The sequence below is a fragment of the Paracoccus sp. pheM1 genome, assembly GCF_018499825.1.
GTDB lineage: Bacteria > Pseudomonadota > Alphaproteobacteria > Rhodobacterales > Rhodobacteraceae > Paracoccus > Paracoccus versutus.
In genome coordinates this window covers 1667501-1723653 of the sequence record NZ_JAGXCX010000001.1, presented here as the reverse complement: position 1 = coordinate 1723653, position 56153 = coordinate 1667501, and the positions used below count along the sequence as shown (strand labels likewise).

Genomic DNA, 56153 nt, shown 5'->3' with positions numbered 1-56153 from the left:
GATTACTTCCAGATCTGCACCAGCTATTTCGACGCGGTCAAGCGCCTGCCGCCGGCGCAGATCGAGGCGATCGACATGGCCCGGCGCGGCATCCACAACGAGGGCGCCCGCACCCTGCAAGAGCGGCTGGAGGGCAAGGCCGAGGTCGACATAGACACGGCGCGGCGCCTGTTCACCCTGATCTGCGCGCTCGTTCCGGGGTGATTCGTGGTCGGACCGATTCCCCATTCGGTGCTGTTTTGCTGCGACCACAACGCCATCCGCTCCCCCATGGCCGAGGGGATGATGAAGAAATTCTACGGCCGCGCCGCCTATGTGCAGTCGGCCGGGGTCAAGAACGACATGGAGATCGACGGCTTCGCCATCGCCGTCTGCAAGGAGATCGGGGTCGAGCTTTCGACCCATCGCGCCCGGTCCTTCGAAGAGATGAAGGCCTGGGGCGACGACCTGACCAGCTTTGACCTGGTGATCGCCCTTTCGCCGGCCAGCCAGAGGCAAGCCCTTGAACTGACGCGGGTTTCGCATCTGGACGTGGAGTATTGGCCGATCATGGACCCCAGTGGCCTGGCCGAGGGGCGCGAGGCCAAGCTGGCGCTTTACCGCACCGTGCGCGACCAGATCCGCAAGCGGATGATCGAGCGTTTCGGCCCGCCGACCGAAGGCTGAAGAAAACTTCCGCGCGCTAACGGAATCTTAGCCTATTGGCGCAATGCTGCCGGAAATCCCTTGCAGGAGGTTTCCCGGATGACCGAAATCCAGCGGCTTCACCACGATCTTGAATGGGCCATGCGGGCGATGGGTTCGCATCGTGCGGTGCTGATCCTAGACCTTGCCGGGCATATCGTTGCGGTGAACCAAAGCTACCTGGGCATGTGCGGCTATCGGCGCGAGGAGTTGATCGGCCGGCCGGTGGTGATGCTTCTGGATCCCGTGGACAAGGTGCCGGACCGGCTGTGGCGCATGCTCGAAACGCCGGACGGGTGCGAGGCGCGGCTGCACGACCTGGCGCAAGTGGCCAAGTCGGGGCGGCGCTTCCGGGTCGATGCCCGCATCTGCCCGATTCGCGACGAGGGGGGCCGGGTCTGCCTGACCGTGCTGTTCCTGCGCGAAGCGGCGGAAGAGGCGGGGCCGCAGCACCCGGACCTGCCGCGGATCGCGGGCATGGCGCAGATCCTCCGCCTGCCGCCGCGCCGGCTGGCCGAGCCGCGGTCGCGGACGGGCCGATGCGGCCGGTCGGGGACCGGCATCGCCCTGTGCGCCCCGGCGCGGCGCGACCATTGACGGATGCCGCGCGGCGGGTGTCTCGCAGGGGGGCGGTCAGACGACGACCGCCGCGCCCTCGGTGGCGGGGCCGACATTGCGGCGGAAGGCGGCGAAAAGCTCGCGCCCCAGCCCTTCGGCCGAATGCGAGGGGTCATGCGTGGCCGCCGGCCGGTCCTCGAAGCCGGGGGCAAGGCAGGTCAGCGTGCCGGCCACCGCGTCGAGCCGGACGGGATCGCCGTCGCGCAGCCGCGCCAGCGGCCCGCCATCGGCCGCCTCGGGCGAGATGTGGATCGCCGCGGGAACCTTGCCCGAGGCGCCGGACATGCGGCCATCCGTGACCAGCGCCACCCGCAGCCCGCGATCTTGCAGCACGGCAAGGGTGGGGGTCAGCGAATGCAGCTCGGGCATGCCATTGGCGCGGGGGCCCTGGAAGCGGACGACGACCACCACATCCTCGGTGAACTCGCCGCGCTTGAAGGCGGCCTTCACCTCTTCCTGGTCGGCAAAGACGCGCGCGGGGGCTTCGATGACATGGCGTTCGGGCGCCACGGCCGAGACCTTGATGACGCCGCGGCCCAGGTTGCCCGACAGCTGCTTCAGCCCGCCGGTCGCGGCAAAGGGATCGGCGGCCGGGCGCAGGATCTTGTCGTTCAGCGTCTCGCGCGCGCCGCCGACCCATTCGATCCGGCCGTCCTTGAGGCGGGGCTCCTGCGCATATTGCCCCAGCCCGCCGCCGGCGATGGTGCGCACGTCCTCGTGCAGCAGCCCCGCCTCCAGCAGCTGGCCGATCATGAAGCCAAGGCCGCCCGCGGCATGGAAATGGTTCACGTCGGCCAGGCCGTTGGGATAGACGCGGGCCATCAGCGGCACGGTCTCGGACAGGTCGTGGAAATCCTCGAGGTCCAGGATCACGCCGGCCGCCCGCGCCATCGCCGGCAGGTGCAGCACCAGGTTGGTCGAGCCGCCGGTCGCCATCAGCCCGACGATGCCGTTGACGAAGGCGCGTTCGTCCAGCACCTCGCCCGCAGGCAGGTAGTCGTTGCCCAGCCGGGTGATCGAGGCCGCCCGCTGCACGGCGGCGCTGGTCAGCGCATCGCGCAGGGGCGTGTTCGGATTGACGAAGCTGGAGCCCGGCAGATGCAGGCCCATGAACTCCATCAGCATCTGGTTGGTGTTCGCCGTGCCGTAGAAGGTGCAGGTGCCCGGCGCGTGATAGCTGGCCATCTCGGCCGCCATCAGCGCCTCGCGGCCGACCTCGCCGGTGGCGAATTGCTGGCGGACCTTGGATTTCTCGTCATTGGGCAGGCCCGAGGGCATGGGGCCGGCCGGCACGAAGACGGCGGGGATATGGCCGAAGGTGGCGGCGGCGATGATCAGCCCCGGCACGATCTTGTCGCAGACGCCCAGGTAAAGCGCCGCGTCGAAGACGTCATGCGTCAGCGCCACGCCCGAGGCCAGCGCGATCACATCGCGCGAGAACAGCGACAGCTCCATCCCCGGCCGGCCTTGCGTCACCCCGTCGCACATGGCCGGAACCCCGCCCGCGACCTGGGCCGTGGCACCCGCGGCATGGGCGGCCTGGCGGATCAGGTCGGGATAACGCTCATAGGGCTGGTGGGCCGAAAGCATGTCGTTATAGGCGGTGACGATGCCGATGTTGGGCTTGCGCGTTTCGGCGAAGTCCTGCTTGTCGGGCATGGCGGCATAGGCATGGGCCTGGTTGCCGCAGGACAGGTGGGCGCGGCGCGGCCCTTCCTCGGCAGCGCGGGCGATCTTGGCCAGATAGGCGCTGCGGCTATGGATCGAACGCTCGCGGATACGGTCGGTCACCCGGTCGATGGTGGCGTGCAGGGTCATGGCTGGCATCTCCTTTGGCGCCAATGTAGGCCGTTAGCGTTAACAAGGCAACCGGCCGGCTCTTGCCTGCGGCCGCACGGCGTGGCAATCCTGCGCCGTTTTGCACGAGGCCGCCATGACCGCCGATCTGCCCATCATCCGACTGCGCCCGAAATCCAAGCCCCAGGCGATCCGCCACGGCTTTCCCTGGGTCTTTGCCGACGAACTGGTGACGGACCGGCGCACGCGGGCGATCCCGCCGGGCAGCTTCGCCGTGCTGGAGGATGCCGAGCGCCGCCCGCTGGGGCTGGTCACGGTCAACCCCGATTCGCGGATCATCGCCCGCGTGATGGACCCCGACCCGCAGGCGCGGATCACCCGCGACTGGATCGCGGCGCGGCTGGACCGGGCGCTGGCGCTGCGGGCACGGCTGTTCGACCGGCCCTTTTACCGGCTGGTCCATGCCGAGGCCGACGGGCTGCCCGGCACCATCATCGACCGTTTCGGCGATGCCGCGGTGATCCAGCCCAATGCCGCCTGGGCCGAGCGCATGGTCGGGGACATCGCCGCGGCGCTGCGCGAGGTCGCGGGCGTCGCGACGGTGATCCTGAACGGGCAGGGCCGGGCGCGGGCGCTGGAGGGGCTGGACGAGCGGACCGAGATCCTGTCGGGCGCCGTCGACGGCCCGGTCGAGGTGCCGATGAACGGCGCGATCTACCTGGCCGACCTGACGCAGGGGCAGAAGACCGGCCTGTTCTATGACCAACGCCCGAACCATGCCTTTGCGCAGCGGCTGGCCCAGGGCCAGCGGGTGCTGGACGTGTTCTCGCATGTCGGCGGCTTCGGCCTTGCCGCCCTGGCGGCCGGCGCCACCCATGCCACCTGCGTCGACGGCTCGGCCGCCGCGCTGGAGCTGGCACGGGGCGGCGCGCGCGCCATGGGTGCCGAGTCGCGGCTGACCATCCGCCAGGGCGACGCCTTCGAGCAGATGGAGGCGCTGGCCGCCGAGGGCGCGCAGTTCGATCTGGTGATCTGCGACCCGCCGGCCTTCGCGCCCTCGAAACCGGCGCTGGAGGCGGGCTTGCGCGCCTATGAGCGGGTGGCGAAGCTGGCCGCGCCCCTGGTCGCGCCGGGCGGCTATCTGGGGCTGTGTTCCTGCAGCCATGCCGCCGATCTCAACGCCTTTCGCAATGCCAGCGCCCGCGGCATCGGCCGCGGCGGGCGGCGGATGCAGCTTCTGCATACCGGACAGGCCGGCCCGGACCACCCCACGCTGCCGCAATTGGCCGAGACCGGCTATCTCAAGGCGCTGTTCTTCCGGCTGGACGGATGAAGGCAGTCCTGGACGCCTGCGTGCTGTTTCCGACCGTGCTGCGGGAGATCCTGGCCGACACGGCGGCGGCGGGGCTGTTCCAGCCGCTCTGGTCGCGCCGCATCATGGACGAATGGCGCCATGCCGCAACCCGCCAGGGCGTCGAGGCGGGGGTCGAGGTCGCGCTGCTGCAAGCGCGCTTTCCGCAGGCGCTGGTCGAGCCGGGGCAGGAGATCTTCGGGCTGGACCTGCCCGATCCGGCCGACCGGCATGTGGTGGAATGTGCGCTGGCCGCCGGGGCGCAGGCGATCGTCACCGCCAATCTGCGCGACTTTCCGCGCAGGGCGCTGGCCCCGGTCGGGCTGCGGGCGATTCATCCCGACGAATTTCTGCGCGACCTCTGCCTGCGGGCCCCCGAAACCGTGCTCGCGGCCGTGCAGGCGACCGAGGCGCGCGCCCGTGCCGCCGGCGGCGACATGACCCGCAAGGAGCTGATGCGCCGCGCCCGCCTGCCGCGCCTGGCCAAGGCGATGGCGCGTCTTGATGCAACCGAAACCGCGCCCTTCCCGTTGCATGGCGCGACCCCGCGGGAACAGGATTGAAAGGGGACGGATTTGAAGGACTTGATGTTATCGCTAACATCCGCTAATCGGCAGAGCAGCGATGAGGAGGCAGCGATGGTTTCACGCGTCATTCCGGTTGAGGATTTCGACCTGGTGATCTTTGGTGCAACCGGCGACCTGGCCCGGCGCAAGATCGTGCCGGGGCTGTATCGCCGCTTTGTGGCCGGGCAGGTTCCGGCCAGCGCGCGCATCATCGGCGCCGCCCGCACCCGCCAGGACGACGAAGCCTTCCGCGCCGAGATGCGCGAGGCGATCGAGGAATTCATCGGCCCCGGCCAGGACCAGGCGCAGCTTTCGGCCTTTCTCGACATGCTGGGCTATGTCGCCATCGACGCGCGCGGCACCGATGGCTGGGCCGAACTCAAGGCGCGGGTGCGTCCCGGCGTGGTCCATGCCTTCTATTTCTCGGTGGCGCCGGCGCTGTTCGGCGACATCGCCGAGCGCCTGGCCGGCAACGGCATCGCCGATGCCGACAGCCGCATCGTTGTCGAAAAGCCCTTCGGCCGCGACCTTGCCACTGCTCGCGCGCTGAACGCCACGCTGGCCCGGCATTTCGACGAGAACCAGATCTATCGCATCGACCATTACCTGGGCAAGGAAACCGTCCAGAACCTGATGGCGGTGCGCTTCGCCAACATCCTGTTCGAGCCGCTGTGGAACGCGCAATACGTGGACCATGTCCAGATCACCGTGGCCGAGACGGTGGGCGTCGGCGGGCGCGGCGAATATTACGACCATTCCGGCGCCATGCGGGACATGGTGCAAAACCACCTGATGCAGCTTCTGTGCCTGATCGCGATGGAGCCGCCCTATCATTTCGACCCCGATGCGGTGCGCGACGAAAAGCTCAAGGTGATCCGGGCGCTGGAGCCGCTTGCGCCCCAGGACATCGTGCGCGGCCAGTATCTGGCTGGCCCCGACGGCCCCGGCTATCTGGAGGATTCCGAGAACCCGCAATCCCGCACCGAAAGCTTCGTGGCGCTGAAGGTGCGGATCGCCAACTGGCGCTGGACCGGCACGCCTTTCTACCTGCGCACCGGCAAGCGGCTGCGCGCGCGCACCAGCGAGATCGTCGTGACCTTCAAGGAGCCGCCGCATTCGATCTTCGACGACGGCGGCACGCACAAGGCCAACCAGCTTGTCATCAAGCTGCAACCGAACGAAGGCATGCACCTGACCGTGATGATCAAGGAGCCGGGGCCGGGCGGCATGCGCCTGGTGCAGGTGCCGCTGGACATGAGCTTTGCCGATGCGCTGGGGGCCGAGGGCTCCGACATGCCCGATGCCTACGAGCGGCTGATCATGGACGTGATCCGCGGCAACCAGACCCTGTTCATGCGTGGGGACGAGGTCGAGGCCGCCTGGGCCTGGACCGACCCGATCATCGCCGCCTGGGAATCCGGCTCGAAGCGGCCCGAGCCCTATGATGCCGGCTCCAGCGGCCCCGAAGAGGCGCTGCGCCTGCTGCATCGCGACAACCGCCGATGGAGGGAGATCCGGCCATGACGCTCGAGTTCATCGAATATCCCGACCGCGAGATGCTGTTTTTGTCGCTGGCGGACCGCGTGGCGGGCCAGCTGTCGCAGCATTTGCGGGTGAACGACAGCGCCAGTCTCTGCGTGCCGGGCGGCACCACGCCGGCGCCGCTTTACGACTATCTCTCGGGCAGCGAGATCGACTGGCCGCGCGTCACCGTGCTGCTGAACGACGAGCGCTGGGTGGATGGCGAGCATCTGCGCTCGAACGGCCGGCTGCTGCGCCGGCACCTGCTCAAGGACAAGGCGGCGGGGGCGCATTACATCGACCTCTATACCGGCGACGAGCGCCCCGAGGACGCGGTGCCGGCGCTGGCCGAGGCGATTGCCCCGCACCTGCCGCTGACCGTGCTGCTTCTGGGCATGGGCACCGACATGCATACGGCAAGCCTGTTCCCCGCGGCTTCCGAAACCGTCCTGGCGCTGGCGCCGGACGCGCCGGTGGTGATGGCGATCAACAGCGTCAAGGACGAGCCGCGGATCACCCTGACCGCCTCGGCGCTGAAGGGCGCGATCAACACCCATCTGCTGATCGCCGGGGCCGACAAGCGCGAGGCATTCGAGCGCGCGCAGGGCCTCGACCCGACCGAGGCGCCGATCCGCGCCTTCCTTGGCGACATTACCGTGCATTGGGCAGAGTGACATGACCATCTGGAGCCGGTTGCAAGACCACCGCAAATCCCAGGGCGCGCTGCGGATCGAGGCGCTGTTTGACGCCGATCCGACCCGCGCCGCCACCTTCTCGACCCAGGCCGAGGGGCTGGTGCTGGACTGGTCCAAGACCAGCATCGACGCTGGCGCGCGCGAGCTGCTGCTGGAACTGGCCGCGCCGGTGCCCGAGCGCCGCGAGGCCATGTTCGCCGGCCAGCGCATCAACGAGACCGAGGACCGCGCCGTGCTGCACACCGCGCTGCGCAACCTCCAAGGCAGCGTCGCGGTGGACGGCCGGGACGTAATGCCCGAGCTGCGCCGCACCCATCGGCGGATGTGCGATTTCGCCCGCGCCATCCGCGACGGCAGCTTCGCCGGGCAGGGCGGCCGCATCACCGACGTCATCAACATCGGCATCGGCGGCTCGGACCTCGGCCCGGCCATGGCCACGCGGGCGCTGGCGCCCTGGCACGACGGGCCGCGGGTGCATTTCGTCTCGAACGTGGACGGGGCGGACATCGCCGATACGCTCAGGGGGCTCGATCCGGCGACCACGCTGGTCATCGTCGCCTCCAAGACCTTCACCACCATCGAGACCATGACCAATGCCAGGACGGCGCTGGACTGGATGGCGAAGGCCGTGGCGCAGCCGGCGGCGCAATTCGCCGCGCTCTCCTCGGCGACCGACCGCACCGCCGAATGGGGGATCGAGCCCTCGCGCGTCTTCGGCTTCGAGGATTGGGTCGGCGGGCGCTATTCCATGTGGGGGCCCATCGGCCTTTCGCTGATGATCGCCATCGGGCCCGAGAACTTCGACCGCTTCCTTGCCGGCGGCGCGGCCATGGACCGCCATTTCCGCGAGGCGCCGCTGGCCCAGAACCTGCCGGTGATCCTGGCGCTGGTCGGCATCTGGCACCACCAGGTCTGCGGCTACGGCACCCGCGCCGTCTTGCCCTATGACAACCGCCTTGCCCGGCTGCCGGCCTATCTGCAGCAGCTGGAAATGGAATCGAACGGCAAGCGCGTGGCCATGGACGGCAGCGACCTGGTGCTGCCCTCGGGCCCGGTGGTCTGGGGCGAGCCGGGCACCAACGGCCAGCATGCCTTCTACCAGCTGATCCACCAGGGCACCGCGGTGGTGCCCTGCGAATTCATCCTCGCCGCCCGCGGCCACGAACCCGAGCTTGCGCATCACCACCTGCTGCTGATCGCCAATTGCCTGGCGCAATCCGAGGCGCTGATGCGCGGCCGCTCGCTGGACGAGGCGCGCGCGCTGATGCAGGCCAAGGGCCTGACCGGCGCCGAACTGGAACGCCAGGCCCGCCACCGCGTCTTTCCCGGCAACCGCCCGTCGACCACGCTGCTGATCCTCGAACTCGACCCCTACACGCTGGGCCAGATCGTCGCGCTCTACGAGCACCGCGTCTTTGCCGAGGGGGTGATCCTGGGCATCAACAGCTTCGACCAATGGGGCGTCGAGCTTGGCAAGGAACTGGCGCTGAAGCTGGCGCCGCTGCTTCAGGGCAAGCCCGCGCCCGGCCACGACCCCTCGACCGAGCATCTCGCGGCGCTGATCCGCGACGCGCGCGGCTGAACGCTTCTCTGTTCCCCAAATACTCCAGGGACGGCGCCACCAGCGCCGCCCTCGCCGATTCGATCCCCTTGCGCATTCCGGGATTGACCCCCGGCGCATCCCGGCTAGCCTTGGCCTGCGCAGACGGGAAGGAAAGCGATGGATCTTCTGACCAGGGCGACAGCCGCCATCGGCGGCGCGATGGTGCTGATGCGGCGGATGGGCGCGCCGCGGACGGCGGCGTTCGGGCCAAGCCCCGCCATCCCCGAGGCAAAGAAACAGGGCATCATGACGCTGAAGATGCCCACCGCCCGCGGCTGGGCGCCGGGCCAGCGGCCCAAGGCCGCGCCGGGCCTGCGCGTCGATGTCTTCGCCCGCGACCTGCAACATCCGCGCTGGATCGAGGTGCTGCCCAATGGCGACGTGCTGGTCGCCGAGGCCCTGCAAGAGGCCAGCCCGCCGCAATCCCTGCTCGACCGCGCCGCCCAGGCCACCATGCGCCGCGCCCGCGCGCTGGGCACCAGCGCCAACCGCATCACGCTGTTGCGCGACGGCGATGGCGATGGCGTCGCCGAGACGCGCGAGGTTTTCCTGGCAGGCCAGCGCCAGCCCTTCGGCATGGCCCTGGTCGGCAACACCTTCTATGTCGGCAATACCGACGGCATCGTTGCCTTTCCCTATGCGCCCGGTGCCACGCGGCTGGACGGGCCGGGCCGCCGGCTGGTCGATTTCAAGCCCGGCGGGCATTGGACGCGCAGCCTGATCGTCTCGCCCGACCGCAAGCGGCTTTATTGCGGCGTCGGCTCGCTGACCAATATCGCCGACGAGGGCATGGAGGCCGAGGAAGGCCGCGCCGCGATCTGGGAACTGGAACTGGAGACCGGCCAGGCCCGCATCTTCGCCTCGGGCCTGCGCAACCCGGTCGGCCTTGCATGGGAGCCCGCGACCGGCGCGCTCTGGACCGTGGTGAACGAACGCGACGGGCTGGGCGACGAGACGCCGCCGGACTACCTGACCTCGGTGCAGGAGGGCGGCTTCTACGGCTGGCCCTGGTCCTATTGGGGACAGGTGGTGGACGACCGCGTGCCCCAGGACGCGGCCGAGGTCGCCCGCGCCATCACCCCCGATTACGCCCTGGGCGGCCATACCGCCTCGCTTGGCCTGTGCTGGATGCCCCAGGGCACGCTGCCCGGATTCCCCGACGGCATGGCGATCGGCCAGCACGGCTCCTGGAACCGCTCGACGCTGTCGGGCTACAAGCTGATCTTCGTGCCCTTTCGGGACGGCCGGCCCGCCGGGCCGCCGCGCGACATCCTGTCTGGCTTTCTTTCCGAGGACGAGAAATATTCCCATGGTCGCCCGGTCGGCGTTGCCATCGGCCCGGATGGCAAGTCGCTTCTGATGGCCGATGACGTGGGCGACGTGATCTGGCGGGTCAGCGCGGCCTGAACCGGCCCGCTTGCGTCAGAACCACCCCGCTTGCGTCAGAACCACTGGCCCGGTTCCATCAGCCCCAAGTCCATCAGCTGCTGGGCGTTCCAGCGGAAGGGATGCGAGTTGCGCCAGCGGAAGCTGCGGATATGCCCGCGCGAGCCGGGGTTCTTGGCCAGCGCCTTGGCCACCCGGAACGAGGCGACGGCGGCGGTCAGGTTGTTGTGCCAGGGGCAGGCATAGGTGTTGTATTCCTCGACGTTGAAGCGCAGGTCGGGCAGCAGCCGCAGTCCCGGCTGGCTGCGAAACAGCGCGATGCGGTCGATGCGGCGGCGATCCTGGGGCAGGTGCTCCTCGAATCGCCAGCGCAGCCCGCCGTGGAAATCCAGCTGCCGTTCCTTGTGGCGGCCGTCGCGGTCCACGCGGCCAAGCGCGTAATAGCCGGTGCGGTCGAACATCGCCTCGTCCAGGCTGACCGCATCGGGGAAACGCTCCAGGTCCGGGGCATAGAGGTCGATGACATAGGTCAGCATCGCCCGCCGGCGTTCCTCGGCGTGAAAGGCCAGCATCTCGCCCACGCTGCGGCTTTCCGAGAAGGGATAGAACAGGAACTCGGCATTATAGCCGTAGTAGAGCCAGGTATCGGCGGGCGCGGCCTCGATCACCGCATTGACCGCCTCGACCTGGGCCCGGCCGCGGCGGGAATCGTGGCGCAGGTTGAGGATCCGGTCCGCGCCCTCGCCGGGCAGGACATGGGCGGGCAGCGGCTCGGGCGACAGCGCCAGGATCAGCCGGAAACCGGCCGCAAGGTGATGCGCCAGCGTCCTTTGCACCGCCGCCTCGTCCTCGATCAGCAAAACCGCGACCGGCCCCTTGTCCAGCCGGCCACCCGGTGCCTTCAGGAAATCCCCCAGGCTGGGAAAGCTCATGGCAGGGCGGCCTTGATCTGTTCCAGCGCCTGCGCCAGCGCCGCCGGGTCCAGCGCCGCGCGATCCAGCAGGGCCAGAAGCTCGGCCTTGCGTTCGGGCGCAAGGGACGAGCCGTCGATCATGGCGCGCACCTTGGCGGCATCGAAGCCCTGCGGGGTCAGGGCGGCATCGATCCCGACCGCCTCGCCGGCCGCGGCGCCGGCTTCGCGCGTGGCGCTGGCCGCCTCGCGGGCGGCGGTGCTTGCGGCGATGGCGGCGGCCTCGGCCTGTTCGGGGGTGGCGTTGGCCTGAGCCGCGGCATCCGCGGCGCGGTCGGCGGCGGCGATGGCGGCCTCGGCCGCCGCCTCGGCCTGGTCGGCGGCAGCGCCCGCCGCGCCGACCGCCGCCTGCCCGGCCGAGGCCGAGGCTTCGGCCGCCGCATCCGCCGCGATGGCCGCCGCATCGGCCGCGGCGTCGGCTGCGGCATTGGCGCCCTGCTGCGCCGGGGGCGGGGGCTCGGCCGGTGCCTGGGCCGGCGGGGGCGGCGCGTCGCCGGCCAGCCGGCCCATCGGATCGCCGCCGCTCCACAGCCACAATCCGCCAAGCGCAAGGGCAAGAATCACGATCACGGCCAGGAATCTCTTCATCGGTCTCTCCGTCAGGGCTGCGGCGGGTCGCCCCCTTCTATGCCATGCCGCGCCAAGGGGGGGAAGCGGCCCCGCAAAACCGTGCAAAACGGCGGCGGAACCTGGGGCCGAGCCATCGAATCCGGTTGAAAATCCGCCTGCGCAGGACTATTTAACCGCCCGGAACCCCTGGCAACACAAGGAAGACAGCCATAGCCCGCAGACCGCATAACGCTCCGCCCACCCGTGACACCGGCCCCCGCGTCAACGAGCGCATCCGAGTCGCCGAAATCCGCCTGATCGGTCCCGAAGGCGAGAATGTCGGCGTCGTGACACCCGCCCGCGGTCTGGAGCTTGCACAGGAAGCCGGGCTGGATCTTGTCGAGATCTCGCCGAATGCCACGCCCCCGGTCTGCAAGATCATGGACCTGGGCAAGTTCAAGTATGAACAGCAAAAGCGCGAGGCCGAGGCCCGCAAGAAGCAGAAGATCATCGAAATCAAGGAGATCAAGTTCCGTCCCGGAACCGATACCCATGATTACGACGTCAAGATGCGCTCGGTCATGAAGTTCCTGGCCGAGGGCGACAAGGTCAAGATCACCCTGCGCTTCCGCGGCCGCGAGATGGCGCACCAGCAGCTTGGGGTCGAGCTTCTGAACCGCGTCGCCGCCGATGTCGGCGAGGCGGGCAAGGTCGAATCCATGCCCAAGCTGGAAGGGCGCCAGATGGTCATGATGATCTCGCCGAAATAAGGGGCTTTGGGGATGGCGGCCGAGGTGACGATTCTGGTTCTGCGCGAACCGGGCGCCGACCCGGCGCTGCCCCTGCCCGAATACCAGACCCAGGGCTCGGCCGGCGCCGACCTGCGGGCCGATCTGGGCGGGGCCGAGCTGCTGCTTGAACCCGGCCAGATCCGCCTGGTGCCCACCGGGCTGCGCGTGCAGATCCCCGAGGGCTACGAGATGCAGATCCGCCCCCGCTCCAGCCTGGCGCTGAAGCATGGGGTGACGCTGCCCAACACGCCCGGCACCATCGACAGCGACTATCGCGGGCCGCTGGGGGTCATCATGATCAACCTGGGCCCGCAGCCCTATGCGATCCAGCATGGCGAGCGCATCGCCCAGGCGGTGATCGCCCCCGTGACCCGCGCCGCCTATGTCATGGCCGAGGCGCTGGAGCAGACCGCGCGCGGCGAAGGCGGCTTCGGCTCGACCGGGCGGGGCTGAGCCCGTGCTGATCCTTCTTCTCATGCTTGCCGTGCTGGTCGCGGCGCGCCTGCTTGGCTGGCCGGAATGGCGCGGCTGGGCGGGGGTCGCGGCCCTGTGGCTGGCCGCCATCGCCGCGCTGGTGCTGGCGCCCGGCAGCGCCCTGGCGCGGCTGGTCGGCGGCGATCCTCGGGTCTGGGGTCTGGCAGGCGGCGTGGTGGCGCTGGGGCTGGGCTATCGCCTGCTGCTGCGGCAGCTGCATCGCCGCGCCATCCCCTTGCCTGACCCGCCCGCGCCCGCGCCGGCCGGCCCGCTTTCGGACCCGGAACTGGATCGCTATGCCCGCCATATCGTGCTGCGCGAGCTGGGCGGGCCGGGGCAGGCGGCGCTGCGGCGCGCCCGCGTGCTGGTCGTGGGCGCAGGCGGGCTGGGCGCGCCGGTCTGCCTTTACCTTGCCGCCGCCGGCGTGGGCCGGATCACCGTTGCCGACGACGACCGGGTCGGGCTGTCGAACCTGCAGCGCCAGGTGATCTTTCGCAGCGCCGACGACGGCCGCCCCAAGGCCGAGGCCGCGCGCGATGCCATGCTGGCGCTGAACCCGCATGTCGAGGTCACGGCGCTGAACCGCCGCATCGGGGCCGAGGATGCCGCGCTGGTTGCCGAACATGACCTGGTGCTGGACGGCACCGACAGCTTCGCCGCCCGCAGCGCGGTGAACGCGGCCTGCATCGCCGCCGGCGTGCCCTTGGTCGCCGGCGCCATCGCGCAATGGGAAGGGCAGGTGACGATCTGGGATCCGCGCCACGGCGCGCCCTGCATGGCCTGCATCTTTCCCGATGCCCCGGCCGCCGGCCTTGCGCCCGCCTGCGCCGAGGCGGGCGTCGTCGGCCCCTTGCCCGGCGTGATCGGCAGCCTGATGGCGCTGGAGGCGATCAAGCTGATCGCGCGGGCCGGCGAGCCCCTGCGCGGCCGGATGCTGATCTTCGACGGGCTTTATGGCGAAAACCGGCTGATGAAAATCGCGCGACGCGCCGATTGCCCCGCCTGCGGCTCTGGACATTTCCGCGCAGGCTGAAACACTCCCGGCCGGAAAAGGAGGCTCGCATGAACCCCGAACTGACGCATTGGACCGGCCCGCTGGGCCTGCCGCGTTTCGACCTGATCCGCGACGAGGATTTCGACCCGGCCTTCGACGCCTGCCTGAACATGGCCGAGGAGGCGGTCGAGACCATCGCCGCCAATCCCGCCCCGCCGAGCTTTGCCAACACCGTCGCCGCGCTCGAGACGGCCGAGGAGCCGCTGAACCGGCTCTGTGCCATCTTCTTCACCCTGGCCGGCGTCGATTCCAACCCGGCGCGCGAGGATCTGCAGCGCCGCATCGCCCCGCGCCTGGCCGCGCATGGCAGCAAGGTCAGCATGGACCCGCGGCTGTTCGACCGGGTCGAGGCGGTGATGCAGGACGCCGACGAGCTTGCGCCCGAGGACCGTCGCCTGACCGAGCTGACCCTGCGCGGGCTGCGCCGGGCGGGTGCCGGCCTGACCGGCGCGGCGCGCGAGCGCATGGCGGCAATCCGCGAGCGGCTGGCGGTGCTGTCGACCGATTTCGCCCAGAACGTGCTGGCGGATGAGCGCGACTTTGCCATGGGCGTGGCCGACGACCAGCTGGCCGGCCTGCCCGACTGGCTGGTCCGCGCCATGCGGGCGGCGGCGCGCGAACGCGGGATGCCGGGGCAGGTGGTGACGCTGAACCGCTCGCTGATCGTGCCCTTCCTGGAATATGCCGAAGATCGCGCCCTGCGCGAGGCGGCTTGGCGGGCCTGGGGCGCGCGCGGCTCGGGCGCAGGGGCCGGTGGGGCTGCGACCGACAACCGCCCCATCGCCGCCGAGATCCTGCAATTGCGGCACGAGCGCGCCCGGCTTCTGGGCTACGAGGATTTCGCCAGCTACAAGCTGGAGCCCGAGATGGCCCGCAGCGCCGAGAATGTCGAGGCGCTGCTGACCCAGGTCTGGGCGGCCGCCAAGACGCGGGCCGAGGCCGATGCCGAGCGCCTGACCGCCATGCTGCGCGAGGACGGCGTGAACGGCGCGCTGGAGCCCTGGGACTGGCGCTTCTATGCCGAGCGCCGGCGCAAGGCCGAACACGATCTCGACGAGGCCGAGGTCAAGCCCTACCTGACGCTGGAGGCGATGCTGGGCGCGGTCTTCGACACCGCGCAGCGCCTGTTCGGCATCGAGATGCGGGCATTCGACGCGCCGCTCTGGTCGCCCGATGCCCGTGCCTGGGAGGTGACGCGGGACGGCCGGCGCATGGCGGTCTTCGTCGGCGATTACTTCGCCCGGCCCGGCAAGCGGTCGGGGGCCTGGTGTTCGTCGCTGCAACAGCAGCACAAGATCGGCGAGGGACAGCGGCCGATCGTCACCAATGTCTGCAACTTTACCCCGCCCGAGGCCGCGGGCGCGCCGGCCTATCTGTCCTGGGACGATGCGCATACGCTGTTCCACGAATTCGGCCATGCGCTGCATCACATCCTGTCGGACGTGTCCTGGCCCTCGATCTCGGGCACCTCGGTGGCGCGGGATTTCGTCGAATTGCCCAGCCAGCTTTTCGAGCATTGGCTGGAACGGCCCGAGGTGCTGGACCGCCACGCCCGCCATGCCGAGACCGGGGCGCCGCTGCCCGCCGCGCTGCGCGACCGCATGCTGGCGGCCGGCAATGCCGACCAGGGCTTTGCCACCACCGAATACCTGGAAAGCGCGCTGGTGGACCTGGCCTTTCATCGCGGCGCGCCGCCCGCCGATCCGATGGCGCGGCAGGCCGAGGTGCTGGCGGAACTGGGCGCGCCCGCCGCGATCCCCATGCGCCATGCCACGCCGCATTTCGCGCATGTGTTTTCCGGCGACGGCTATTCTTCGGGCTATTACAGCTACATGTGGTCCGAGGTGATGGATGCCGACGCTTTCGCGGCCTTCCTGGAAAAGGGCGATCCCTTCGACGCGGAAACCGCGCGGCGGCTGGAGGAATGGATCCTCTCCAAGGGCGATTCCCTGCCGGCCGACGAGCTGTGGCTGAAGTTCCGCGGCCGGACCCCCGGCGTCGAGGCGCTGCTGAAGGGGCGTGGGCTTCTGCCCGAGGCCCGCTGACCGCCGCTTTCGCAAAGGCGCGATTCGCCGGGCAAGGGCTTGCGCGAATCCGCCGCCTCGTCGCGGTTCGGCGGCTTCCATGGCGGATTGCACAACCGCAGGAAATATGACCTGAGGGTTGGTCGCCGCCAGGTTGGCATCAACCCGTCTATTCCGGCAGGCGGGGTGCCAATTCCTTGATGGCCCGGCAGCCCCGGCCTATCCTTTCCAGGCAGTTTTTAGAAAGTAGGCGGTGATCTGTCCGGGAGGAAGGCATGCGGGTTTCCAATGCGGCCTCGATGAAAAGCGTCGATGAAGTGCCGATCGACAAGATGGGGCTTCGACATTATTTCGTCAATTACGAGAAATATATCGGCCCTCTTCGCATGCAGCCGCTGCGATTGCTGGAATTGGGAATAGCGCGCGGCGATTCGCTAAGACACTGGGAATCCTGGCTGCCGAATGCCAAGATCACCGGGCTGGACATCAAGCCCTGCGAGGCACGTTTCGAAAGCGGCCGGGTGCGCTGCTATGTCGGCGAACAGCAGGACAGGGCGGTTCTGGACCGGATGGCGGCGGAACGGGCGCCGCGGGGTTTCGACGTCATCATCGACGATGCCTCGCATGTGGGGCAATTGTCCCGCATCAGTTTCTGGCATCTTTTCGAAAACCATCTCAAGCCGGGCGGATATTACTTTATCGAGGATTGGGGCACCGGATACTGGCGGCAATATCCCGACGGCAAATCCTATCGCCCCCGGCCGCCCCGGCTTTCTCCCCGTGAAAGGCTGCTCGACAGGCTGCATCGTTCGGGGCTGGCGCAGGCGGTTTCCCCGCTGGGCAGGCTGACCGGCTGGATGCGCTGGAACCTGGTGCGGCGGCGGTTTCACGGCCATGACCGCGGCATGGTCGGCTTCGTCAAGGAACTGATCGACGAATGCGGGGCCGAGGACATGACCCATCCCGATTTCGGTGCCGGCACGCCGCGCGCCTCGCGCTTTGCCTGGATGCGCGTCTCGCTGGGCCATGTGGTGATCCGCAAGGCCGGCTGACCCGCCGGCGCGCGGGTCTCAGTCGCGGATCTCGTCCGGGTCGACGCCCCAGATCGTCGTCTTGGGCACCCAGCCCTTTTCCCCGCCGCCCGAGACCCGGCACCAGTCGATGCTGCATTCGTGCAGCCGGACGATGGCGCCGGCCTCGGCCCGCGCCACCACCTCGGCGCGCGGCTCGGGGCGGGCCAGCAGGTCCAGCATGTCCTTGGTCACGATGGCGGTGCGCACGCCCGACAGCAGCGAATAATGCACCCAGCCGCCGGCGCCGTCCTGATCCTCGACCCGGCGCCAATGGCCGAACTCGGCCACCACGCGCAAGGGCATGCCGGCATGGCGGAACACCCAGTCGATGCGATGCGACAGGCTGGGGCCGCGCCGGGCGTTGCCCTCGCCGCCCTTCAGGCTGACATAGCGCGGCAGCGGCAGGTTGGTGACAGAGCCGCGATTCGGGTCGCGCCGGCCGTCCTGGTGGCGGCTGATCGTCGCATCGGCGGACAGGCCGGGGATCTGCTTGGCGTCCAGCGTCTCGCCCGGATCGGTGGCTTGCGCCAGCGCCGCCGATCCCAAGCACGCCACCGTCGCCAGTATCGCGGCGCCAAGCCAGACCTGTCCTTGCTTCATCTGCCCGTCCTGCTTTTTCGGGGTCTTGTGCCTGCCCCGCATCGCGGGCACTTTGCCAAAAGCCGCCCGGCTTTGGAAGAGAGGAGCGACCATGCCCGCCGTTCATGCGACCGATCCGACCCGCTCGCGCCTTAAAGTTACCGTGACCCGGCGGCTGCCCGAGGCGGTCGAGACCCGGATGTCCGAGCTTTTCGACGTTTCGCTGAATGCCGACGACCACCGGATGAGTCGCGAGGAACTGGTGGCCGCCATGCGCGTCTCGGACGTGCTGGTGCCGACGATCACCGACCAGATCGACGCGGCCATGCTGGCCCAGGCCGGCGACAAGCTGAAGCTGATCGCCAATTACGGCGCGGGCGTGGACCATGTCGACGTGCATTCCGCCCGCCAGCGCGGCATCCTGGTCAGCAACACGCCGGGCGTGGTGACCGAGGACACCGCGGATGTGGTCATGGCGCTGATCCTGGGCGTCACCCGCCGCCTGCCCGAAGGCATGGCCGAGATGCAGGCCGGCCGCTGGCACGGCTGGTCGCCGACCGCGCATCTGGGCGGGCGGCTGGGCGGGCGGCGCCTTGGCATCCTGGGCATGGGCCGCATCGGCCAGGCGGTGGCGCGGCGGGCGAATGTCTTCGGCATGCAGGTGCATTACCACAACCGCCGCCGCCTGCGCCCCGAGATCGAGGCCGAGTTGCAGGCGACCTATTGGGAAAGCCTGGACCAGATGCTGGCGCGCATGGACATCGTCTCGGTGAACGCGCCGCATACCCCCTCGACCTTCCACCTGCTGAACGCGCGGCGGCTGAAGCTAATGAAGCCCTCGGCCGTGATCATCAACACCTCGCGCGGCGAGGTGATCGACGAGAATGCCTTGACCCGGATGCTGCGCGCGGGCGAGATCGCCGGTGCCGGCCTTGACGTCTTCGAGCATGGGCACGAGATCAACCCCCGCCTGCGCGAATTGCCCAATGTCGTGCTGCTGCCGCATATGGGCTCGGCCACCATCGAGGGGCGGGTCGAGATGGGCGAAAAAGTCATCATCAATATCAAGACCTTCGCCGATGGCCACCGGCCACCGGACCTGGTGGTGCCCTCGATGCTGTGACCCTGGCGCCCCGGTTTTCCGGGGCGTTTTGGCCTGACGGCCCGGATGTCTCATGTCGTTTCTTTGCCAGGATCGTGTCGGGGGGAACGGCAGTGCCGCGCGTCGCTCCGGCATTTGATCGGCGGGGAAGCCGGGGCAGGGGCTCGCCGTGAAAACCGCCGTGCTGGCCCTTGGGGTCGGAGGCGGTGCCGTGGGCTGCAGCATCGCGCTGCACCTGGCCCGCGCGGGGTGACGCTGCCGGTCGAGCGCGACGTGTTGACGGCCGATGCGCAATATTGCGCCGGGCATGTGCCCCGTCCGCGCCATCTGCGTCGCCTGTATGGGCGAACTGGGATCTGGTCGCGTTCGGCGGCCGTCTCCGGGAGCGGCGGGTCGCGAAAGGCATGGGCTGAAGTGGGTCGGCGGCGGGTGCAGAACTGGCCGCGGCAGGAAAGGGGCTATCGCGCCTCGGCCGCGATGCGGTGCCGCTCCGGGCTGGACCGCTTCGTCGATCTGGAGAAGGCATTCAACTGAGCAGGCGATGCCGGCAGGGGCTATCCGCCGCAAAGAGGTGATCCGGCTGAGCGGCCGCCTGACGCCTAACGCTGGGGCGCCAGGCGCCTTATGCGGCCGGCGAAAGGGTCGGGCGGCGGGTCGCGGGCCTTCGGCAAGTCCCTCGGCCTGGGCTATGTTCGCCCGGACCTGGCCCAGCCGGGCACGCTGTTAAGCGGCTATGCGGCGCGAGCTGTGGAGGCGGTCGTGACCGGGGACCGCTCCTATGGCCCGGAAAACAGGGCGATTCGCGTCGACGGCTGACCTGTTCCGCAGCCATGGCCTGCGAAGGCCAGGCCGGCCCATCTAGCGCAGCCCGGCCAGCCGCCGCTCCAGATCGTCCCGCAGCGCCACCCGCTCCTCGGGCGAAAGGAAGGCGCCCAGCTCGACCTCGCGCTGGCCGTCGGTCAGCACCAGGTAATCCTCGACCGGGCCGTTCTGGCGCAGGGCGGTGCGCACCCAATAGGGGTTGGTCTGCCAGACGCGGTCCGGCCGTCCGGGATCGCTGCGGGTCAGGATGAGGCGGTCGCGTCCGAACAGCATCACCTCATGCGCCGCGCCATAGCTGCGCGCGATGCCCTGCCACAGCCCCCAGACCGCCAGGGCGGCAAAGGGCAGGAGCCCCCAAAGCACCTTCGATCCGACCACTGCCAGCAGGGGCAGCGCCAGTCCCGCGGCGGTCAGCGAGATGACCCAGACGAAGCCCTGCCGGGACAGCGAGCGGTGCGGCCAGATCTCGAGCCGAAAGCAGACGGCCCCGGATTGCTCCGGGGCCGTGTCATGCCATGCATAGGGCATCGTTCAATGCGCGGGATCAATGCGCCTGTGCGCGATCCCAGTCCTCGCGCTTGGGCAGGGTCTCGAAGGTATGCTCGGGCGGCGGCGAGGGCAGGGTCCATTCCAGCGTGTCGGCATGCTCGTTCCAGTAGTTCGGCACGTTCACGCGCTTGCCGGCGAAGAGCGTGTAGAACACGATGCCGATGAAGAACAGGAAGGACGCGAAGGAGATATAGGCGCCGATCGAGGAGATGTTGTTCCAGTAGGCGAACTCGACCGGATAGTCGATGTAGCGGCGCGGCATGCCCTGGCGGCCCAGGAAGTGCTGCGGGAAGAAGATCAGGTTCGAGCCGATGAACATCATCCAGAAATGCAGCTTGCCGGCCCATTCCGGGTATTGCCGGCCCGACATCTTGCCGATCCAGTAATAGACCCCGGCAAAGATCGCAAAGACCGCGCCCAGCGACATCACATAGTGGAAGTGGGCGACGACGTAATAGGTGTCGTGGTAGACCCGGTCCAGCGGCGCCTGGCTCAGCACCACGCCGGTCACGCCGCCGACGGTGAACAGGAACAGGAAGCCGAAGGCCCAGAGCATCGGCGTCTTGAACTCGATCGAGCCGCCCCACATGGTCGCGATCCAGGAAAAGACCTTGATGCCGGTGGGCACGGCGATGGTCATGGTCGCCAGCATGAAATAGGCCTGCTGGGTCAGCGACAGGCCGGCGGTATACATGTGATGCGCCCAGACGACGAAGCCCAGGATGCCGATGGCCGCCATGGCCAGAACCATCGGCAGGTAGCCGAAGATCGGCTTGCGCGCGAAGGTCGAGATGACGTGGCTGATGATGCCGAAGCCCGGCAGGATGATGATATAGACTTCGGGGTGGCCGAAGAACCACAGGATATGCTGGTAAAGCACCGGATCGCCGCCGCCGGCCGGGTCGAAGAACTGGGTGCCGAAGTTGCGGTCCATCAGCAGCATGGTGATGGCGCCCGCCAGCACCGGCAGCGACAGCAGGATCAGCCAGGCGGTGATGAAGACCGACCAGGCGAACAGCGGCACCTTGAACAGCGTCATGCCCGGTGCGCGCATGTTGAGGAAGGTGGTGATGATGTTGATCGCGCCCAGGATCGAGCTGGCGCCCGAGACATGGACGGCAAAGATCGCCAGGTCCATGGAATAGCCGGCCTCGGTGGTCGAGAGCGGCGGATAGAGCACCCAGCCCACGCCCGAGCCCATCTGGTCGTTGCCGCCCGGCGCCAGCAGCGAGGCCACGCCCAGGGCCACGCCGCAGACATACATCCAGTAGCTGAGGTTGTTCAGCCGCGGGAAGGCCATGTCCGGGGCGCCGAGATGCAGCGGCATGAAATAGTTGCCGAAACCGCCAAACAGGGCCGGGATGACCACGAAGAACATCATCAGCACCCCGTGATAGGTGATCATGACGTTCCAAAGATGCCCGTTCGGCGTGCATTCCGCCGAGGCGTCGGCGATGAGGCGCGCGCCCTCGACGCACATGTATTGCACGCCGGGATGCTGCAATTCCATCCGCATATAGACGGTGAAGCAGACCGAGATCAGACCGACGATGCCGGCCGTGAACAGGTAAAGGATACCGATATCCTTGTGGTTTGTTGACATGAACCAGCGGGTGAAGAACCCGCGGGTGTCATGATGGTCACCGTGGCCGTGAACGGCTGCGTCTGCCATGCGTGGACTCCCTAGACATGCGGCTGGCCGGCCCAAGGGCCAGCGGACTCGCTAAGTTTCTAGCCCACATTCCTACCCCTCGCAATGCGAAGAAGGGACTAAAAGTCGCGCCCCTGCGCGGTTTTGCCGCAGGCAGGGGCGCGCCGTTCCGGGGGTCGCCGGTCAGTTCGCGGCGCCTTCGGCGGGGGCCGCCTCGGCACCCGCATCGGACGAGTGCTGGGCCAGGAAGGCGACCACGTCGGCCTGGTTCTTGCCGAGCTTGAAGGTCATCTTGGTCTTGGCGGCCGAATCGCCGGTCTTCTCGACCAGCCAGGGCTTGGGATCGGTGACGTATTCGATCAGGTCGGCCTCGGACCAGACCATGTCGGGGTTCTTTTCCGCCACTTCAAGGATGCCGTCGCCGTATTTGAAGCCTTCGACCGAGGCGATCTTGCGGCCGACGACGCCGTAGAGGTTCGGCCCGGTCTTGCCGCCCTTGACGATGTCGGTGCCGTCCGGTGCCTGGACCATGTGGCAGGCCTTGCACTTGTTGAATTCCTTCTCGCCTTTGGCGGCGTCGCCTTCCTGGGCCACGGCGGGCAGGGCGAGGGACAGGGCGGCGAGAGTGGCATAGATGCTGATCTTCATCGCGTTTCCTCTTGGGTAATCGCTTTTTCCGGGGGAGCGGACCTCTCCGCCTCCCGCCTTGACAGGGCTATCATGCGTCAAGCCGTCCGAACACCGGAAAAAGGTCGCAGGACGGTGAAGGGTGAATATGTCGCAGGGCGAAAATCAGCCGCCGAGCGGGGGGAAATTGCGCGCGAAGCTGCGGCGCAGCGCCAGGTCCAGATCGCCCATGCCGACGGGCAGGCCCATGTCCACCAGGCTGGTCACGCCATGGCCCTGGATGCCGCAGGGCACGATGCCGGCGTAATGGCCCAGGTCCGGCTCGACGTTGATCGAAATGCCGTGGAAGCTGACCCAGCGGCGCAGCTTGACGCCGATGGCGGCGATCTTGTCCTCGCGCATCGAGCCGTCGGGCAGCGGCGCCTTGTCGGGGCGCGCGATCCAGACGCCGACGCGGCCGTCGCGGATCTCGCCCTTGAGGTTGAACTCGGCCAGCGCGTCGATGACCCAGGATTCCAGGGCCTTGACGAAGGCGCGCACGTCGCGGCCGCGGCGGTTCAGATCCAGCATGACATAGACCACGCGCTGGCCCGGCCCGTGATAGGTGTATTGTCCGCCGCGGCCGACGGCATGCACGGGAAAGCGCGCCTCGAGCAGGTCGGCCGCGCGCGCCGAGGTGCCGGCGGTGTAGAGCGGCGGGTGCTCGACCAGCCAGACCAGCTCGTCCGCCCGGCCCTCGGCGACGGCGGCGGCGCGCGCCTCCATGAAGGCGACGGCTTCCAGATAATCGGTGAGGCCGGGGGCGGTGATCCATTCGGTCATGGGCGGTGAGATATTCCCGGCCGCGGGCCGTCGCAAGGGGGCGGGGGCGGTTCCGGCGGATCGGTTCGCGGTGGGGGCTGTCTGCCCCCACGCCCCCGAGGGTATTTCCGCAACGAAGAAGCGGGCAGATGACGAATCCGCGGGGCCGGATCATGAATCCGATGCAAGATCATTGTGCGGATGTTGAATTTCACTAAATGCCTGTCTGCGGCTATACAGCACATTTGATGAAACGCGCGGACCCTGGACCATGACCTTGCCCCTTTCCCCCGTCTTCGACGCCCTGCGCGCGGCTGCGCGCGAACGCATCCTGATCCTTGACGGCGCGATGGGGACGCAGATCCAGCAGCTTGGCCTGAAGGAGGCGGATTTCGCCGGCCATGGCACGGGCTGCGCCTGCGGCTGCCATCCGCCGGCGCCGGGCGAGCATCCGCAGCAGGGCAACAACGATCTGCTGAACCTGACCCAGCCCAAGGCGATCGAGGAGATCCACTATCGCTATGCCAAGGCGGGCGCGGATATCGTCGAGACCAACACCTTTTCCTCGACCACCATCGCGCAGGCCGACTATGGCATGCAGGCGGCGGCCTATGACCTGAACCTGCACGGCGCCCGCATCGCGCGGCAGGCGCTCGACCGCGCCACGGCCGAGGACGGGCGGGTGCGCTGGGTCGCCGGCGCGCTGGGGCCGACCAACCGCACCGCCTCGATCAGCCCGGACGTGAACAATCCCGGCTATCGCGCCGTCACCTTCGACGAGCTGCGCATCGCCTATGCCGAGCAGATCCGCGGGCTGATCGACGGCGGCGCCGACCTGATCCTGATCGAGACCATCTTCGACACGCTGAACGCCAAGGCCGCGATCTTCGCCTGCGAGGAGGTGTTCGAGGAAAAGGGCCAGCGCCTGCCGGTGATGATCTCGGGCACCATCACCGACCTTTCCGGCCGCACGCTGTCGGGCCAGACGCCGACCGCCTTCTGGCATTCCATGTCCCATGCCGCGCCGATCACCGTGGGCCTGAACTGCGCGCTTGGCGCCGCCGCCATGCGCCCGCACCTGGCCGAGCTTTCCGCCGTCGCCGACACGCTGATCTGCGCCTATCCCAACGCCGGCCTGCCCAACGAGATGGGCCAGTATGACGAATCGCCCGAGGAGATGGCGGCGCAGGTCGCCGAGTTCGCCCGCGAGGGGCTGGTGAACGTGGTGGGCGGCTGCTGCGGCTCGACGCCCGAGCATATCGCCGCCATCGCCCGCGCCGTGGCCGAGCTGCCGCCGCGCGAGATCCCCGAGATCGAGCCGCGCCTGCGCCTGTCGGGGCTGGAGCCCTTCGTCAAGACCGACGACATCCCCTTCATGAACGTGGGCGAGCGGACGAACGTCACCGGCTCGGCCCGGTTCCGCAAGCTCATCACCAATGGCGACTATGCCGCCGCGCTGGACGTGGCCCGCGACCAGGTGGAAAACGGCGCCCAGATCATCGACGTCAACATGGACGAGGGGCTGATCGATTCGAAGCAGGCGATGATCGACTACCTGAACCTGATCGCGGCCGAGCCGGACATCGCCCGCGTGCCGGTGATGATCGACAGCTCCAAATGGGAGGTGATCGAGGCCGGGCTGAAATGCGTCCAGGGCAAGGCGATCGTGAACTCGATCTCGCTGAAAGAGGGCGAGGAGAGCTTCCTGACCCAGGCCCGGCTTTGCCGCCGCTATGGCGCGGCCGTGGTGGTGATGGCCTTTGACGAGACCGGCCAGGCCGATACCGAGAACCGCAAGGTCGAGATCTGCTCGCGCGCCTATGACCTGTTGGTCAACAAGGTCGGCTTTCCGCCCCAGGACATCATCTTCGACCCGAACATCTTTGCCGTGGCGACCGGGATCGAGGAGCATGACAATTACGGCGTCGATTTCATCGGCGCGACCCGGCGCATCACCCAGGCCCTGCCGCATGTGCATGTCTCGGGCGGGGTCTCGAACCTTTCCTTCAGCTTCCGCGGCAACGAGCCGGTGCGCGAGGCGATGCATGCCGTGTTCCTGTATCACGCCATCCAGGCGGGGATGGACATGGGCATCGTCAACGCGGGCCAGCTTGCGGTCTATGACCAGATCGACGAGGGCCTGCGCGAGGCCTGCGAGGACGTGGTGCTGAACCGCAAGCCGAAAGCCGGCGGCACGGCGACCGAGAACATGCTGGAGATCGCCGAGCGGTTCCGCGGCGAAGGCGGGGCCAAGGCGCGCGAAAAGGATCTGACCTGGCGCACATGGCCGGTCGAGAAGCGGCTGGAACACGCCCTGGTCAACGGCATCACCGAATATATCGACGAGGACACCGAGCAGGCGCGACTGAATGCCGAACGCCCGCTGCATGTGATCGAAGGCCCGCTGATGGCGGGGATGAACGTCGTCGGCGACCTGTTCGGCGCCGGCAAGATGTTCCTGCCGCAGGTGGTGAAATCGGCCCGGGTGATGAAGCAAGCGGTCGCGCATCTGCTGCCCTATATGGAGGCCGAGAAGGCCGCGGCGGGCGGCGCGGGCGGTTCCTCCAGCGCCGGCAAGGTGCTGATGGCGACGGTCAAGGGCGATGTTCACGACATCGGCAAGAACATCGTCGGTGTCGTGCTGGCCTGCAACAATTACGAGATCATCGACCTGGGCGTGATGGTGCCCGCGACCAAGATCCTGGAAACCGCCAAGGCCGAGAAGGTGGACATCATCGGCCTGTCCGGCCTCATCACCCCGTCCCTGGACGAGATGGTGCATGTCGCGAGCGAGATGGAGCGCGAGGGTTTCGACATTCCGCTGCTGATCGGCGGGGCGACCACGAGCCGCGTGCATACGGCGGTCAAGATCCATCCGCGCTATGCGAAAGGGCAGGCGGTCTATGTCACCGATGCCAGCCGCGCGGTGGGGGTGGTGGGCAGCCTGCTCTCGGGCCAGAAGAACGCCTATGTCGAGACTATCCGCGCCGAATACATGGACGTGGCCAACAAGCACGCCCGCGCCGAGGCGGAAAAGAAGCGTCTGCCGCTGGCCTCGGCCCGCGACAATGGGCTGCGGGTCGACTGGTCGGGGTTCGAGGCCAAGGCGCCCGAGTTCCTGGGCCCGCGCGTGATCGAGGATTTCGACCTTGCCGAGATCGCGCGCTATATCGACTGGACCCCGTTCTTCCAGACCTGGGAGCTGAAGGGCGTCTATCCGCGCATCCTGGACGACGCAAAGCAGGGCGAGGTGGCGCGCCAGCTTTTCGCCGATGCGCAGGCCATGCTGAAGCGCATCATCGACGAGCAATGGTTCCGGCCGCGGGCGGTCGTCGGCTTCTGGCCGGCGAACCGGGTTGGCGACGACATCCGGCTTTTCACCGGCGAGGACCGGGCGGCGGAACTGGCGACGCTGCACACGCTGCGCCAGCAGGTCAGCAAGCGCGACGGCCGCCCGAACGTGGCGCTGGCCGATTTCGTCGCCCCCGAGGGGCATCGCGACTATGTCGGCGGCTTCGTGGTGACGGCGGGCGGCGAAGAGCAGCAGATCGCCGAGCGCTTCAAGGCCGCGCATGACGATTTCTCGGCCATCCTGGTGCAGGCCCTGGCCGACCGTTTCGCCGAGGCGCTGGCCGAGATGATGCACGAGCGGGTGCGCCGGCAATACTGGGGCTATTCCGACGAAAGCTTTGCCCCCGAGGAACTGATCGCCGAGCCCTACAAGGGCATCCGCCCGGCGCCAGGCTATCCCGCCCAGCCCGACCACACGGAAAAGGTCACGCTGTTCAGGCTGCTGGACGCGACTGCGGCGACGGGGGTCGAGCTGACCGAGTCGATGGCGATGTGGCCCGGCGCCTCGGTCTCGGGCCTCTATATCGGCCATCCCGAGGCTTATTACTTCGGCGTCGCCAAGGTCGAGCATGACCAGGTCCTGGACTATGCCGACCGCAAGGGGATGGCGGTGCGCGAGGTCGAGCGCTGGCTGGCGCCGATCCTGAACTACACCCCGCAGGCGGCGGTCGCGGCCGAGTGAAAAAAATTCGCGCGGCGGGTGAAAAAAATGCCCTTTTCATCCGCCGCGCAAGCGTCTATGAGACGCGAGCCTACGAAAGTGCGGTCGTGGCGGAATTGGTAGACGCGCAGCGTTGAGGTCGCTGTTCCTTAACCGGAGTGGAAGTTCGAGTCTTCTCGACCGCACCATTTTCATCCCCTGAAAATCTGGAAGAAACCGTCGCGGCATCGTGGCGATTCATGGTTGGCGGCTGGCGCGTCACCGCCTGGCCTTGGCTCAAGGCCGCCCTGATCCGCCAAGCGGCGCCAGCCGGGGTAGAAGGCCAGCCATCTGCCGTGATGCATACTTACGCAAAATGGACAATAATGCCGCTTTCTCTGTCGGAAAGCGCCTTATCTCTTGGCGTATTTCTGCGCTTTTCGGGCATTTTCATCGGCCGGATACCCTCTTTCACCTTGGAAAATACGGGGCTATGGCAGGGTTTCCATGAAATACTGTCGAAACGCTCGGCTACCGAGGAATACCTTTTAATCAGACAAAATAGACAATAAAGCCTTCTCACTTTGTTGAGAGGTTTCCCATGATCGGACGTGTTTTTGCGCTTTGCGCGGCCTTTTCTCTGGCAGGCTGCGCCACCATCACCCGCGGGACGAAGGACGTGCTTGTCGTCAATTCGACCCCCGGCGGGGCCCAGGTCAGGCTCAGCGACGGGCAGACCTGCGAGAATACCCCCTGCAGCTTCAAGGTTCCGCGCAAGTCGGAGCTGAACGTCGCGGTGACGAAGGACCGCTGCAAGCCGCAGCAGGTCCGCGTGACCAACCGCGTGGCCGGCGGCGGCGGCGCGGCGATGGCCGGCAACGTGCTGGTCGGCGGGATCATCGGCGCGGGCGTCGACGCCTCTTCGGGGGCGATGCTGGAACTGGTGCCGAACCCGGTCAACGTGCAGCTTGAATGCCGCTGAGCCATCGGCCCGGCCGATGCGCGAGGCCCGCCGGACATCGGCGGGCTTTTCCATGCGCCGCGCGCCGCCCCGCAAGGGCGGGCTTGTCGTCGCAGCCCGGTCCTTTCGCGAAGCGGCGGGGGAAATCACGCGCCCCAGGGGCCTGCCCAGCGGGACGGCCGGCTTTTCCGGCGTTTCGCGGCGGGTTTGCTGTTCCCTTCGCCGCCCGCTTGCGCCTAGTCTCTGCCCGAAGAAGGGGAGAGTTTCCATGTCCGAGAATTGGGGTTTCGACACCACCGCCATCCATGCAGGCAGCGCGCCCGACCCGGCGACCGGGGCGCGGCAGGTGCCGATCTATCAGACCACGGCCTATGTCTTTCAGGACGCCGCCCATGCCGCGCGGCTCTTTGGCCTGCAAGAGGTCGGCTATATCTATTCCCGCCTGACCAACCCCACGGTGGCCGCGCTGCAGGCGCGGGTGGCCGAGCTGGAGGGCGGGGCCGGCGCGGTCTGCTGTTCCTCGGGGCATGCGGCGCAGATCATGGCGCTGTTCCCGCTGATGGGGCCGGGCCGGAACCTGATCGCCTCGACCCGGCTTTACGGCGGCACCATCACCCAGTTCAGCCAGACCATCAAGCGTTTCGGCTGGTCGTGCAAATTCGTGGACCTGGACGACCTGGACGCGCTGCGCGCCGCCATCGACGACGACACCCGCGCCATCTTCTGCGAATCGATCAGCAATCCGGGCGGCTATGTCACCGACATCCCGGCGGTGGCGAAGGTCGCGGAGCAGGCCGGCCTGCCGCTGATCGTCGACAACACCCTGGCCACGCCCTGGCTGTGCAAGCCCATCGAACTGGGCGCGACGCTGGTGGTCCACAGCCTGACCAAATACATGACCGGCAACGGCACGGTGACGGGCGGGGCCATCGTCGATTCGGGCCGGTTCGACTGGTCGGCCTCGGACAAGTTCCCCAGCCTGTCCCAGCCCGAGCCCGCCTATCACGGGCTGAAGTTCCACGAAACCTTCGGCGCGCTGGCCTATACCTTCCACGGCATCGCCATCGGGCTGCGCGACCTGGGCATGACCATGAACCCGCAGGCCGCGCATTACACGCTGATGGGGATCGAGACCCTGGGCCTGCGCATGGCCCGCCATGTCGAGAACGCGCTCGAGGTCGCGGAATGGCTGGAAAACGACCCGCGCGTGACCTCGGTCACCTATGCCGGCCTTGCCTCGTCGCCCTGGAACGAGACGGCGCGGCGGGTCTATCCCAAGGGGGCGGGGGCGCTGTTCACCTTTGCGATCAAGGGGGGCTACGACGCGGCGGTGAAGCTGGTGGATAACCTCAAGCTCTTCAGCCATGTGGCGAACCTGGGCGATGCGCGCTCGCTGGTGATCCATTCCGCCTCGACCACGCACAGCCAGCTGACCGACGAGCAGAAGATCGCGGCCGGCGCCGGGCCGGACGTGGTGCGGCTTTCGATCGGGATCGAGGACGCGGCCGACATCATCGCCGACCTGGACCAGGCGCTGGCGGCCGCCACGGCCTGAACCGGAAAGGGCGGCGCATCGTTGCGCCGCCCGTCGGGGGATCAGTTCGCCGGAGCCTCGACCGGGGGCTCCTCGGGTGCGATTTCTCCCTCGGGTGTGATTTCACCTTCGGGCGGCTCGCCGCCTTGCGGCGCATCGGCCGGGCGCATGGCGAAGACCGCGGTGACATCGGCGCTGACGGCCAACTCGCCCGCCTCGATGGGCGTATCGGCCGAGCCGGCCGCCTGGGCGCGCATGGCCATCATCGGGCGCGGCCCGCCGCCCGTCGGTGCCTCGGAAAGCGAGATCAGCCGGCCAAGCCGCATCCCCGCCGCCTCGGCCATCACCTCGGCGCGGCGGCGCGCCTCGGCCACGGCCTCGGTGCGGGCCTGGTCCTCGGCCTCGGCCATGTCCTCGCGCGAAAACGCGATGCCGCTGATCTCGTTGGCGCCCGAGGCGACCAGCTTGTCCAGCACCGCGCCCAGCCCGGCGATGTCGCGCACCCGCACGGTCACGCTGTTCTGCGCGCCATAGCCGGTCAGCTTCGGCGGCTGGCCCTGGTCCGAGTAATCCATGACCGGCGACAGGTTCAGCCCCGAGGTCTGGATGTCGCGCGCCTCGATCCCCTCGGCCTTCAGCGTCTCGATGACCTTGGCCTGCTGCTCGGCGTTCTGCGTCATCGCCTCGGCCGCGGTGGCGGCGCGGGTGCTGACGCCCAGGGTGATCGTGGCCATGTCGGGCTGGATCGTGGCATGGCCGGTGCCGGTCACGGTCAGCTTGGCGAAGGGGGCTGCATGTTTCATCATGTGATGTCCCATCTGCGCGGGCGGCGGCGGCGCGTCGGCCGGGGCGGTCTGGGCCAGCAGCGGGCCGGCGCCCAGAACGATCAGCGTCGTGGCGGCCAGCAGGGGTCGGAATCGGGGCATCGGGTCTTACTCCTTGGCGCATCGGGTGCTTTGCCCTTGCGCGGTTGTCTTCACGAGCCCCCATAACGCCGCAAATGCGTTCCGGGATGCGTCACAATCCGGTGTTCGGCTTTTCACGGATCGCGTTCTGGGCTAGTTCAGAACCATCAATCACGAAGATGCGTCCGGGACAGCCCAGGGCGCCCGGAACCGAAAGCAAAGCCTGTCGATGTCGCTTGATTCCGTCACCGAATACGCACTCTCCTTCAGCGAGGATGCCGTGCATCTGGAACGTCGCGAGCGGGGCCCGCAGGGGCAGGACGGCGTCGCGCCGGGGGCTTGGCGGCATCTGGGCTCGGTCGATTTCGCCTCGCCCGACTTTCACGACGCGCTGGCGCGGCTGCGCGCCATGGCCACCGGGGACGAGGCGGTGCTGCCCGTCGTGCTGATCATTCCCGACGACCAGATCCTCTACACGACGCTGACGGTCGCGCCGGGTGCGGATCGCGACCATGCGGTGGGCCGCGCGCTGGACGGGCTGACCCCCTATGCGATCGAGGATCTGGCCTTCGACTGGCAGGGCGAGGGCGACAGCGTCCGCGTCGCCGCCGTGGCCCGCCAGACCCTGCGCGAGGCCGGCGATTTCGCCCGGCAATACGGGTTCGAAGGGCGGGGATACTGCGCCGCGCCGGCCGCGGGACTTTATCCGGGCGAGCCGGTCTTCGTGCTGGAGGCGGCGCCGCGCAGCCGCCCGCAGGTCGATCCGGCGCAGGCCGGCGTGACGGCCTCGGCGCTGCTGATCGAGGAGGAGCCGGCCGAAACCCAGGACGCGCTGGATCTCGACGGCGACGGTTCCGAGGCGCCGGAGGATGCGGCGGAAAATGCGCCCGAGCCGGCAGCTGACGGGGAGGCCGGCGAAGATCCGGCCCCGCAGGCGGAGCCGGGCGAGAGGGTCGGGTTTTCCGAGGAAGCTGCGGTATTCATCGGAAATAAAAGCGAAAAATCTGAGGAAACTGAGGGGGCTGATCCGGCCTCGACCCCTGAGGAGGCCGCCCCAGCGGAAAACGATGTTTCCGAGGCGCTCGAAGCGGCAGAGCCGGACCAGCCTGACGCGGTTATACCGGAGGCCGGACCCGGCGCGCGGCCCGAAGCCGTGCCGCAGGCAGGCGCCGCGCTGAACCCGCGGGCCCGCGCCGTGCATGAACGCGCGGCCGATGCCCGCCGTGCCCCCCGACCGGCGGGCGCCGCCCCGGCCCAGCCCCGCCGTCCCGGCGAACGGGGCGGGCTTTCTGGGCTGATCGCCATGCTGGGCGCGCTGGTCGTCGGGCTGATCCTGATCTGGGCCTTCCTGGTGCCGGACCGGCAGGAGGCGCAGCTTGCCGCAGCCGCCCCGGCCGAGCAGGTGCCGGCGGCCGCCGCCCCGGCCGAACCCGAACCCGCGCCGGAACCCGCACTGGAACCCACGCCCGCACCGACCGCTTCTCCGTCGGCCGCGACCGAGCCCGCCCCGGCAGAGGCTGCGCCTGAGCCAGCGTCCCAGCCCGCGCCTGCCCCGGCGCCGGAGCAGCGCGCGGCGGCCGAGCCTGCAGCCGCGCCGCTTTCGGCCCTGACCGAGGAGGAACGGCGCCGGGTCATGGTCGCTGCTGCGGCGGTCGCAGCTGCCGTGGTGCCGCCCGCGGCGCAGAACGCCGCGCCAGCAGCGGCGCCGGAGCCCGCCGCGCCCGCGCCGGACGACGCCCCGGCCAGCGCCGCCCAGGCCGCCACGCTGCCCGCCGCGACCTCGGCCCCCGCTGCCGCGCCGCCCCGGCCCGCGCCGGTCGCCGCCGGGCTGACCAGTTCGGCCCGGCCGCAGCTTGCGCCGCGCCGCAGCACGCCGCAGACCTCGGCGCCGCGGGCCGATACCGCGCCGCGCGTGCCCTCGAACCCGCTGCCCTATGAGGCCAGCCAGTCCCGCGCCCAGCCCGTCGGCAGCGCGCGGCCGCCCGGACGCAGCCGCGCCGCGCCGCCCGCCGCCGCCCCGACGTCGACGCCGGCGCCGACACCGGCCCCGGTGCAGGAGCCCGCCGTCCAACCCGTCGCCGCGACCGGCAATGCGATGCTGCGCGGCTCGGCCCGGCCGCCGTCGCGCCCCGAGGGCTCGACCCCGGAGGTTCCGGGCGCGGGCCTGTCTGCCGACGACCTGACCCCGGCCGAACAGGGGCATCTGCGCGACCTTATCCGCGATCTCGGCCGCGATGGGCTGGTCGTGCAGCAATCCCCGCCCCGCGGCGAGCGGCTGGCGCAGGCGCGGCCGCAGCGCAAGCCCGGTTCGGCCAGCGATGCCGTCAGCCCATCGGCCATCGACGCCGCGGTGAGATCGGCGACCACGCCGCCACCAGACAAGCCCGACCATGTCGAAAGCGCCGCCGCGCCCGCCCAGGATTCGGGCGGGCTTTTGCGTGGCTCGGCCCGTCCCCGCGCCCGTCCTGGCGCGTCGGCCGTCGCCTCGGCCGGCGGCGGGGTTTCGGACGGGGCGGTCGAGGCCGCCATCTCGGCCGCGGTCGCGGCTTCGCCCGCCACGCCGGGCGGGGTGCGGCTTTCGGCGCTGGCTTCCTCGCCCCTGCCGCCCCGGCGCGGCGAGCGCGCAGCCCCCGATGCGGCACCGACGGCCGAGGCCCCGGCCGCTGCGCCCGCGGCCGCGCCCGGACCCAGCGAGGCCGAACTGGCCGCCCGCCGCAAGCTTGACGAGCAATTGCAGGCCCAGGCCGAGGCGCGCATCCGCGCCCGCGCCGCCGCCGACGCCAAGGCCGAGGCCGAGGCCCGCGCCCAGGCCGAGGCCCGCGCCCGCGCCCAGGCCGCAGCCGAGGAACGGGCCGCCCGCGCCCAACGCCAGGACTACAAGCCGCCCGAGATCGACAACGAGCCCGAGATCGCCGCCAACGCCTTGCCCAAGGGCGCGACCTCGGCCTCGGTGGCCAAGGCCGCGACCCAGGCGCGCGGCATCGACATGGGCCGCACCACGGTCATCGGCATCATCGGCGCCGGCAAGGCCAGCCGCGCGCTGATCCGGCTGCGCAGCGGCAAGGTGGTGACGGTCCGGCTGGGCGACCGCATCGACGGCGGCACGATCAATTCCATCGGCGACGGACGGCTGACCTATGTCAAGGCGGGCCGCACCCATGAATTGCGGATGCTGGACGGGCGCTGACCAAGGTTTCCTGCCGATCGCCTGGCCATTGCCCGAGCGGCGGGACGATCCCCCCGCGGGTCGCCCTGCGAGAGACCGGCGCATCTGCCTGTGGGAAGCCTTCGTGAGTTGCATCCTGCGCGCGGGTCGCCCCAATGGCGGTTGCCAGAATGCCCAGCCTCTGCTGGGGTCGTATCCGACATGGGGGGCGGTCGCCCCGCGTCTATCGCAATCATCACCGTCAACGCGGCCGGGCATTCCCGCCGAGGCGGTTGCCGGATGCGGCCAATCCGTGCCGGGGCCGGCGCGAATCGCCTGCCGGTCTAGCCGTTCCGGCGCAGCACCTGCCCGGCGAGATAAAGCGAGCCGCAGATCAGGATGCGCGCGCCGGGGTGATCCGCGGCAATGCGGCCGACCGCCGCCAGCGCATCCGGAGCGGTGCTGGCCACAAGCCCCACCGAGGTTGCGGCTGCGGCGGTGTCCTCGGCCGGCAGGGTGTTCGGCTCGCCGGGGATCGCCACGGCGGTCAGGCTGTGCGCCACCCCGGCCAGCGGCCGCATGTAGCCCGCCACGTCCTTGGTGTTCAGCATGCCGCAGACCAGATGCGTCGGCCGGCGCGGCAGGGCGGCCAGCGTCGCCGCCACCGCCTCGCCCCCGGCCGGGTTGTGGCCGCCGTCGAGCCAAAGCTCGCAGGCCCCCGCCGCCTCGACCAGCGGGCCATGGCCCAGGCGCTGCATGCGCGCGGGCCATTCGGCCTCGGTCACGGCGGCGCGGGCCTCGATGCGGCCGAATCCCAGTTCGCGCAGCGCGGCGATGGCGGTGCCGGCGTTCACGATCTGATGCGGGCCGGGCAGGACGGGCAGGGGCAGGTCCATCAGCCCGTGTTCGTCCTGGTAGACCAGGCTGTCGCCTTCGCGCCGGCTGTCCCAGTCCTGCCGGCCGATGCGCAGCGGCGCGAACAGCCGCTCGGCCTTCTGCTCGATCACCTCGCGGGCGACGGCCTCCTGCGGGGCGACGATGCAGGGCACGCGGCGCTTCATGATCCCGGCCTTTTCGCCGGCGATCTCGGCCAGCGTCTCGCCCAGGTATTGCGTATGGTCGATGCTGATGGGGGTGATGACGGTCAGGGCCGGCGCCTCGATCACGTTGGTCGCGTCCAGCCGGCCGCCCAGGCCCACTTCCAGCAGCGTGTAATCCGCCGGCGTTCGCGAGAAGGCCAGGAAGGCCGCCGCGGTGGTGATCTCGAAGAAGGTGATCGGCGCGCCGGCGTTCGCGGCCTCGCATTCCTCGAGCGCCGCGGCCAGGTCGGCCTCCGAGATCAACTCCCCGGCCAGCCGGATGCGCTCGTGGAACTGCGCCAGATGCGGCGAGGTATAAGCATGGACGCGCTTGCCGGCCGATTCCAGCCCGGCGCGGATCATCGCCTGGGTCGAGCCCTTGCCGTTGGTCCCGGCGATGTGGATCGCGGGCGGGATGCTGCGCTCCGGGTTGCCCAGGGCGGCAAGGATGCGGTGCATCCGGTCCAGCGACAGGTCGATGACCTTGGGATGCAGCTGCATGAGCCGCGCGAGAATGGCGTCGGAGGAGGTCATCGCGATGTCGTCCGGCCTAGGCGGAGGCGTTGTCGGCGGCGTTTTCGGGGCGCGGTGCGGCGATGGTGCCGGGCGCGGGCAGGTCGCCCACCACCGGCGCGGGCAGGCCGCCCAGCATGCGCAGGATCGAGATCAGCTCTTCGCGCAGCTTCTTGCGATGCGTCACCCGGTCCAGCATGCCGTGTTCCAGCAGGTATTCGGCGCGCTGGAAGCCCTCGGGCAGCTTTTCGCGGATGGTCTGCTCGATCACGCGCGGGCCGGCAAAGCAGATCAGCGCGTTCGGTTCCGAGATCTGGATGTCGCCCAGCATGGCATAGCTGGCGGTCACGCCGCCGGTGGTCGGATGGGTCAGCACGACGATATAGGGCAGCCGCGCCTCTTTCAGCATCTCGACGGCGACGGTGGTGCGGGGCATCTGCATCAGCGACAGGATGCCTTCCTGCATGCGCGCGCCGCCGGCGGCCGAGAACAGCACCAGGGGCCGCTTGAGCTTTACCGCGCGTTCGGCGGCGGCGATGATGGCATTGCCGACATACATGCCCATCGAGCCGCCCATGAAGGAAAAGTCCTGCGCGGCGGCGACGATGGGGGTGCGGCCGATCTCGCCCTCGGCGACCAGCATCGCCTCTTTCTCGCCGGTGGACTTCTGCGCGGCCTTCATGCGGTCGGGGTATTTCTTCTGGTCGCGGAAGCCCAGCGGGTCGGCGACCGGCTCGGGCACCTTGACCTCGACGAAGACGCCGCCGTCGAAGAGCGCGGCAAAGCGGCCGCGCGGGCTGATCGCCAGGTGATGGTCGCAATTCGTGCAGACGTTCAGGTTGTCCGACAATTCGCGGTGGAACAGCATGGTCCCGCATTCCGGGCATTTGGTCCACAGGTTCTCGGGCACCTCGCGGCGCGAGAACAGCGAATTGATGCGCGGACGGACATAATTGGTGATCCAGTTCATCGGCGGCCCCCTGCGCTGCGTTCTGGGCTCAGATATGCAAAGCGGTGCCGAATTGCAATTCCGCGCTGTCCGGGCTTTCATGGCGGCATGTGGACCGAAGCCCTTGTGTTCATGCATTACGCAGCCGCGCTGGCCGTTTCGGTGCGCGTGCTGCTGCGTCCGCGGCTTGAGCCGACGGTCCGCCTGTCCTGGATCCTGGTGATCGAGCTGGTGCCGCTGGTCGGCATCCTGGCCTATGTGCTGTTCGGCGAGATCCGCATGCGCGGCGCCGAGGTCGAGACCATGGCCAATGTCCGCTCGCGCCTGTCCGGCCTGTGGCAGTCCAGCCCCGAAGAGCTGAAGGTGCTGCCCGATTTCGCCGAGCCGGTCATCAAGGCGAATCGCGCCACCACCGGCTTTGCCGCGGTGGCCGGCAACCGCGCCGCGCTGCTGCCCGAGGACGACAGCGCCATCGCCGCGCTGGTCGAGGCGATCGACGGCGCGACCGAGCATGTCCACATGCTGTTCTATATCTGGCTCGACGATCCCTCGGGGCGGTCGGTGGCCGAGGCGGCGATCCGCGCCGCCGGGCGCGGCGTCAAGGTGCGGGCGATCATCGACGCCTTCGGCTCGCGCGCCTTCGGCCGGTCCGAATCCTGGTCGCGGATGAAGGCGGCGGGGGTCGAATGCGTCGAGGCGCTGCCGCTGAGCATCCCGGTGATCGGCGGGCTGTTCCAGCGCATGGACCTGCGCAACCACCGCAAGATCGTGGTGATCGACCATGTGCTGGGCTTTACCGGCAGCCGCAACTGCTCGGACCGGGCCTTTGCCATCAAGCCGCGCTATGCGCCCTGGATCGACGTCTTCCTGGCCATCGAGGGGCCGGTGGTGCGGCAGATGCAGGCGGTCTTCCTGCAGGACTGGATGAGCTATACCGGCGAGGACCTGGGCGAGATGCTGCGCATGACCCGCCCCGTCACCGCGCCGGGCGAGGTGGCGCAGGTCGTCGCCACCGGGCCGGACGAGCGCCAGGGCTCGCTGTCGGATTGCATGGTGACGATGATCCATGCCGCGCGCGAGCGGCTGGTGATCACGACGCCCTATTACGTGCCCGACGCCTCGCTTGATTCGGCGATCCGCACGGCGGCGCGGCGGGGCGTGGACGTGACCGTGATCCTGCCCGAGCGCAACGATTCGCTGGTGGTGCAGGCCACGTCTGAGGGGTTCTATTACGGGCTGGTTTCGGCCGGGGTCAGGCTGATGCTGTTCCAGGGCGGGCTCTTGCATTCCAAGATCATCACCGCCGACGGGCGCATGGCCATGCTGGGCAGCGCCAACATGGACCGCCGCAGCTTCGAGCTGAACTACGAGATGAACATGCTGTTCCTGGGCGGCGACATCACCGAGCGGCTGGACGAACGCCAGCAGGGCTATATCGACCGCGCCCGGCCGATCGCGCTGGAGGACATCCGCGGCTGGTCGGTCCGGCGCCGGCTGCGCAACAATCTTCTGGCGCTGGCGGCGCCGATCCTGTGACGGAGGACGCGATGACGGACCGCAGCAAGGACAAGATCGTGGACGGCGCCGCCGCGCTGTCGCCGGAGGAATTGCGCAAGGCGCTGGCCGACCTGCCCGAGTGGTGCATGGCCGAGGACGGCAAGTCGATCCAGCGCGAATGGCGCTTCAAGAACTTCAGGCAGGCGGCGCAGCTGGCCAACCTGGCCGCCTGGCAGGCCGAGGCCGCCGGGCACCATCCCGACATCGTCTTTGGCTGGGGCCATGCCCGCGTCACCTATGCCACCCATTCGGCCGGGGGCGTGACCATGAACGACCTGATCATGGCCGCCCGGCTGGACGCGGCCCTGGGCTGAGGGCAGGCGGCAGCCCCTTGCTCCGCGGGCGGGCTGGGCCTATCCAGAATCCAGCCGGAGGATGCAGCCATGAAGAACAGCCGTTTCGACAAGTCGACCCTGCCCAGTCGCCATGTCACCGAGGGGCCGGCCCGCGCGCCGCATCGCAGCTATTTCTATGCCATGGGCATCTCGGACGAAGAGATCCATTCACCCTGGGTGGGGGTGGCGACCTGCTGGAACGAGGCCGCGCCCTGCAATATCGCGCTGGCCCGCCAGGCCCAGTCGGTCAAGCAGGGCGTCAAGAAGGGCGGCGGCTGCCCGCGCGAGTTCACCACCATCACCGTCACCGACGGCATCGCCATGGGGCACGAGGGGATGCGCTCGAGCCTTGCCTCGCGCGATGCCATCGCCGACACGGTCGAACTGACCATGCGCGGGCATTGCTATGACGCGCTGGTCGGGCTGGCGGGCTGCGACAAGTCGCTGCCGGGCATGATGATGGCCATGGTGCGGCTGAACGTGCCCAGCGTCTTCATCTATGGCGGCTCGATCCTGCCGGGCAAGCTGGACGGGCGCGACGTGGTGGTCCAGGACGTGTTCGAGGCCGTGGGCCAGCACGCCGCCGGCAAGATGACCGATGCCGAGCTGGAGATCCTGGAGCGCGTGGCCTGTCCCTCGGCCGGGGCCTGCGGCGGGCAATATACCGCCAACACCATGGCTTGCGTCAGCGAGGCCATCGGGCTGGCGCTGATGAACAGTTCGGGCGCGCCGGCGCCCTACGAATCGCGCGATCAATACGGGCTCGCCTCGGGCGAGGCGGTGATGGCGCTGATCGAGAGGAACATCCGCGCCCGCGACGTGGTGACGCGCAAGTCGCTGGAAAACGCGGCGCGGGTGGTGGCCTGCACCGGCGGCTCCACCAATGCCGGGCTGCACCTGCCCGCCATCGCGCATGAGGCGGGCATCCCATTCGACCTGTTCGACGTCTGCGACATCTTTCGCGACACCCCCTATTTCGTGAACCTGCGCCCCGGCGGCGATTACGTCGCCAAGGATATGTTCGAGGCCGGCGGCGTGCCGGTGGTCATGCGCGAGCTGCGCCGCGCCGGGCTGATCCACGAGGATTGCCTGACCGCCTCGGGGCGCAGCATGGGCGAGGAACTGGACCTTGTCGCGCGCGAGATCGACGGCAAGGTCATCCATCCGGTGACGGCGCCGCTGTCGCGGACCGGCGGCGTGGTCGGGCTGCGCGGCAACCTGGCACCCGACGGCGCCATCGTGAAGGTCGCGGGCATGGCGCCCGAGCATCAGGTCTTTACCGGCCCCGCCCGCGTCTTCGAATCCGAGGAAGAGGCCTTTGATGCCGTTACCCGCCGCGACTATGCCGAGGGCTGCGTGATCGTCATCCGCAACGAGGGCCCGGCCGGCGGCCCCGGCATGCGCGAGATGCTGGCGACCACCGCGGCGCTGTCGGGGCAGGGCATGGGCAAGAAGGTGGCGCTGATCACCGACGGGCGGTTTTCCGGCGCGACGCGCGGCTTCTGCGTCGGCCATGTCGGCCCCGAGGCGGCGCATGGCGGCCCCATCGCGCTGCTGCGCGACGGCGACATGATCACCATCGACGCGATCCGGGGCGAGATTTCCGTGGCGCTGAGCGACGAGGAACTGGCGCAACGCCGCGCCGCATGGGCCGGGCCGCGCAAGACGGATTATGCCTCGGGCGCGCTGTGGAAATACGCCCAGCTGGTCGGCAAGGCTCGCTACGGCGCCGTGACCCATCCGGGTGCGGCCGCCGAAACCCACGTCTACATGGATCAGTGACAGGCGGACGCATGGCAATACGCCCTGGTAAATGGCTTGAACGCAAGACCCGAGAGCGGGCTGCACGGCAATGGACGGCCTTGGCCGGGGGCGTCGAGACGCTGCCCGCCGCCCGCCTGCGCCACCTGCGCGAGGAGGCGCGCGCGCTGCGCGGCAGCCTCGACCGCTTCCTGATCGGCGCCGACCGCCGCGCGGCGCGTTCGCGTGCGGCGCTGGATGCGCTGCACCTGCCTGGCGGCACCGACTGGCGCTGGCGCCCCGGCTTCATGGCCGGGCAGGTCACGCCGCGCGGGCTGGCCGGGCCCGAGACCGGCGACCGGCTGGGCGAGGGGGCGGCGGTCTGGCACGACTGCCCCGAACGTGCGCTGATCCTGGAACAACTGCCCAATGGCGGCGCGACCGACCTGTCACCCTTTGGCATGCGGCTCGAGGTGTTCGGCTTTGCCGGCAGCTTCCTGTCGCTGTCCATCGACCTGCCCGAAAGCGCGTTGCAGGGCCTGACCCGCAGCCATGTCCTGCGGCTGGAGACCGGCATCATCGCCGAGCGCGCGCTGGAGGTCTATGCCCGGCTGAACATCGGCCATGGCCCGAACACCGACCAGGCCACGCTGCAACTGCGCCGCTTCGAGCCGGGCCATTACAGCCGGCAGGTGACCGAGTTCGACCTTGCCTATACCCCGATGAACGAGAAGCGGCTGGAAAAGATCTGGCTGGACCTGATTTTCGAGGCGCCCCGCATGAATGCGGTCGAGATCCGCGAGTTGTTCTTCTCGCGCCACCTGCGGGCCCAGTTCTGACCCTGGTTCTGACCAAGGAATGTTTTAATGAGTGAATTTGAATCCCTGGGGCTGAAAAGCGGGATCTGGCAGGGGGTGATCCACCGCGACGCCCAGCCGGGCCGGCTGGTGCTGGTGCATATGGGCAGCCGCGTGGCCGAGGCCCGGCTGACCGCCGAAGCACCCGGCCGCTGGCGCGTCGCCGCAGCGATCCCGGTCGAGCGGCTGTCGGAGGGCGCGCAAAGCTTCCTTCTGGTCGAGGACGGGGGCGCCGAGGGCGAGCCGCCCCGGCCCGGCGCCCGCCGCCTGGCCAGCCTGACCCTGGTCGCGGGCGAGATCCTGGACGGCGACCTGCATGCCGAGCTGAGCCTGATGCGCGGCGAGTTGGAACTGCTCAAGAAGGAATTGCGCCGCCTGGCGGCCGCGCCGGCCTGAGCGCCGGCTTCAGTCCTTGCTCCAATAGCCGTAGCCGCCGAGTTCCGCAAAGCCCAGCCGGTCATAGGCCGCGCGGGCGCCGGTATTGGCGCGGCCGACCGCCAGCGCCAGCCGGGTTGCGCCCTGCGCCTCGGCCCAGGTCGCCGCCATGCGGATCAGCCAGCCCGCCACGCCCTGCCGGCGCAGGGCGGGCACCACCTCGATGGCGTGGATCATGGCGACCGGCCCGTCCAGCGCCACGAAGGCCGCGCCGGCCGCGCGATCCTGCATCCGCCCCAGCAGCGCGGTCTTGGGCAGGGCCACGCGCTCCATCACCGCCTGGCGGGCGGCCGAGACATTGCCGTCGCTCCAGATGTCGCGCTGCATGGCCAGCGGCGGCCAGATCTCGAAGGTGGCCAGCGGCGGGACGGGCAGGGCGGTCAGCCGGGCGCAATCGGCGGCCAGGATCGCAGTGGGCGTGCCATGGCGAAAGCCCTGCGCCGCCAGCGCCTGCGCCAGCGCGGCATCGTCATCGGCGACGCGGAACATCGGCCGCTCGTTCCAGCCGCGCTGGATGGCTTCGGCGCGGGCGATGTCGGCCTCGGTCCAGCCGGGCCGCGCGGCGCGGGCCGAACTGACGCGGCCGCCGCCGCCCCGGCCGCGGCCGACCAGGAAACCACCGGCCGGCGCATATTCGGCGGCGGGCCAGGTGGTCTCGAAGGCGCGGGCGATGTCGGGATCGCCGATCACAGGGCCAGCCTTTCGCGCAGCAGGGTCATGGCGTCGGTGACGCGCTTGTCGTCCAGCCCGCGGATCACCAGGCTGGTGCCGTAGCGCTGCCCGCTCTGGAAGGGATAGGAGCCGAGCGACAGGTCCGGGAAGGCATCGGCCACGGCGCGCAGCTCGTCGGCCACGTCGGATTCCGGGCGCAGCACCTCCAGCGCCTCGCTGACCGAGGGGCGGCCGGTCGGCAGGCCCGGCACCACCGCCTCGACCATGGCGCGGAACACCTCGGGCACGCCGGCCATGACATAGGTGTTGCCGATATGGAAACCCGGCGCGGCGGAATGCGCGTTGGGGATCAGCGCAGCGCCCAGCGGGATGCGGGCCATGCGCAGGCGGTTGCCGGTCACTTCGACGCCGCGCGCCTGCCAGCGCTCGACCATGACGCGCCGCGCCTCCTCGTTGATCTCGATGCCCACGCCGAAGGCGGCGGCGACGGCATCGGCGGTGATGTCGTCATGCGTCGGCCCGATGCCGCCCGAGGTGAACAGCATGTCCCAGGCGCCGCCCAGCGAGCAATCCAGCGCCCTGATCGCGGCGGTGATCTGGTCGTGGTCGTCGCCGACGATGCGCACTTCGCGCAGGTCGACGCCGATGCTATTGAGGACCTGCGACAGGTAATGGGCATTGCCCTCGCGCGTGCGGCCCGAAAGGATCTCGTCCCCGATGACGAGGATGGCGGCGGTGGGATTGTCGGATTGCATCGGCGCGCTCCTCCTGGCGATCTGGCTCCTTGCGCAAATGTATAGGTCCGCCCGAGGGGCTGGAACAAGTGGCGGCATGGGACTATCTGTGGAACGGACCAGCAGGACGACGCCAAGGGGACGCCATGAACGACGCACGCCAGACCCGCGAGGGAATCCGCATCCACGACCCGCAGGACTTCCAGGGCATGCGGGCGGCCGGGCTGATCGCGGCGCAGATCCTGGACGAGGTCGGTCCCTTGGTGCAGCCCGGCGCCACCACCGGCGGCCTGGACGATTTCATCCGGGGCCGGGTCGAGGAGCTGGGCGCCACCAGCGCCACCATCGGCTATCGCGGCTACCAGCACGCCAGCTGCATCAGCGTGAACCACGTCGTCTGCCACGGCATCCCCGGCGACAAGATCCTGGCCGAGGGCGACATCCTGAACATCGACGTGACGGTGATCGTGGACGGCTGGTATGGCGACAGCTCGCGCATGTATGTGGCGGGCAGGCCCAGCGTCAAGGCGCGCCGGCTGATCCAGGTCACGCATGACGCGCTGATGTGCGGCATCGAGGCCGTCCGTCCCGGCGCCACCTTCGGCGACATCGGCTGGGCGATCCAGTCCTATGTGGAATCGAACCGCATGTCGGTGGTGCGCGACTTCTGCGGCCACGGCCTTGGCCGCAGCTTCCACGCGCCGCCGAACGTGCTGCATTTCGGCCGTCCCGGCAAGGGCCCGGTGCTGGAGGAAGGCATGTTCTTCACCATCGAGCCCATGGTGAACCTCGGCCGGCCCGAAACCAAGATCCTTGCCGACGACTGGACGGCGGTGACGCGCGACAAGTCGCTCTCGGCCCAGTTCGAGCATTCGATCGGCGTGACCGCGGATGGCTGCGAGATCTTCACGCCTTCGCCAAAGGGCCTGTTCTTCCCCGACCTGGGCTGACTTCCCGGATCCGGCTTCTTCGTTCCGAAAATACCCATGCGACCGCGCAACCGTCGCTGCCGTATGGGTATTTGTGAAACGGAGAAAAACGCAGGCCGGTGCGCAAGGGCCAAGCCTGCGCCCGTTTCACCGTATGGCAAATACTCCTGCAGCGCCGCCCGCCGGCGCGGCGTCAATGCTTGCGGATGGTCTCGCCCGGCAAGATGGTCGGGGCCAGTGCGATGATGCCGTTCTCGGGCCGCGCCTCCTTGCCGGCGACGATGCGCGCCGCTCGCCGGCCGATGTCGATGCGCCGCGCGTCGGTGGTGGTCAGCCGCATCGGCAGCCCGTCCAGCAGCTCGACGCCGTTGAAGCCGGCAAGCCCCAGCCTGCCGGGAATGTCGTAGCCATTCTCCATGCACCACAAGAGCCCGCCGGCCCCGATCATGTCGTTGGAGAAATACAGGAAGTCCAGCTCCGGCTCGCGCGTCAGGATGCGCTCGGTCATCTCGCGTCCCTTCAGCAGCGACGAGCCGCCCTGGTAATATTCCCGCGCCGCCAACTGCACGCCGCGCTCGCCCAGCCGTTCCTCGAAGCCGGCGAGCCGCTTGCGGGCGCGATGGTCCTCGGGCATGTGCGTGCCGATGAAGCCGATGCGGCGATAGCCGGCGGCCAGGATCTCGTCGGCCATCTCGGCCCCGGCCCGGCGGTGCGAGATGCCGACGGCGGTGTCGATCGGCGTGCCGTCCACATCCATGATCTCGACCACCGGCAGGCCGGCGTTGTCCAGCATGGCCCGCGCCGCCCGGCTGTGTTCCAGCCCGGCCAGGATCACCCCCGAGGGCCGCCAGCTCAGCATGTCGTAAAGTACCGCATCCTCGCGCGAGGGGCTGTAATTCGTCACGCCCACCACCGGCTGCAGGCCGGTATCGTCCAGTTCGGCCGAGATCCCGCCCAGCACGTCGGGAAACACCATGTTCGACAGCGACGGGATGACCACCGCGACCAGGTTCACGCGCTGGCTGGCGAGCCCGCCTGCGATCTTGTTGGGGACATAGCCCAGGGTGCGGGCGGCGGTCAGCACCTTCTCGCGCGTGGCGGCCGAGACGTCGCCCCGGTTGCGCAGCACGCGGCTGACGGTCATCTCGGACACGCCTGATGCTTCGGACACATCGCGCAGGGTCAGTGGGCGGCGGGGTCTTTTCGTGTTCATCGCAACTACCGGGACGCAATCATGTTACCGTTATCTTTTCCGCCCGGCCGCGGCAAGCTTGCCATTTTCGCGGCCAGAGGGCAAAAGAGGCCCCAGGCGGCCCCGTGGCTCAACTGGATAGAGCAGCCCCCTCCTAAGGGGCAGGTTGCAGGTTCAAATCCTGCCGGGGTCACCAGAAAACCATGCAAATGCTGGGGAAAACGACGCTGCGGCCTTCGGGCTTTGCGGCGCTATGCAGAAAAATGCGGGCGATCACGCGGAACATCGCCGGAACGCCAGTACAAATCCCGTACACGCGCTGTCCGCAAGTTCCACTGACGTTCCTGACGAAAAAGAAAATCCCGGCGCGCTGGCGGGCGCGACCGGGACCGATCTTGAAAGCTTTTGGAACTGGTTTGACCATAACCTGAAACGGCAGATCGCGGCAAGCGAACTTGTGTCGGCGCTGCTGAATTGCGCGCCGGAGGATCGTGTTCCGTTCCTCGAAATCCTACTAGACCAGCTGCGCCCCGGCTGGCCGCAGTCCTTGTTGATCGACCTCATGCGAGAGGCGCGCTGGTGGGTGACGAATGCCAGCCGGGCCGAGCGCAAGGCATATTGCCTCGCCTGCTATGAAGGCATGCCCGAGGGCGACAAGCGGTCCTTTGTGGCCTACGTCACGGGGGCGCGCCATGGCTAACGACAACACCCCCTGGGACGAAATGTCGAATGCACCGGGCGGCCCGCCGAAGGAAGGGCCGACCGTGGTGAACTTCGCGGCCGAGAGGGCCAAGCGCGCCGATCCGAAAGCCCGCAAGAGCCAATTCTTCACCGCGACCATGCTGGACGGCAAGGAGGTGCCGCCGCGCAACTGGCTGGTGCCGGGGGCGATTCCCTCGGGCACGGTCACGTTGCTGACCGGCGACGGCGGCACGGGCAAATCGCTGCTGGCCCTGCAACTCGCCACTGCCTGCGCCCTCGGCAAGCCATGGCTCGGCAAGACTGTGGCCGGGGGTCGCGCCCTGTTCGTCTCGGCCGAGGACGATGAGGACGAGCTGCACCGCCGCCTGGTCGACGTGCTGGACGCCGAGGACGCGAGTTTCGCCGACCTCGACCAGCTTGCCCTGCGCAGCCTGGCAGGCGAGGACGCGCTGCTGACGGAACTGGACACCCGCACCGGGAAACAGAAGGCCACGGACCTGTTCCGCGAGCTTGACGCCTTCCTGACCGATCTGGCGCCCGCGCTAGTGGTGCTGGATACGCTGGCCGACCTGTTCCCCGGCAACGAGAACGACCGGGCGCAGGCGCGTCAGTTCATCGGCATCCTGCGCGGGCTGGCGATCCGGCACGATTGCGCCGTGGTGCTTCTGGCGCATCCGTCCCTGTCGGGCATCCAGAACGGCACCGGCATGTCGGGCAGCACCGGCTGGCACAATTCGGTGCGGTCGCGGCTGTATCTGGAACGGGTGATCCAGGGCGACGACGAACCGAACCCCGATGCGCGGGTGCTGCGGACCATGAAGGCGAACTACGGCCCCACGGGCGCGGAAATCGCCCTGACGTGGCGCAATGGAGTCTTCGTGGCGGACGAGCCTGAAACCGGGCTGGACCGCATGGCGCGGCGCAGCAAGGCTGACCGAGTGTTCCTCAAGCTGCTGCGGCAACTTACCGAACAGGGGCGGCATGTGAACGCGAATACCGGCCCGCGCTATGCCCCTACCGTGTTTGCCCGGGAGGACGGTGCCGAGGGCGTCACCCGAGATGCTTTCGTTGCTGCCATGTCCCGGCTGTTCGCCCAGGGCGTGATCGTAAACGGCGAAGCCATGCGAGGCCGCAAGACCGTCAACGTCATTCAGGAGGTCGAATAATGGGTGCGCAACTCCCGCGCAGTTCCCGCGCAACTCCAAAAATCGGCTGCGCAACTCCCGCGCAACTCCCGTGCGGTTCCCGCGCAATTCCCGCGCAACTCGGGTGCGCAACTCCCTCCCTTCCTAAAGGAAGGGAATATAGCGTGCCGCCCTCGGGCGAGCGGCACACGCCTATGCCGGTCTCCGCCCAGATCGAGGCGCTGGCGTCTCGGGTGCTTCGTCTGACGGTCTCGCGCCGTGACCCGGAACAGTTCTTCGTCGAGCGCAGCGACATTGCTGGGGAGATGCGCGGGCTGGCCCGCCGTCTTCGCTGATCTTCACACTTCACCGAAAGGAAACACCATGACCGACAAAGACCAGGACATTGCCAACGATGTGGGGCAGCGCCTCGGCCGCTTCCTGTTCGAGATGCAGGAGGAAACCGGCTGGCCGACATGGCTGATCTTCGCTGGCGTTCACGGGCATATCACCGCCCTCATGGTCCAGAACATGGGACCGCAGGACGCTGCGGCCATCTGCGAACGTGCAGCGCAGCGGATGCGCGGCTTTTCTTCGCTGGCCGAGATGGCGCTGGCCGGCGCGACCCCGGCGGGCCGTGCCTGACCCCCTCGGGGGTCCTTCCGGCAGGGGGCCGGGTGGGGGTCATTCGCGCCCCGACATATCAGGCTATGAATAAATAAAATCAAAGGGTTAAAATCGTGAAGGTGACGGAAGAACTGGAATTGAACGGCAGGAAGGTGACCCGCATCGGCGGGGCGGACCTTTGCGAGCTGCTGGACATTTCCCCCGCTGCGCTGACCGATCTGAAGAAACGCGGCATCGCGGTTCACCTGACCCATGACAGCTACGACATGGGCGCGACCGTCCGGGCCTATACCGCCCATCTTCGTGGCATGGCGGCGCGCTGGGGCAGCGAGGGCGAGGCCGAGGGGCTGACCGCCGCCCGCGCCCGGCTGGCCCGCGAGAAAGCCGACGAAGCGGCCCGCCGCAACGCTGTGGCGCGCGGAGAGCTTGTTCTGGCGGCCGATGTGCGTCGCGGCTGGTCGGATACCCTGAGGGGCCTTCGTGCCCGTCTGCTGGCCGTCCCATCGCGTCTGCGGGCCTCTTTGCCGCACCTGTCCGCCTCGGACGTGGCGCTGATCGACCGGGAAATCCGAAACACGCTGGAAGGGCTGGCCCATGGCGACGATTGAAACCATCCGCGCCGAGGCCTTGCGCGCCCTGCTACCGCCGCCCCGGCTGCGGCTGTCGGAATGGATCGAGCGCGAGGTTCACCTGCCCGAAGGCGTCAGCGCCCAGCCTGGCCAGGTGCGGCTCTGGCCGTTCCAGCGCGAGATTGCCGACGCCATCGGGGATCCGTTCCTCGAGCGCGTGACGCTGGTCAAGCCGGTGCGCGTCGGCTTCACCACGCTCTTGACCTCGGCCGTCGCCAGCTTCGTGGCAAACGACCCCGCGCCGATTCTCTGCCTGTTGCCGGCCGAGGCCGACTGCCGGGATTACATGGTTTCGGACGTGGAACCGATCTTCTCGGCCTCGCCCGCCGTCGCGGCGGTGCTGTCGGACGAGCGCGACGAATCGGGACGCAACACGCTGCTGTCGCGGCGCTTCCCCGGCGGTTCGCTCAAGGTCGTTGCCGCGAAGGCCCCACGCAACCTGCGCCGGCACAATGTCCGCCTGCTGTTCATCGACGAGGCGGACGGCATGGAAGCCACGGCGGAAGGCTCGCCCATCGTTCTGGCCGAGCGCCGCACACTGTCCTTCCCGGATCGCAAGATCGTGCTGGGTAGCACCCCGGTGCACGAGGATACCAGCCACGTCCTGCGCGCCTATGCGCAGTCCGACCAGCGCATCTTCGAGGTGCCATGCCCGGCCTGCGGCACGTTCGCGGAAATCACCTGGGACGCGATCACCTGGGACGAGGGCGCGCCGGAAACCGCCCGCTGGCGCTGCCCGCATTGCGCCGAAGAGATCGAGGAGCGCCACAAGCCCGCCATGGTCGCGCAAGGCCGCTGGCGGGCGCTGCGCCCCGAGGTGCAGGGCCATGCCGGTTTCCGGCTCAATGCCCTGGTTTCGCTGCATGCCAACGCCGCCTGGTCGAAGCTGGCGACCGAGTTCCTAGCCGCCAAGGACGATCCGACCACCTTGCAGACCTTCGTCAACACCATCCTCGGGCAGGGCTGGCGCAATGATGGCGAGGAACTGGACGAAACCGGCATGCAGGCGCGCGCCGAGCCGTTCAGCCTCGACATGGTGCCCGCCGAGGTGCTGGCGCTGACGGCGGGCTGCGACGTGCAGCATGACCGCTTGGAACTGACCTATATCGGCTGGACAGAGACCGGCTGCATGCTGATCCTCGGGCATCGGGTGATCTGGGGCGCATGGGACGCGGCCGAGACATGGGCCGAGCTGGACACGATGCTGGCCGAACGCTTCCCCCACGAGCTGGGCGGCAGGATCGCCATCGACGCCACAGCCATCGACGCCGGCGACGGCACGTCCATGAACCGGGTGACGGATTTCTGCCGCGCCCGCACCCGGCGCAAGATCGTCGCCATCAAGGGCGCGCCCGGCTTCGCCCGGCCGGTGATCGAGCGGGCCGGATCAAAGACCAAGACCGGCGCGCGGCTGTGGATCGTCGGCGTGGACACGGTGAAGCAACAGATCTTCGCCCGCTTCCCGCGCCCGTCCTCGGCCCGGTTCTCGGCCAGCCTACCGGCGGTCTGGTATGAGCAGGCGACCAGCGAGCGCGCCCAGGTGCGCTATGTGCGCGGCCAGCCATCGCGCCAGTTCATCCGCATCCCCGGCCGGCGGGCCGAGGCGCTGGATTGCACGGTTTATGCGGTGGCGGTGCGCAGCCTGGTCAACATCGTGCCCGAGGTGCGGCGCGCCGAGCTGGCGCAGCCCGAGCCGGTCAAGGTCGCGGCGCGCCCGGTTTTGCAGTCGGAGTGGATGTTGCGCCGCTAGTCCGCAAGATTACCAGATATTGTGCGGGCAAGCTTGATTCTACGAGAACGAATCGGGTAAATAGAAAGCGCAGCCGAGGTTACGACTCGACTGCGCTAAGTTCGACAACCTTAACGGCTGCGGTTTGTGAATTCACGAGGAAGGTTTCCCACGTTGATGCGATCAAGTCAAGGCCACCAACAAAAGGAAACTTTCAATGGCCTCATACGCCATCTCTTTCCGCATTGCGGAACAAGGGAACGCTGATGAGCGACGAGCGTCGCTTGTCAGCAAAGTCAATGAAATTTCGACAGTTGTGACTTGGGACGAAACGACTTCATTCATTTTGATAAAGTCGTTTCTATCGGCCGAGGAGGTTGCAAGCAAAATCTACCTCGAGTCGTCCATGCGTACGGACATCGACAAACTGCTCGTTGTCCGCGTCGATGGCGATGCCTACTCGCATCGAGGCGACATCAAGTATCCGGCTCTTCTCGGCTCGTTCTTCGCCCAAAGCGAAGTGGTCAATGCATTGGCCGGGCTAGGAGCTTATCGGCGCTAACCCTTGTTGAGGCGCCGGGGATCAACCTCGGCGCTTCATTTCTTCAATCTCACTCCGATCCCGCCCCCATCCTCAGGGATGAACTCGACGCCGGCGGCCTCAAGGGCGGCGCGGATCGCTGCTAGAGAATGGCCCGGCCCCGTTGTTTCCGTCTCCACCCGAGAGATGGTGTTTCGATGCACCCCGGAGCGCTCCGCGAGGTCGCGCACTGTCCAATTCAGCAGCCCGCGCGCTGCTCTGATTTGTGCGCTTGTCACCATGTGGTTTTCCTGTATAGTGCATTTGTCACCATAATTGTGACCGTAGCACAACTTGGGAGCAACCACAATGCAGAACCCCGTTTGCGGGACCGATCCCAGCATGCCTGATCGCAGGGCGTCTCATCACCTGATCGAGGCCAAGGATGAAATCGCCCATATCCATGATCTGCTGCACATGATGCACATGGCATCGACGCTGATCCCAGAGGTAGAGCGCGCAGCCTTCCAAGCCGGTCTTTCGATGTTGGACGCGCGACTTGACTGCGTTCTGGAAAGCATCCGCTGGGCCGAGGAGGGGCGGGCATGAACATGCAGAACCTGGGCGATGCCCTCGACACGCTTAGCGAGGCATATTGGCACATAGAACTGATCGCGATTGCCTGTCGGTATGATCCCGGCAGCGATGCCAAAGCCTTCGCGGCGGTGACGCATACCGCGCTGAAGAAGCTGGAAGCGGCCAAAGCGCAGATCGAAGACCTCTGGCGCTATCAGAAATGGGGGGGGGTGTCGTGAGCCTGTGGCTGATCTGGCGCGCCGCACGGCTGTGGCGGTTCCTCGGGCTTAATCTGAACTGGCTTTTCGCGCCGCGCGTGGCCTGGCGGCGCGGGGAGCCGCTGCGGCTGCGGATCGACAGGAAGTAGCGACGCAATTTATCCGCTGCGTGGGATGCAACACGAAACAGTTGACGTGCGCCCGATTCCGTGTGATCTAACACCATACGGAGGTCGCATGCAGTATCAGATCGAACGCATCGAGAGAGAATTCAGCGCGGGTGAAATTGCCGAGTTCATCGGCGTTTCCCAGGTGATGCAGCGCGACTGGCGGCGGCATGGCTATCTGCCGCCCTCGGAACCCAGGCGCCGGGTGAAGTTCGGCTTGTTGCAGATGGCCTATCTCGGACTGATGAAGGTCCAGATCGACGCCGGAAAACCGCCGAGCACCGCATCAGGCCTTGCCAAATGGACCGCCCCGCTCGCTGTGATGCAGATCGAAATCTGCCCGCCCGCAGTCAAGATCGAAGGAATTGACCTTCCCGACAGCGAAAAACGGCGCTTCATGTATGAAATGGCGAACCGGACAGAGGACGAGGCCGGATCGCGCTATCTGTTCTTCCCCAATCGCCAATCCCTGCCCAAAACCAGCCTTCCGGGTGGAGAGGATACCAGCCCGGTGGGCTGCTATAGCTTTGGCAGCTTGGCGGAAATGGAAGGCGCGGTGGAGCGCGACTGGATCACCGGCCAGATTTTCGACCTTGAAGCCTTTGCCATGAGCCTTGCCCTCAAGGCCGGACCGCTCATCACCTACCGGGCTTCGCCAGAAGCCCCCTGAAAACAGGCCGGGGCGGTCTCGGTCGCCAAACTTCACCCGCCCCGGCCACCCGACACTCACGAATGAGAATCGACATGCCGGAACTATCACAGTCAGGGCGGCTGACCCAAGCCGCCTTTGCGGGGAGGAGCCAATGAGCTTCGTCTCCCGCCAGGTGCTTCGTGCCGCGACCCGCACCGCTGCCAAGGTGTTCCACCGCATCACCGCCCCGACCGGCAAGCGCCGGATCGAGGCGGGCGCGGGCGGCCCGCGCTGGCAGGGGGCGGGCCATCTGCATGCGCCGCAGCAAGCCACGCTGGCGGCGCGCGGCCCGGCGCAGCTGCGCGCCTCGGCCAGCTATCTGAACACGCCCCAAGGCAACCGCATCGTGGAAGCCTGGGCGGCGGCGCTGGTCGGCAAGGGCTGGCAGGCCCGCGCCCAGCATCCCGACGCCGAACAACGCAAAGGCCTGTCGCAGGACTTCGAGGCCATGCTGCGTCCGATCCTGCTGCCCCTCGCCCGCGCCCTGGTGCGCGATGGCGAGGCTTTCGTGCATCTGCGCCTCGGCTCCGACGGCGAGTTGCGCCCGAAGCTGATCCCCACCGACCAGGTGGACCCGAGCCTGACCCGCGACCTCGGCAACGGCGCGCGGATCGTCGCCGGCATCGAGTTCGACGCAGCCGACCAGGTGGTGGCCTATCACGTCCTGAAGGAATCGCCCGGCTCGCCCTTCGCCTTCTACGGCGAAGCCGTCCGCGTCCCGGCCGTGGACATGCTGCATGTCTTCGACCAGCTTTTCCCCGGCCAGGTGCGCGGCCTGTCGTGGCTGGCCCCGGTGATGCTGAAGATGCGTGACCGCGACGAGGCATCGGACGCGCTGCTGATGCAGTTGAAAACCGCATCGCTGCTGACCGGCTTCATCAAGTCGGTGGACGGCGGCGCTGGCGGCTTCGAGGGTGCTACCGAGGGCAACACCCTGAACGTGGCGCTGGAACCGGGTGCGATGCGGCTGCTGCCCGAGGGCACGGAAGTGTCGTTCTCGCAGCCCGGCCAGGGCCATTCCCAGGCGGTGGATTTCCTGCGCGCCCAAGACCGCGAGATTGCCACGGGCGCGGGCCTGACCTTCGAGATGCTGACCGGCGATCTGGGCGAGGCGAACTATTCCAGTGCCCGAGTCGGGCTGATCGACTTCCGCCGTCGCGCGGAAATGCTGCAACTCAACCTGATCGAGGGCCAGTTCCTGCGGCCGCTCTGGCATCGCTGGATCGCGGTGCAGGAGCTGGCGGGCGTCATCCCGGCGGCCGAACTGGCGGATTATCTTCCCGTCCGTTTCGTGCCGCCGGGATGGCAATGGGTCGATCCCCAGAACGAAGTCACCGCCGATGTGGCGGCGATCGAGGCGGGCCTGAAATCCCGCGAGGAAGTCGTGGCCGGTCGCGGCCGCGACATTGACGAACTGGACGAGGAACGCGCCCGCGATGCGGCCCGCGCGCCCGCCCGCCAAGCCGGAGGCAATCAGAAATGACCATCCATCAGCGCGGCTTCACGCCGCGCGTTTCCACTGTGGACCATGAAGCCCGCACGGTCGAAGCCATCGCCTCGACCTTCGCGGACGTGCAGCGCGCGGGCTTCATCGAGCGGCTGGCCCGCGACGGCATGGACCCGGCCCGCCTGGTCGGGGCGCCCGTGCTGGACGGCCACCGCAACGGCTCGACCCGCGACCAGTTGGGCGTGATCGAGGCCGCCGAGATGCGGGCCGAGGGCCTCTGGGTCCGCATCAAGCTGCGCAGCACCGATGCGGCCCGCGCGATCCTTACCGACATTGCCGAGGGCACCCTGCGGGGCCTGTCCATCGGCTATCGCGTGGCCGAGTGGAAGGAAGAGCGCGAAGGCGCCCGCCGCGTCCGCACCGCCGTCAAATGGGAAGCCATCGAGGTTTCCATTGTCCCGATCCCGGCCGACGCCGGGGCACATTTTCGCAACGGAGAACACGACATGCCGGGCACCAACCCCGAGGCGCTGAACCGCGCCACCATCAACGCGGAGATCCGCAGCATCGCCGCGACGGCCGGCCTCGACCAGGGCTGGATCGACGCCCAGATTGACGCCGAGGCGACGGCCGACACCGCCCGCGAGGCGGCTTTCACCGCCATGCGCGAGCGCAGCGCCCAGTCCGGCACCCGCAGCACCCGCGCCGACATCACCATGGATCACAATGACCCCCAGGTGATCGCGACCCGCGCCGGCGAAGCCCTCTATGCACGCTCGCATCCCGAGCATGAAATCAGCGCCCCGGCCCGCGCCTTCGCCTACATGACGCCGATGGACCATGCCCGCGAGGCCCTGCGCCGCAGCGGTATGAGCACGAGCGGCCTGTCGGGCGACACGATCCTGACGCGCGCCCTGCATACGACCTCGGATTTCCCCCTGATCCTGGGCGATGCGGTGAACCGCGAACTGCGCGCCGCCTACAATGCCGCCCCCTCGGGTGCGCGCCAATTGGCCCGCCAGTCCACCGCGCGGGATTTCCGGCTCAAGCGCAAGCTGCAGCTGGGCGACGCCCCCGCGCTGGAAAAGGTCAACGAGGCCGGCGAGTTCAAGCACGGCACGATTGACGAGGCGCAGGAAACCTATCGCATCGCCACCTTCGGCAAGATCATCGGCATCACGCGCCAGGCGCTGATCAACGACGATCTGGGGGCCTTCACCGATCTGCCGCGCAAGATGGGCATCGCGGCCCGCGCCTTCGAGAATGATTTCATCGTCAACATGATCCTGTCGAACCCCGCCATGTCGGACGGCAATGCGGTGTTCTCGGCCGCGCATGCCAATATCACCGCCGCCTATGCCTTCGACACGCTGACGCTCAGCGCGGCCCGCACGGCCATGCGCCGCCAAAAGGGCCTGGGCGGCATGCTGATCGACGTGACGCCCCGCTACCTGCTGGTGCCGCCGGAGCTGGAAACCGCCGGCGAGAAGCTGATCGCGGAGATTACCGCCACCACCACCGACGATGTGAACCCGTTCTCGAAGCTGTCGCTGCTGGTCGAGCCGCGCCTGACCGACGACGAGCAGTTCTACATCGCCGCCGATCCCGCCAGCGTGGACGGGCTGGAATACGCCTACTTGGAAGGCGCGCCCGGCCCGCAGACCGAAACCCGCGCCGGCTTCGAGGTCGACGGGGTGCAGACCAAGATCCGCCTGGACTTCGGCGCCGGCTGGATCGACCACCGCGGCTGGTATCGGGTGGGCTGACATGGCGGTTTCGGTCGATGAGCTGATCGAGATGCGGGACACCCTCATTCGCCAGCGCGCGAAGGGTGCCCGCGTCCTTCAGGTGGCGGGGGAGCGGGTCGAGTTCCAGACCTTCGCCGACATGGACCGGACCCTGGCCGACCTTGAGGCGCGCATCGCGCGCGCCTCGGGCACGTCCCGGCCTGGGGCCGTCCGGTTCAAGAGCAGCAAGGGATTCTGATAGCGATGCCCGCCCTGGCTTCCATCGGCTCAACTGTGCTGGACACTGGCAAGACGCCGGCCCAGTGGGTTGAATTGCTGGCTGCGCGAGGGCTGGCTATTTCCGAACGCACCCTGCGCCAGAGGGCAAATAGGATCGGGGCTTGCTACAAGCTTGGTGGTGCGATGATCCTGACCCCCGAGCATATCGACATGATTTTTATGGAGGGCAAACCGTGCCGCTCGAAATCTATCGACGGGGAAAAATCTGGTGGGTCCGGGGCCGCGTCGAACTGCACGGGGCGCCGATCACCGGCTACTACCGCGAAAGCACTGGATCGACTGACGAAGCTGGCGCGCGGGACTGGATTGCCGCCGAAACAGATCGGCAAAGGCGTCGTCACATCGTTGGCGACGAAGCGGCCCTGACCTTTGCGGATGCCGTGATGCTGTATCCCGCCACACCCAAGGCCGCAAAACAGCTCATCCCGATCACGGAGGAAATCGGGGATCGGTCGCTGTCGGAGATTACGGGGCAAATGCTCAAGGACCTCGGGCCGAAGCTCAAGCCGCTGGCGGCGACGGATACCTGGTGGCGCGAGATTGTCACCCCGGCCCGTGCGGTCATCAACCACGCCCACGAGGTGCGCAAGACGCCCTATCTGCGCGTGAAGCGTTACGACAAGTTTGAGCGGGTCGCACAGGATCAGCGCCGGGGCAAGCCAAGCCGGATCGAGCGCCGGCCGGGGAGCCGCGAGTGGGTTGCGGCGTTCTGCGCTGCGGCCGATCCTTACAACGCCGCCATGGCCCGGTTCATGTTCGAAACGGCGGCGCGGATAGATCAGGCTGTTTCGCTGGAACCTGGCGATCTGGATCTGATGAACAGGCGCGTCATGGTCAAAGCGCAGAAGGGGCATGATGCGACCTGGGTGACCATCTCGCAT

The 56153-nt window shown here is 68.4% G+C and carries 56 protein-coding genes and 2 tRNA genes (2 of these 58 running past the window's edge); 43 read left to right on the top strand and 15 right to left on the bottom strand.

The features are described from left to right. The 3 genes from KF941_RS08740 to KF941_RS08730 all read left to right on the top strand — a co-directional run. Positions 1 to 204: the end of a UPF0262 family protein gene (locus tag KF941_RS08740; protein ID WP_114535844.1), read on the top strand. The gene continues 285 nt to the left of window position 1, outside the view; the window shows 204 of its 489 coding nt (coding positions 286–489); its start codon lies beyond the left edge, outside the window; it ends in the stop codon at positions 202 to 204. A 3-nt stretch (positions 205 to 207) separates the two neighbouring features. Further along, positions 208 to 666: a low molecular weight phosphatase family protein gene (locus tag KF941_RS08735; protein ID WP_036751729.1), complete on the top strand. Its 459-nt coding sequence runs from the start codon at positions 208 to 210 to the stop codon at positions 664 to 666. 78 nt (positions 667 to 744) lie between these two features. Then, positions 745 to 1281, top strand: coding sequence for a PAS domain-containing protein (locus KF941_RS08730; protein WP_214273117.1), 537 nt, complete (start codon positions 745 to 747; stop codon positions 1279 to 1281). A 36-nt stretch (positions 1282 to 1317) separates the two neighbouring features. On the opposite strand, the gene edd is transcribed toward KF941_RS08730, so the two are convergent. Beyond that, complete coding sequence (edd, locus tag KF941_RS08725) at positions 1318 to 3120, bottom strand: phosphogluconate dehydratase (RefSeq protein ID WP_214273116.1); 1803 nt, start codon at positions 3118 to 3120, stop codon at positions 1318 to 1320. Positions 3121 to 3235: 115 nt separating this feature from the next. Here edd and KF941_RS08720 point away from each other — a divergent pair, with 115 nt between their 5' ends. From KF941_RS08720 to KF941_RS08695, 6 genes are all read left to right on the top strand, one after another. Next, positions 3236 to 4432, top strand: coding sequence for a class I SAM-dependent rRNA methyltransferase (locus tag KF941_RS08720; protein WP_214273115.1), 1197 nt, complete (start codon positions 3236 to 3238; stop codon positions 4430 to 4432). Next, entirely contained in the window at positions 4429 to 5013 is a 585-nt protein-coding gene (locus KF941_RS08715) for a PIN domain-containing protein (protein ID WP_214273114.1), read from the top strand. The genes KF941_RS08720 and KF941_RS08715 overlap by 4 nt, the downstream gene beginning before the upstream one ends. A gap of 75 nt (positions 5014 to 5088) precedes the next feature. After that, positions 5089 to 6540: a glucose-6-phosphate dehydrogenase gene (gene zwf, locus KF941_RS08710; protein ID WP_072461553.1), complete on the top strand. Its 1452-nt coding sequence runs from the start codon at positions 5089 to 5091 to the stop codon at positions 6538 to 6540. Beyond that, a complete protein-coding gene (gene pgl / locus KF941_RS08705; protein WP_036751719.1) occupies positions 6537 to 7211 on the top strand; it encodes a 6-phosphogluconolactonase in 675 nt (224 codons plus the stop codon). The genes zwf and pgl overlap by 4 nt, the downstream gene beginning before the upstream one ends. 1 nt (position 7212) lies before the next feature. Beyond that, positions 7213 to 8814 carry a glucose-6-phosphate isomerase gene (gene pgi, locus KF941_RS08700; protein WP_214273113.1) on the top strand — a complete coding sequence of 534 codons (1602 nt, stop codon included), beginning with the start codon at positions 7213 to 7215 and terminating at the stop codon, positions 8812 to 8814. A gap of 138 nt (positions 8815 to 8952) precedes the next feature. Then, positions 8953 to 10242, top strand: coding sequence for a sorbosone dehydrogenase family protein (locus KF941_RS08695; RefSeq protein ID WP_214273112.1), 1290 nt, complete (start codon positions 8953 to 8955; stop codon positions 10240 to 10242). Between the two features lie 35 nt (positions 10243 to 10277). Here KF941_RS08695 and KF941_RS08690 read toward each other — a convergent pair whose 3' ends face one another. Further along, positions 10278 to 11153 (bottom strand): glycosyltransferase family 2 protein, encoded by an 876-nt coding sequence (locus KF941_RS08690; protein WP_114535838.1) that lies wholly within the window; start codon positions 11151 to 11153, stop codon positions 10278 to 10280. Continuing rightward, positions 11150 to 11779, bottom strand: a complete 630-nt coding sequence (locus KF941_RS08685; RefSeq protein ID WP_214273111.1) for a hypothetical protein — start codon at positions 11777 to 11779, stop codon at positions 11150 to 11152. Before KF941_RS08685 ends, KF941_RS08690 begins: the two co-directional genes overlap by 4 nt. 191 nt (positions 11780 to 11970) lie before the next feature. Between KF941_RS08685 and infC the strand changes: the two genes are divergently transcribed. From infC to KF941_RS08660, 5 genes are all read left to right on the top strand, one after another. After that, positions 11971 to 12510, top strand: a complete 540-nt coding sequence (gene infC / locus KF941_RS08680) for a translation initiation factor IF-3 (RefSeq protein WP_036751709.1) — start codon at positions 11971 to 11973, stop codon at positions 12508 to 12510. Positions 12511 to 12522: 12 nt separating this feature from the next. Further along, entirely contained in the window at positions 12523 to 12984 is a 462-nt protein-coding gene (gene dut, locus KF941_RS08675; protein WP_036751707.1) for a dUTP diphosphatase, read from the top strand. 4 nt (positions 12985 to 12988) lie between these two features. Beyond that, on the top strand, positions 12989 to 14038 hold the full coding sequence (moeB, locus tag KF941_RS08670; RefSeq protein WP_346428979.1) for a molybdopterin-synthase adenylyltransferase MoeB: 1050 nt from the start codon (positions 12989 to 12991) through the stop codon (positions 14036 to 14038). A 29-nt stretch (positions 14039 to 14067) separates the two neighbouring features. Beyond that, entirely contained in the window at positions 14068 to 16104 is a 2037-nt protein-coding gene (locus tag KF941_RS08665; protein WP_214273110.1) for a M3 family metallopeptidase, read from the top strand. Positions 16105 to 16358: 254 nt separating this feature from the next. Continuing rightward, a complete protein-coding gene (locus tag KF941_RS08660; protein ID WP_116222878.1) occupies positions 16359 to 17135 on the top strand; it encodes a class I SAM-dependent methyltransferase in 777 nt (258 codons plus the stop codon). A gap of 18 nt (positions 17136 to 17153) precedes the next feature. Here KF941_RS08660 and KF941_RS08655 read toward each other — a convergent pair whose 3' ends face one another. After that, a complete protein-coding gene (locus KF941_RS08655; RefSeq protein WP_036751838.1) occupies positions 17154 to 17756 on the bottom strand; it encodes an SH3 domain-containing protein in 603 nt (200 codons plus the stop codon). A gap of 91 nt (positions 17757 to 17847) precedes the next feature. Between KF941_RS08655 and KF941_RS08650 the strand changes: the two genes are divergently transcribed. Both KF941_RS08650 and KF941_RS08645 read left to right on the top strand, forming a co-directional pair. Next, positions 17848 to 18858: a D-glycerate dehydrogenase gene (locus KF941_RS08650; protein WP_036751699.1), complete on the top strand. Its 1011-nt coding sequence runs from the start codon at positions 17848 to 17850 to the stop codon at positions 18856 to 18858. A gap of 228 nt (positions 18859 to 19086) precedes the next feature. Next, positions 19087 to 19371, top strand: a complete 285-nt coding sequence (locus KF941_RS08645) for a hypothetical protein (RefSeq protein WP_214273109.1) — start codon at positions 19087 to 19089, stop codon at positions 19369 to 19371. Between the two features lie 324 nt (positions 19372 to 19695). Here the strand turns inward: KF941_RS08645 and KF941_RS08640 are convergent, their stop codons facing one another. The 4 genes from KF941_RS08640 to lipB all read right to left on the bottom strand — a co-directional run bounded on the left by KF941_RS08640 (position 19696) and on the right by lipB (position 23308). Beyond that, entirely contained in the window at positions 19696 to 20187 is a 492-nt protein-coding gene (locus tag KF941_RS08640) for a DUF2244 domain-containing protein (protein WP_214273108.1), read from the bottom strand. 16 nt (positions 20188 to 20203) lie between these two features. Beyond that, positions 20204 to 21880, bottom strand: coding sequence for a cytochrome c oxidase subunit I (gene ctaD, locus KF941_RS08635; protein ID WP_214273107.1), 1677 nt, complete (start codon positions 21878 to 21880; stop codon positions 20204 to 20206). A gap of 162 nt (positions 21881 to 22042) precedes the next feature. Beyond that, positions 22043 to 22507: a cytochrome C gene (locus KF941_RS08630; RefSeq protein ID WP_214273106.1), complete on the bottom strand. Its 465-nt coding sequence runs from the start codon at positions 22505 to 22507 to the stop codon at positions 22043 to 22045. A 144-nt stretch (positions 22508 to 22651) separates the two neighbouring features. Beyond that, positions 22652 to 23308 (bottom strand): lipoyl(octanoyl) transferase LipB, encoded by a 657-nt coding sequence (gene lipB / locus KF941_RS08625; RefSeq protein WP_214273105.1) that lies wholly within the window; start codon positions 23306 to 23308, stop codon positions 22652 to 22654. Positions 23309 to 23558: 250 nt separating this feature from the next. On the opposite strand from lipB, the gene metH reads away from it, so the two are divergent. From metH to KF941_RS08600, 5 genes are all read left to right on the top strand, one after another. Beyond that, a complete protein-coding gene (metH, locus tag KF941_RS08620; RefSeq protein ID WP_214273104.1) occupies positions 23559 to 27320 on the top strand; it encodes a methionine synthase in 3762 nt (1253 codons plus the stop codon). An 80-nt stretch (positions 27321 to 27400) separates the two neighbouring features. Then, a tRNA-Leu gene (locus KF941_RS08615) sits at positions 27401 to 27487 on the top strand. Then, on the top strand, positions 27458 to 27850 hold the full coding sequence (locus tag KF941_RS08610) for a hypothetical protein (protein WP_214273103.1): 393 nt from the start codon (positions 27458 to 27460) through the stop codon (positions 27848 to 27850). The genes KF941_RS08615 and KF941_RS08610 overlap by 30 nt, the downstream gene beginning before the upstream one ends. Positions 27851 to 27879: 29 nt before the next feature. Further along, the gene (locus KF941_RS08605; protein WP_036751685.1) at positions 27880 to 28260 is read left to right on the top strand and encodes a hypothetical protein; all 381 of its coding nucleotides are present in this window, start codon (positions 27880 to 27882) and stop codon (positions 28258 to 28260) included. Between the two features lie 247 nt (positions 28261 to 28507). Continuing rightward, on the top strand, positions 28508 to 29794 hold the full coding sequence (locus KF941_RS08600; RefSeq protein WP_072461540.1) for an O-acetylhomoserine aminocarboxypropyltransferase/cysteine synthase family protein: 1287 nt from the start codon (positions 28508 to 28510) through the stop codon (positions 29792 to 29794). Between the two features lie 41 nt (positions 29795 to 29835). On the opposite strand, the gene KF941_RS08595 is transcribed toward KF941_RS08600, so the two are convergent. Beyond that, on the bottom strand, positions 29836 to 30699 hold the full coding sequence (locus tag KF941_RS08595) for an SIMPL domain-containing protein (protein WP_214273102.1): 864 nt from the start codon (positions 30697 to 30699) through the stop codon (positions 29836 to 29838). A gap of 208 nt (positions 30700 to 30907) precedes the next feature. On the opposite strand from KF941_RS08595, the gene KF941_RS08590 reads away from it, so the two are divergent. After that, complete coding sequence (locus KF941_RS08590; protein WP_214273101.1) at positions 30908 to 33865, top strand: hypothetical protein; 2958 nt, start codon at positions 30908 to 30910, stop codon at positions 33863 to 33865. A 302-nt stretch (positions 33866 to 34167) separates the two neighbouring features. Here KF941_RS08590 and KF941_RS08585 read toward each other — a convergent pair whose 3' ends face one another. Together KF941_RS08585 and accD are read right to left on the bottom strand one after the other, a co-directional pair. Then, on the bottom strand, positions 34168 to 35436 hold the full coding sequence (locus KF941_RS08585; RefSeq protein ID WP_214273100.1) for a folylpolyglutamate synthase/dihydrofolate synthase family protein: 1269 nt from the start codon (positions 35434 to 35436) through the stop codon (positions 34168 to 34170). Between the two features lie 16 nt (positions 35437 to 35452). Continuing rightward, a complete protein-coding gene (gene accD, locus KF941_RS08580; RefSeq protein WP_072461536.1) occupies positions 35453 to 36385 on the bottom strand; it encodes an acetyl-CoA carboxylase, carboxyltransferase subunit beta in 933 nt (310 codons plus the stop codon). A gap of 87 nt (positions 36386 to 36472) precedes the next feature. Between accD and cls the strand changes: the two genes are divergently transcribed. The 5 genes from cls to KF941_RS08555 all read left to right on the top strand — a co-directional run bounded on the left by cls (position 36473) and on the right by KF941_RS08555 (position 41249). Next, a complete protein-coding gene (cls, locus tag KF941_RS08575; protein WP_036751673.1) occupies positions 36473 to 37900 on the top strand; it encodes a cardiolipin synthase in 1428 nt (475 codons plus the stop codon). Positions 37901 to 37911: 11 nt separating this feature from the next. After that, entirely contained in the window at positions 37912 to 38235 is a 324-nt protein-coding gene (locus KF941_RS08570; protein ID WP_214273099.1) for a 4a-hydroxytetrahydrobiopterin dehydratase, read from the top strand. A gap of 69 nt (positions 38236 to 38304) precedes the next feature. Then, positions 38305 to 40038: a dihydroxy-acid dehydratase gene (gene ilvD / locus KF941_RS08565; RefSeq protein WP_214273098.1), complete on the top strand. Its 1734-nt coding sequence runs from the start codon at positions 38305 to 38307 to the stop codon at positions 40036 to 40038. Positions 40039 to 40049: 11 nt separating this feature from the next. After that, on the top strand, positions 40050 to 40835 hold the full coding sequence (locus tag KF941_RS08560; RefSeq protein ID WP_214273097.1) for a DUF6478 family protein: 786 nt from the start codon (positions 40050 to 40052) through the stop codon (positions 40833 to 40835). 27 nt (positions 40836 to 40862) lie between these two features. Next, positions 40863 to 41249: a hypothetical protein gene (locus KF941_RS08555; RefSeq protein WP_036751665.1), complete on the top strand. Its 387-nt coding sequence runs from the start codon at positions 40863 to 40865 to the stop codon at positions 41247 to 41249. Positions 41250 to 41258: 9 nt separating this feature from the next. On the opposite strand, the gene KF941_RS28540 is transcribed toward KF941_RS08555, so the two are convergent. Continuing rightward, positions 41259 to 41978, bottom strand: coding sequence for a GNAT family N-acetyltransferase (locus tag KF941_RS28540; RefSeq protein ID WP_214273096.1), 720 nt, complete (start codon positions 41976 to 41978; stop codon positions 41259 to 41261). Continuing rightward, positions 41975 to 42715: a molybdopterin-binding protein gene (locus KF941_RS08545; RefSeq protein ID WP_036751663.1), complete on the bottom strand. Its 741-nt coding sequence runs from the start codon at positions 42713 to 42715 to the stop codon at positions 41975 to 41977. The genes KF941_RS28540 and KF941_RS08545 overlap by 4 nt, the downstream gene beginning before the upstream one ends. Positions 42716 to 42840: 125 nt before the next feature. Between KF941_RS08545 and map the strand changes: the two genes are divergently transcribed. Next, the gene (gene map / locus KF941_RS08540) at positions 42841 to 43644 is read left to right on the top strand and encodes a type I methionyl aminopeptidase (RefSeq protein WP_214273095.1); all 804 of its coding nucleotides are present in this window, start codon (positions 42841 to 42843) and stop codon (positions 43642 to 43644) included. Positions 43645 to 43816: 172 nt separating this feature from the next. Here map and KF941_RS08535 read toward each other — a convergent pair whose 3' ends face one another. Further along, entirely contained in the window at positions 43817 to 44836 is a 1020-nt protein-coding gene (locus KF941_RS08535; RefSeq protein WP_084196878.1) for a LacI family DNA-binding transcriptional regulator, read from the bottom strand. Positions 44837 to 44934: 98 nt separating this feature from the next. Here KF941_RS08535 and KF941_RS08530 point away from each other — a divergent pair. From KF941_RS08530 to KF941_RS08500, 7 genes are all read left to right on the top strand, one after another. Next, a tRNA-Arg gene (locus KF941_RS08530) sits at positions 44935 to 45011 on the top strand. Further along, positions 44982 to 45515, top strand: coding sequence for a hypothetical protein (locus KF941_RS08525; protein WP_240540269.1), 534 nt, complete (start codon positions 44982 to 44984; stop codon positions 45513 to 45515). Before KF941_RS08530 ends, KF941_RS08525 begins: the two co-directional genes overlap by 30 nt. Continuing rightward, positions 45508 to 46683, top strand: a complete 1176-nt coding sequence (locus KF941_RS08520; RefSeq protein WP_240540268.1) for an AAA family ATPase — start codon at positions 45508 to 45510, stop codon at positions 46681 to 46683. The genes KF941_RS08525 and KF941_RS08520 overlap by 8 nt, the downstream gene beginning before the upstream one ends. 342 nt (positions 46684 to 47025) lie before the next feature. After that, on the top strand, positions 47026 to 47286 hold the full coding sequence (locus tag KF941_RS08515) for a hypothetical protein (RefSeq protein WP_214273094.1): 261 nt from the start codon (positions 47026 to 47028) through the stop codon (positions 47284 to 47286). A 95-nt stretch (positions 47287 to 47381) separates the two neighbouring features. Next, positions 47382 to 47876, top strand: coding sequence for a DNA packaging protein (locus KF941_RS08510; RefSeq protein WP_214273093.1), 495 nt, complete (start codon positions 47382 to 47384; stop codon positions 47874 to 47876). Further along, positions 47863 to 49647, top strand: a complete 1785-nt coding sequence (locus KF941_RS08505; protein WP_214273092.1) for a phage terminase large subunit family protein — start codon at positions 47863 to 47865, stop codon at positions 49645 to 49647. Before KF941_RS08510 ends, KF941_RS08505 begins: the two co-directional genes overlap by 14 nt. A gap of 196 nt (positions 49648 to 49843) precedes the next feature. Beyond that, positions 49844 to 50188: a hypothetical protein gene (locus KF941_RS08500; RefSeq protein ID WP_214273091.1), complete on the top strand. Its 345-nt coding sequence runs from the start codon at positions 49844 to 49846 to the stop codon at positions 50186 to 50188. 35 nt (positions 50189 to 50223) lie between these two features. On the opposite strand, the gene KF941_RS08495 is transcribed toward KF941_RS08500, so the two are convergent. Continuing rightward, on the bottom strand, positions 50224 to 50448 hold the full coding sequence (locus KF941_RS08495; protein WP_214273090.1) for a helix-turn-helix transcriptional regulator: 225 nt from the start codon (positions 50446 to 50448) through the stop codon (positions 50224 to 50226). A 67-nt stretch (positions 50449 to 50515) separates the two neighbouring features. Here KF941_RS08495 and KF941_RS08490 point away from each other — a divergent pair, with 67 nt between their 5' ends. From KF941_RS08490 to KF941_RS08460, 8 genes are all read left to right on the top strand, one after another. Further along, entirely contained in the window at positions 50516 to 50755 is a 240-nt protein-coding gene (locus KF941_RS08490) for a hypothetical protein (protein ID WP_214273089.1), read from the top strand. Then, entirely contained in the window at positions 50752 to 50961 is a 210-nt protein-coding gene (locus KF941_RS08485) for a hypothetical protein (protein ID WP_214273088.1), read from the top strand. The genes KF941_RS08490 and KF941_RS08485 overlap by 4 nt, the downstream gene beginning before the upstream one ends. Then, positions 50958 to 51089, top strand: a complete 132-nt coding sequence (locus tag KF941_RS28330) for a hypothetical protein (protein ID WP_276315849.1) — start codon at positions 50958 to 50960, stop codon at positions 51087 to 51089. Before KF941_RS08485 ends, KF941_RS28330 begins: the two co-directional genes overlap by 4 nt. A gap of 88 nt (positions 51090 to 51177) precedes the next feature. Next, complete coding sequence (locus KF941_RS08480; protein WP_214273087.1) at positions 51178 to 51777, top strand: hypothetical protein; 600 nt, start codon at positions 51178 to 51180, stop codon at positions 51775 to 51777. A 133-nt stretch (positions 51778 to 51910) separates the two neighbouring features. Next, the gene (locus KF941_RS08475; protein WP_214273086.1) at positions 51911 to 53281 is read left to right on the top strand and encodes a phage portal protein; all 1371 of its coding nucleotides are present in this window, start codon (positions 51911 to 51913) and stop codon (positions 53279 to 53281) included. Next, the gene (locus KF941_RS08470; protein ID WP_214273085.1) at positions 53278 to 55011 is read left to right on the top strand and encodes a prohead protease/major capsid protein fusion protein; all 1734 of its coding nucleotides are present in this window, start codon (positions 53278 to 53280) and stop codon (positions 55009 to 55011) included. The genes KF941_RS08475 and KF941_RS08470 overlap by 4 nt, the downstream gene beginning before the upstream one ends. A 1-nt stretch (position 55012) precedes the next feature. Further along, a complete protein-coding gene (locus KF941_RS08465; protein ID WP_104494187.1) occupies positions 55013 to 55231 on the top strand; it encodes a hypothetical protein in 219 nt (72 codons plus the stop codon). A gap of 214 nt (positions 55232 to 55445) precedes the next feature. Next, positions 55446 to 56153: the 5' portion of a tyrosine-type recombinase/integrase gene (locus tag KF941_RS08460; protein ID WP_026155127.1), read on the top strand. It continues 387 nt past the right edge of the window; only the first 708 of its 1095 coding nucleotides appear in the window; it begins with the start codon at positions 55446 to 55448; its stop codon lies off the right edge, out of view.

Bases quoted from the DNA above. Each gene is read 5' to 3' on its own strand.
- KF941_RS08690 (WP_114535838.1), bottom strand. From the start codon at position 11,153: ATGAGCTTTCCCAGCCTGGGGGATTTCCTGAAGGCACCGGGTGGCCGG.
- accD (WP_072461536.1), bottom strand. From the start codon at position 36,385: ATGAACTGGATCACCAATTATGTCCGTCCGCGCATCAATTCGCTGTTC.
- ctaD (WP_214273107.1), bottom strand. From the start codon at position 21,880: ATGGCAGACGCAGCCGTTCACGGCCACGGTGACCATCATGACACCCGC.
- KF941_RS08490 (WP_214273089.1), top strand. From the start codon at position 50,516: ATGCAGAACCCCGTTTGCGGGACCGATCCCAGCATGCCTGATCGCAGG.
- KF941_RS08640 (WP_214273108.1), bottom strand. From the start codon at position 20,187: ATGCCCTATGCATGGCATGACACGGCCCCGGAGCAATCCGGGGCCGTC.
- KF941_RS08470 (WP_214273085.1), top strand. From the start codon at position 53,278: ATGACCATCCATCAGCGCGGCTTCACGCCGCGCGTTTCCACTGTGGAC.
- KF941_RS08570 (WP_214273099.1), top strand. From the start codon at position 37,912: ATGACGGACCGCAGCAAGGACAAGATCGTGGACGGCGCCGCCGCGCTG.
- KF941_RS08495 (WP_214273090.1), bottom strand. From the start codon at position 50,448: ATGGTGACAAGCGCACAAATCAGAGCAGCGCGCGGGCTGCTGAATTGG.
- KF941_RS08585 (WP_214273100.1), bottom strand. From the start codon at position 35,436: ATGACCTCCTCCGACGCCATTCTCGCGCGGCTCATGCAGCTGCATCCC.
- KF941_RS08515 (WP_214273094.1), top strand. From the start codon at position 47,026: ATGACCGACAAAGACCAGGACATTGCCAACGATGTGGGGCAGCGCCTC.
- KF941_RS08600 (WP_072461540.1), top strand. From the start codon at position 28,508: ATGTCCGAGAATTGGGGTTTCGACACCACCGCCATCCATGCAGGCAGC.
- KF941_RS08480 (WP_214273087.1), top strand. From the start codon at position 51,178: ATGCAGTATCAGATCGAACGCATCGAGAGAGAATTCAGCGCGGGTGAA.
- KF941_RS08595 (WP_214273102.1), bottom strand. From the start codon at position 30,699: ATGCCCCGATTCCGACCCCTGCTGGCCGCCACGACGCTGATCGTTCTG.
- KF941_RS08500 (WP_214273091.1), top strand. From the start codon at position 49,844: ATGGCCTCATACGCCATCTCTTTCCGCATTGCGGAACAAGGGAACGCT.
- ilvD (WP_214273098.1), top strand. From the start codon at position 38,305: ATGAAGAACAGCCGTTTCGACAAGTCGACCCTGCCCAGTCGCCATGTC.
- pgl (WP_036751719.1), top strand. From the start codon at position 6,537: ATGACGCTCGAGTTCATCGAATATCCCGACCGCGAGATGCTGTTTTTG.
- KF941_RS08505 (WP_214273092.1), top strand. From the start codon at position 47,863: ATGGCGACGATTGAAACCATCCGCGCCGAGGCCTTGCGCGCCCTGCTA.
- KF941_RS08730 (WP_214273117.1), top strand. From the start codon at position 745: ATGACCGAAATCCAGCGGCTTCACCACGATCTTGAATGGGCCATGCGG.
- KF941_RS08590 (WP_214273101.1), top strand. From the start codon at position 30,908: ATGTCGCTTGATTCCGTCACCGAATACGCACTCTCCTTCAGCGAGGAT.
- KF941_RS08560 (WP_214273097.1), top strand. From the start codon at position 40,050: ATGGCAATACGCCCTGGTAAATGGCTTGAACGCAAGACCCGAGAGCGG.
- KF941_RS08545 (WP_036751663.1), bottom strand. From the start codon at position 42,715: ATGCAATCCGACAATCCCACCGCCGCCATCCTCGTCATCGGGGACGAG.
- KF941_RS08465 (WP_104494187.1), top strand. From the start codon at position 55,013: ATGGCGGTTTCGGTCGATGAGCTGATCGAGATGCGGGACACCCTCATT.
- map (WP_214273095.1), top strand. From the start codon at position 42,841: ATGAACGACGCACGCCAGACCCGCGAGGGAATCCGCATCCACGACCCG.
- KF941_RS08715 (WP_214273114.1), top strand. From the start codon at position 4,429: ATGAAGGCAGTCCTGGACGCCTGCGTGCTGTTTCCGACCGTGCTGCGG.
- KF941_RS08555 (WP_036751665.1), top strand. From the start codon at position 40,863: ATGAGTGAATTTGAATCCCTGGGGCTGAAAAGCGGGATCTGGCAGGGG.
- pgi (WP_214273113.1), top strand. From the start codon at position 7,213: ATGACCATCTGGAGCCGGTTGCAAGACCACCGCAAATCCCAGGGCGCG.
- KF941_RS08720 (WP_214273115.1), top strand. From the start codon at position 3,236: ATGACCGCCGATCTGCCCATCATCCGACTGCGCCCGAAATCCAAGCCC.
- KF941_RS08685 (WP_214273111.1), bottom strand. From the start codon at position 11,779: ATGAAGAGATTCCTGGCCGTGATCGTGATTCTTGCCCTTGCGCTTGGC.
- KF941_RS08475 (WP_214273086.1), top strand. From the start codon at position 51,911: ATGAGCTTCGTCTCCCGCCAGGTGCTTCGTGCCGCGACCCGCACCGCT.
- KF941_RS08665 (WP_214273110.1), top strand. From the start codon at position 14,068: ATGAACCCCGAACTGACGCATTGGACCGGCCCGCTGGGCCTGCCGCGT.
- KF941_RS08695 (WP_214273112.1), top strand. From the start codon at position 8,953: ATGGATCTTCTGACCAGGGCGACAGCCGCCATCGGCGGCGCGATGGTG.
- cls (WP_036751673.1), top strand. From the start codon at position 36,473: ATGTGGACCGAAGCCCTTGTGTTCATGCATTACGCAGCCGCGCTGGCC.
- metH (WP_214273104.1), top strand. From the start codon at position 23,559: ATGACCTTGCCCCTTTCCCCCGTCTTCGACGCCCTGCGCGCGGCTGCG.
- KF941_RS08605 (WP_036751685.1), top strand. From the start codon at position 27,880: ATGATCGGACGTGTTTTTGCGCTTTGCGCGGCCTTTTCTCTGGCAGGC.
- KF941_RS08650 (WP_036751699.1), top strand. From the start codon at position 17,848: ATGCCCGCCGTTCATGCGACCGATCCGACCCGCTCGCGCCTTAAAGTT.
- KF941_RS08485 (WP_214273088.1), top strand. From the start codon at position 50,752: ATGAACATGCAGAACCTGGGCGATGCCCTCGACACGCTTAGCGAGGCA.
- lipB (WP_214273105.1), bottom strand. From the start codon at position 23,308: ATGACCGAATGGATCACCGCCCCCGGCCTCACCGATTATCTGGAAGCC.
- zwf (WP_072461553.1), top strand. From the start codon at position 5,089: ATGGTTTCACGCGTCATTCCGGTTGAGGATTTCGACCTGGTGATCTTT.
- KF941_RS08630 (WP_214273106.1), bottom strand. From the start codon at position 22,507: ATGAAGATCAGCATCTATGCCACTCTCGCCGCCCTGTCCCTCGCCCTG.
- edd (WP_214273116.1), bottom strand. From the start codon at position 3,120: ATGACCCTGCACGCCACCATCGACCGGGTGACCGACCGTATCCGCGAG.
- KF941_RS08655 (WP_036751838.1), bottom strand. From the start codon at position 17,756: ATGAAGCAAGGACAGGTCTGGCTTGGCGCCGCGATACTGGCGACGGTG.
- KF941_RS08520 (WP_240540268.1), top strand. From the start codon at position 45,508: ATGGCTAACGACAACACCCCCTGGGACGAAATGTCGAATGCACCGGGC.
- KF941_RS08660 (WP_116222878.1), top strand. From the start codon at position 16,359: ATGCGGGTTTCCAATGCGGCCTCGATGAAAAGCGTCGATGAAGTGCCG.
- dut (WP_036751707.1), top strand. From the start codon at position 12,523: ATGGCGGCCGAGGTGACGATTCTGGTTCTGCGCGAACCGGGCGCCGAC.
- KF941_RS08535 (WP_084196878.1), bottom strand. From the start codon at position 44,836: ATGAACACGAAAAGACCCCGCCGCCCACTGACCCTGCGCGATGTGTCC.